Source organism: Brenneria populi (assembly GCF_036016195.1).
Classification (GTDB): domain Bacteria; phylum Pseudomonadota; class Gammaproteobacteria; order Enterobacterales; family Enterobacteriaceae; genus Brenneria; species Brenneria populi.
Genome location: NZ_JAYWTM010000014.1, coordinates 57672 through 115342, shown reverse-complemented (window position 1 = coordinate 115342; position 57671 = coordinate 57672). Strand labels below are relative to the sequence as shown.

45 protein-coding genes and 1 pseudogene (1 of these 46 only partly in view) are annotated in these 57671 nt (G+C 57.6%); 19 read left to right on the top strand and 27 right to left on the bottom strand.

The window, feature by feature from the left end; genetic code table 11:
- The 3 genes from envZ to greB all read right to left on the bottom strand — a co-directional run.
- A protein-coding gene (gene envZ, locus VSX58_RS14625; protein ID WP_327618734.1) for a two-component system sensor histidine kinase EnvZ crosses the window boundary here: on the bottom strand, positions 1–501 show its beginning. It extends 858 nt beyond the left edge of the window; the window shows 501 of its 1359 coding nt (coding positions 1–501); it begins with the start codon at positions 499–501; the stop codon falls past the left edge of the window.
- Positions 498–1217 (bottom strand): osmolarity response regulator transcription factor OmpR, encoded by a 720-nt coding sequence (gene ompR / locus VSX58_RS14620; RefSeq protein WP_005969424.1) that lies wholly within the window; start codon positions 1215–1217, stop codon positions 498–500. Before ompR ends, envZ begins: the two co-directional genes overlap by 4 nt.
- A 473-nt stretch (positions 1218–1690) precedes the next feature.
- Entirely contained in the window at positions 1691–2170 is a 480-nt protein-coding gene (greB, locus tag VSX58_RS14615; protein ID WP_327618775.1) for a transcription elongation factor GreB, read from the bottom strand.
- Between the two features lie 175 nt (positions 2171–2345).
- On the opposite strand from greB, the gene VSX58_RS14610 reads away from it, so the two are divergent.
- Both VSX58_RS14610 and poxB read left to right on the top strand, forming a co-directional pair.
- Positions 2346–4082, top strand: coding sequence for a lysophospholipid acyltransferase family protein (locus VSX58_RS14610; RefSeq protein WP_327618733.1), 1737 nt, complete (start codon positions 2346–2348; stop codon positions 4080–4082).
- Positions 4083–4333: 251 nt separating this feature from the next.
- Positions 4334–6055 carry a ubiquinone-dependent pyruvate dehydrogenase gene (gene poxB / locus VSX58_RS14605; protein WP_327618732.1) on the top strand — a complete coding sequence of 574 codons (1722 nt, stop codon included), beginning with the start codon at positions 4334–4336 and terminating at the stop codon, positions 6053–6055.
- A 115-nt stretch (positions 6056–6170) separates the two neighbouring features.
- On the opposite strand, the gene VSX58_RS14600 is transcribed toward poxB, so the two are convergent.
- A complete protein-coding gene (locus tag VSX58_RS14600) occupies positions 6171–7454 on the bottom strand; it encodes a citrate synthase (RefSeq protein WP_327618731.1) in 1284 nt (427 codons plus the stop codon).
- A 334-nt stretch (positions 7455–7788) separates the two neighbouring features.
- Between VSX58_RS14600 and VSX58_RS14595 the strand changes: the two genes are divergently transcribed.
- A complete protein-coding gene (locus tag VSX58_RS14595; protein ID WP_327618730.1) occupies positions 7789–10113 on the top strand; it encodes a Tex family protein in 2325 nt (774 codons plus the stop codon).
- Positions 10114–10222: 109 nt separating this feature from the next.
- On the opposite strand, the gene VSX58_RS14590 is transcribed toward VSX58_RS14595, so the two are convergent.
- From VSX58_RS14590 to bioH, 5 genes are all read right to left on the bottom strand, one after another.
- Entirely contained in the window at positions 10223–11509 is a 1287-nt protein-coding gene (locus VSX58_RS14590) for an FtsX-like permease family protein (RefSeq protein ID WP_327618729.1), read from the bottom strand.
- The gene (locus tag VSX58_RS14585) at positions 11506–12198 is read right to left on the bottom strand and encodes an ABC transporter ATP-binding protein (protein ID WP_327618728.1); all 693 of its coding nucleotides are present in this window, start codon (positions 12196–12198) and stop codon (positions 11506–11508) included. Before VSX58_RS14585 ends, VSX58_RS14590 begins: the two co-directional genes overlap by 4 nt.
- Before the next feature lie 8 nt (positions 12199–12206).
- Positions 12207–12683: a hypothetical protein gene (locus VSX58_RS14580; RefSeq protein ID WP_327618727.1), complete on the bottom strand. Its 477-nt coding sequence runs from the start codon at positions 12681–12683 to the stop codon at positions 12207–12209.
- A gap of 9 nt (positions 12684–12692) precedes the next feature.
- Positions 12693–14438, bottom strand: a complete 1746-nt coding sequence (locus VSX58_RS14575) for an alkaline phosphatase (protein ID WP_327618726.1) — start codon at positions 14436–14438, stop codon at positions 12693–12695.
- Between the two features lie 98 nt (positions 14439–14536).
- Positions 14537–15319, bottom strand: a complete 783-nt coding sequence (gene bioH, locus VSX58_RS14570; protein WP_327618725.1) for a pimeloyl-ACP methyl ester esterase BioH — start codon at positions 15317–15319, stop codon at positions 14537–14539.
- A 45-nt stretch (positions 15320–15364) separates the two neighbouring features.
- On the opposite strand from bioH, the gene gntX reads away from it, so the two are divergent.
- Both gntX and nfuA read left to right on the top strand, forming a co-directional pair.
- Positions 15365–16060 (top strand): DNA utilization protein GntX, encoded by a 696-nt coding sequence (gene gntX / locus VSX58_RS14565; RefSeq protein WP_327618724.1) that lies wholly within the window; start codon positions 15365–15367, stop codon positions 16058–16060.
- A gap of 59 nt (positions 16061–16119) precedes the next feature.
- On the top strand, positions 16120–16695 hold the full coding sequence (nfuA, locus tag VSX58_RS14560; protein WP_208229475.1) for a Fe-S biogenesis protein NfuA: 576 nt from the start codon (positions 16120–16122) through the stop codon (positions 16693–16695).
- A gap of 251 nt (positions 16696–16946) precedes the next feature.
- Here nfuA and VSX58_RS14555 read toward each other — a convergent pair whose 3' ends face one another.
- The 8 genes from VSX58_RS14555 to ulaG all read right to left on the bottom strand — a co-directional run bounded on the left by VSX58_RS14555 (position 16947) and on the right by ulaG (position 27322).
- Positions 16947–18065, bottom strand: a complete 1119-nt coding sequence (locus VSX58_RS14555; protein ID WP_327618723.1) for an FUSC family protein — start codon at positions 18063–18065, stop codon at positions 16947–16949.
- A 506-nt stretch (positions 18066–18571) separates the two neighbouring features.
- On the bottom strand, positions 18572–20647 hold the full coding sequence (gene malQ / locus VSX58_RS14550) for a 4-alpha-glucanotransferase (RefSeq protein WP_327618722.1): 2076 nt from the start codon (positions 20645–20647) through the stop codon (positions 18572–18574).
- An 11-nt stretch (positions 20648–20658) separates the two neighbouring features.
- Positions 20659–23082, bottom strand: a complete 2424-nt coding sequence (malP, locus tag VSX58_RS14545) for a maltodextrin phosphorylase (RefSeq protein WP_327618721.1) — start codon at positions 23080–23082, stop codon at positions 20659–20661.
- A 44-nt stretch (positions 23083–23126) separates the two neighbouring features.
- Positions 23127–23885, bottom strand: coding sequence for a DeoR/GlpR family transcriptional regulator (locus VSX58_RS14540; protein WP_327613815.1), 759 nt, complete (start codon positions 23883–23885; stop codon positions 23127–23129).
- Between the two features lie 24 nt (positions 23886–23909).
- Positions 23910–24740, bottom strand: coding sequence for a rhomboid family intramembrane serine protease GlpG (gene glpG / locus VSX58_RS14535; RefSeq protein WP_327618720.1), 831 nt, complete (start codon positions 24738–24740; stop codon positions 23910–23912).
- Positions 24741–24902: 162 nt separating this feature from the next.
- Complete coding sequence (gene glpE, locus VSX58_RS14530; protein ID WP_327618719.1) at positions 24903–25232, bottom strand: thiosulfate sulfurtransferase GlpE; 330 nt, start codon at positions 25230–25232, stop codon at positions 24903–24905.
- A 113-nt stretch (positions 25233–25345) separates the two neighbouring features.
- Complete coding sequence (ulaR, locus tag VSX58_RS14525; protein WP_327618718.1) at positions 25346–26101, bottom strand: HTH-type transcriptional regulator UlaR; 756 nt, start codon at positions 26099–26101, stop codon at positions 25346–25348.
- Positions 26102–26257: 156 nt separating this feature from the next.
- Positions 26258–27322, bottom strand: a complete 1065-nt coding sequence (gene ulaG / locus VSX58_RS14520) for an L-ascorbate 6-phosphate lactonase (protein ID WP_327618774.1) — start codon at positions 27320–27322, stop codon at positions 26258–26260.
- Between the two features lie 434 nt (positions 27323–27756).
- Between ulaG and ulaA the strand changes: the two genes are divergently transcribed.
- The 13 genes from ulaA (at position 27757) to ydhT (ending at position 41168) form a co-directional block, all read left to right on the top strand.
- Positions 27757–29157: a PTS ascorbate transporter subunit IIC gene (gene ulaA, locus VSX58_RS14515; RefSeq protein ID WP_327618717.1), complete on the top strand. Its 1401-nt coding sequence runs from the start codon at positions 27757–27759 to the stop codon at positions 29155–29157.
- A gap of 16 nt (positions 29158–29173) precedes the next feature.
- Positions 29174–29482, top strand: coding sequence for a PTS ascorbate transporter subunit IIB (ulaB, locus tag VSX58_RS14510; RefSeq protein WP_327618716.1), 309 nt, complete (start codon positions 29174–29176; stop codon positions 29480–29482).
- A gap of 8 nt (positions 29483–29490) precedes the next feature.
- On the top strand, positions 29491–29958 hold the full coding sequence (ulaC, locus tag VSX58_RS14505; protein ID WP_327618715.1) for a PTS ascorbate transporter subunit IIA: 468 nt from the start codon (positions 29491–29493) through the stop codon (positions 29956–29958).
- 15 nt (positions 29959–29973) lie between these two features.
- Positions 29974–30627: a 3-keto-L-gulonate-6-phosphate decarboxylase UlaD gene (locus VSX58_RS14500; protein WP_327618714.1), complete on the top strand. Its 654-nt coding sequence runs from the start codon at positions 29974–29976 to the stop codon at positions 30625–30627.
- A 9-nt stretch (positions 30628–30636) separates the two neighbouring features.
- Positions 30637–31500, top strand: a complete 864-nt coding sequence (locus VSX58_RS14495; protein WP_327618713.1) for an L-ribulose-5-phosphate 3-epimerase — start codon at positions 30637–30639, stop codon at positions 31498–31500.
- Complete coding sequence (locus tag VSX58_RS14490) at positions 31500–32186, top strand: L-ribulose-5-phosphate 4-epimerase (RefSeq protein WP_327618773.1); 687 nt, start codon at positions 31500–31502, stop codon at positions 32184–32186. Before VSX58_RS14495 ends, VSX58_RS14490 begins: the two co-directional genes overlap by 1 nt.
- Before the next feature lie 298 nt (positions 32187–32484).
- Entirely contained in the window at positions 32485–33984 is a 1500-nt protein-coding gene (gene glpD / locus VSX58_RS14485; protein WP_327618712.1) for a glycerol-3-phosphate dehydrogenase, read from the top strand.
- 945 nt (positions 33985–34929) lie between these two features.
- A complete protein-coding gene (locus VSX58_RS14480; protein WP_327618711.1) occupies positions 34930–35559 on the top strand; it encodes a ferredoxin-like protein in 630 nt (209 codons plus the stop codon).
- 256 nt (positions 35560–35815) lie between these two features.
- Positions 35816–37918 carry an aldehyde ferredoxin oxidoreductase gene (locus VSX58_RS14475; protein ID WP_327618710.1) on the top strand — a complete coding sequence of 701 codons (2103 nt, stop codon included), beginning with the start codon at positions 35816–35818 and terminating at the stop codon, positions 37916–37918.
- A gap of 11 nt (positions 37919–37929) precedes the next feature.
- The gene (locus VSX58_RS14470; protein WP_327618709.1) at positions 37930–38613 is read left to right on the top strand and encodes a YdhW family putative oxidoreductase system protein; all 684 of its coding nucleotides are present in this window, start codon (positions 37930–37932) and stop codon (positions 38611–38613) included.
- A 143-nt stretch (positions 38614–38756) separates the two neighbouring features.
- Positions 38757–39428 (top strand): 4Fe-4S dicluster domain-containing protein, encoded by a 672-nt coding sequence (locus VSX58_RS14465; protein ID WP_327618708.1) that lies wholly within the window; start codon positions 38757–38759, stop codon positions 39426–39428.
- Entirely contained in the window at positions 39425–40210 is a 786-nt protein-coding gene (phsC, locus tag VSX58_RS14460) for a thiosulfate reductase cytochrome B subunit (protein ID WP_327618707.1), read from the top strand. The genes VSX58_RS14465 and phsC overlap by 4 nt, the downstream gene beginning before the upstream one ends.
- Before the next feature lie 25 nt (positions 40211–40235).
- Positions 40236–41168 (top strand): protein YdhT, encoded by a 933-nt coding sequence (gene ydhT, locus VSX58_RS14455; protein WP_327618706.1) that lies wholly within the window; start codon positions 40236–40238, stop codon positions 41166–41168.
- Positions 41169–41204: 36 nt separating this feature from the next.
- Here the strand turns inward: ydhT and VSX58_RS14450 are convergent.
- The 6 genes and pseudogenes from VSX58_RS14450 to glgB all read right to left on the bottom strand — a co-directional run bounded on the left by VSX58_RS14450 (position 41205) and on the right by glgB (position 50989).
- A pseudogene (locus VSX58_RS14450) lies at positions 41205–41462 on the bottom strand (helix-turn-helix domain-containing protein).
- A 66-nt stretch (positions 41463–41528) separates the two neighbouring features.
- Positions 41529–43976 (bottom strand): glycogen phosphorylase, encoded by a 2448-nt coding sequence (gene glgP / locus VSX58_RS14440; RefSeq protein WP_327618705.1) that lies wholly within the window; start codon positions 43974–43976, stop codon positions 41529–41531.
- A 25-nt stretch (positions 43977–44001) separates the two neighbouring features.
- Entirely contained in the window at positions 44002–45432 is a 1431-nt protein-coding gene (gene glgA / locus VSX58_RS14435) for a glycogen synthase GlgA (RefSeq protein WP_327618772.1), read from the bottom strand.
- A 117-nt stretch (positions 45433–45549) separates the two neighbouring features.
- Positions 45550–46827, bottom strand: a complete 1278-nt coding sequence (gene glgC, locus VSX58_RS14430) for a glucose-1-phosphate adenylyltransferase (RefSeq protein ID WP_327618704.1) — start codon at positions 46825–46827, stop codon at positions 45550–45552.
- Positions 46828–46840: 13 nt separating this feature from the next.
- Positions 46841–48811 carry a glycogen debranching protein GlgX gene (glgX, locus tag VSX58_RS14425; protein WP_327618703.1) on the bottom strand — a complete coding sequence of 657 codons (1971 nt, stop codon included), beginning with the start codon at positions 48809–48811 and terminating at the stop codon, positions 46841–46843.
- A complete protein-coding gene (gene glgB / locus VSX58_RS14420; protein ID WP_327618702.1) occupies positions 48812–50989 on the bottom strand; it encodes a 1,4-alpha-glucan branching enzyme in 2178 nt (725 codons plus the stop codon). It abuts the gene before it with no gap.
- A gap of 429 nt (positions 50990–51418) precedes the next feature.
- Here glgB and VSX58_RS14415 point away from each other — a divergent pair, with 429 nt between their 5' ends.
- Complete coding sequence (locus VSX58_RS14415) at positions 51419–53137, top strand: sensor histidine kinase (RefSeq protein ID WP_327618701.1); 1719 nt, start codon at positions 51419–51421, stop codon at positions 53135–53137.
- Positions 53138–53264: 127 nt separating this feature from the next.
- On the opposite strand, the gene opp1C is transcribed toward VSX58_RS14415, so the two are convergent.
- Genes opp1C through VSX58_RS14395 form a run of 4 tightly spaced genes read right to left on the bottom strand, consistent with a single transcriptional unit; the run spans position 53265 to position 57463 of the window.
- Positions 53265–54104 carry a nickel/cobalt ABC transporter permease gene (gene opp1C / locus VSX58_RS14410; protein WP_327618700.1) on the bottom strand — a complete coding sequence of 280 codons (840 nt, stop codon included), beginning with the start codon at positions 54102–54104 and terminating at the stop codon, positions 53265–53267.
- A complete protein-coding gene (gene opp1B, locus VSX58_RS14405) occupies positions 54101–55039 on the bottom strand; it encodes a nickel/cobalt ABC transporter permease (RefSeq protein WP_327618699.1) in 939 nt (312 codons plus the stop codon). The genes opp1C and opp1B overlap by 4 nt, the downstream gene beginning before the upstream one ends.
- A gap of 15 nt (positions 55040–55054) precedes the next feature.
- Positions 55055–56668 (bottom strand): nickel ABC transporter substrate-binding protein, encoded by a 1614-nt coding sequence (nikA, locus tag VSX58_RS14400; RefSeq protein WP_327618698.1) that lies wholly within the window; start codon positions 56666–56668, stop codon positions 55055–55057.
- 15 nt (positions 56669–56683) lie between these two features.
- Positions 56684–57463 (bottom strand): class I SAM-dependent methyltransferase, encoded by a 780-nt coding sequence (locus VSX58_RS14395; protein ID WP_327618697.1) that lies wholly within the window; start codon positions 57461–57463, stop codon positions 56684–56686.
- Between the last annotated feature and the right edge of the window lie 208 nt (positions 57464–57671).

Sequence of the window (57671 nt, the reverse complement as noted above, 5' to 3'; positions counted from 1 at the left end):
GATCGCCAGCGTGTAACGGAAAAGCGGGGAAAAATCCCCCTGGTGAATTTCGGTTAACGGCACCCGCACCCAGATATCCGGCGACAGCCAGGTTTTCAGCCACACCACCGGGGTATTTTTGCTCACCTCGACGCGCACATCGGTCGGGCCACCCAGCTGCTGCGCCATCTGTTGGCTCAAAAACTTGTAATGCTGGGCCCAGCGCAGGCCGCTCTCCTCCGCCGCGGCATTGGTATATAACGAAATACCCAGTTCGCGGTAAATCTCACGCCGAAACGCCGGCGGCACCTCCAGCGTGGTGCCATCCTCCAATTGCAGGCTATCGGTCATCAGCATTCTTACTTCGTAAGCCAGCACCTTATTAAACTGCTGTAGACTCGGCAAAATAGCGAAGTTAAGCACCACCAGGTAGGTGGTCACCAGGCTGACGAACAATAGCGTGACAATCAGCAATAACGTCCGGGCAAATGCGCTGCGCGGAGAGAAGCGCCATCGCCTCATGCTTTACTGCCGTCCGGTACAAAGACGTAGCCCAAGCCCCAAACCGTTTGGATATAGCGCGGGTGCGCCGGATCTTCTTCCACCATGCGGCGTAAACGAGAAATTTGTACGTCGATGGAACGCTCCATCGCGCTGTATTCGCGGCCGCGCGCCAGATTCATCAGCTTATCGCGCGACAAGGGTTCACGCGGATGGCTTACCAGCGCTTTAAGCACGGCAAACTCACCGCTGGTTAACGGCATCGGCTCGTCATCGCGGAACATTTCGCGCGTGCCCAGGTTCAGCTTGAACTTGCCGAATGCGATGATAGCCTCTTCCTGCGACGGCGCGCCCGGCAGTTCATTGGCCTGGCGACGCAGCACCGCGCGAATGCGGGCCAGCAGCTCGCGCGGGTTAAACGGTTTGGGAATATAGTCATCCGCGCCGATCTCCAGACCGACGATACGGTCGACCTCTTCCCCTTTCGCCGTCACCATGATGATGGGCATGGGGTTACTTTGACTGCGCAGACGGCGACAGATAGACAGACCATCCTCACCCGGCAGCATCAGGTCCAGCACCATCAGGTGAAAGGACTCACGGGTCAATAAACGATCCATCTGTTCAGCATTGGCAACGCTACGTACCTGAAAACCCTGTTCGGTCAGATAACGTTCTAACAGCGCACGCAAACGCATGTCGTCATCCACAACCAGAATTTTATAGTTCTCTTGCATTCTCTTTCTCCAAAGGCGTAATAGCCGCCGATGCCGCTATTGTTCAGAAACACACGAATGACTGACAGTCGTTTCTGGTATACATTCTAGGCGAAATTGTTACAAAGCATATTAAAATTCGTGTAATCAATCATTTCCTGCGCCTGCCGGCCGCCAAACGGCGGGCGAAGCATGACGATTATAGTAACCTCGCCGCGCGTAAAAAGACGTTATGGCGCGGCAAAAAAAGAATAAAGATAACGCGGGAAAATATTGCCGCCGGCGCCGGGGCGGCGGCGAGGAAGGCAGATGCTCGGCCCGTCAAGCGCCCGCCGTCGGTTGGAAACGGCGACACGCGTTTTTTAGGGAAACAGACGCTTTTTCATAAAAATCGTTTGGATAACCCTTTTTTGCCCACAGACTACTCAACATCCGGCGGTATAGGGACGCGCGTAGCGCCAGCCTTTTTATTATCCGGGAGCTTGGCGCGTCGTTTATCGCTTAACATAATCAATCGCGTTGACGAACCACTCGCGCGGGCCGTCCGGCGTATTGACGATGAACTCCTCGTCGACCGCCTTTTTCAGCGCCGCGCGCGCCATCGGCGAATCGATAGAAATATACTCTTTATTGTCGCCGTAGATTTCGTCCGGGCCGACGATCCGAAAGCGCTTCACCTCGCCCTCCTCATTCTCGATTTCCACCCAGGCGCCGAAAAACACCTTGCCGTCCTGCTGGGGGGAATAGTCGACGATCTTCAACTCCGTCAGGCATTTTCTGAGATAGCGCAGGCGCCTGTCGATCTGGCGCAGCAGGCGTTTATTGTAGGTATAGTCGGCGTTTTCGGAGCGATCGCCCAGGCTCGCCGCCCAAGAGACGATTCTGGTGATTTCCGGGCGCTTTACATTCCAGAGATGATCATGCTCGGCCCGCAGTTTATTGTACCCCTCGCGGGTAATCAGATTGGTTTTCACATCGGTCACTCCGTCCGTCTCTTGGCGCGGCATGCCGTTCAGCAGCACGTCCGCGCGCAAAAAAAACTATTTTCATTACACAACATTACAATTCTGGCCAATAATCTATCAACAGACATAAATATGTCATTTCTATCCCGTACTTTTAGCCACGGAGAGCTACGGAGAACGATTTATGTTTAGCTTAGACGCCATTCTGCAAGATCTTGCCCCGCATCGCCATACGCCGCCCTGGCAGAAAACCGTATTGCGTTCTCTGCTATTTGAAAATGAAATCCAGCAATTCTCTCAACGCTACCCCCATTTAAAAGGGCTCGACCTGGTTGAACAGATCCTCGATCACTTTCACTTCAACTGCGAAATGGTCGACGGCGATTTAGAAAATATTCCCAGTCAGGGACCGGTAGTGCTGGTGGCGAATCATCCGATCGGTTCGCTCGACGGCCTGGCGCTGCTGCGCACCGTCGCCAGCGTCAGGCCCGATGTGCGCATCGTCGCCAGCCAGCTGCTCTCTTACGTTGAACCGCTGAAAAACCTGTTCTTCTCGGTGGATAATTTCAATAACCGCACCAAACGCCAGCAAATCACCGCGATACAGCAGCACCTCGGGCACGACGGCGCGATAATCGTTTTCCCCGCCGGCGAAGTGTCCAGAATCAGCCTAAAGGGGATCCGCGACGGCCACTGGCACAGCGGTTTTATCCGCATGGCCGCCAAAGCGCGCGCGCCGATCGTCCCGATACACGTCAGCGGGCGCAACAGCGCCCTGTTTTATCTCTCCTCCCTTATTTACCGGCCGCTTTCAACGCTGCTGCTGGTCAGGGAGATGTTTCATCATGCCGGGCACAAGCTCAAAATCCGCATCGGCGCGCGCATTCCCTACGCCAGCTGGAGCCAGGGCAACCTACAAACCAACGATCTGGCGGCGCGTTTCCGCCGCCATGTTTATCGGCTGGGACAAGAGAAACCCGGCTGCTTTTCCGGAGAAAGATCTATCGCGCTGGCCGAGGATCGCGTGCTGTTAAAGCATGCGCTGGCCGATTGCGAAACATTGGGCACCACGCCCGACGGCAAAAAAGTCTATCTGTATCGCCGGGGCGAAGAGGATTATTCGCCGCTGCTGCGCGAGCTGGGGCGGCTGCGGGAGATCGCGTTTCGCGCGGTGGGCGAAGGTTCGGGCCAACGGCGGGATCTGGACAGTTATGATGACGACTACCTGCATCTGATCCTGTGGGATGAGAGCGAACTGGAAATCGTCGGCGCCTATCGCTTTATTCCAACGGCGGAGCAAATCGCCCGCAAGGGTAAAAATGGCCTGTACAGCCACAGTCTGTTCCATTATGGCGAAGAGATGAACCCGATACTGGCATCCGGCATCGAACTTGGGCGCAGCTTCATTCAACCCAAATATTGGGGCAAACGGGGGCTGGATTACCTCTGGCTGGGCATCGGCGCCTATCTGGCGCGCTATCCCCAGTGCCGCTATCTGTTTGGCCCGGTATCCCTGTCCGGCACGCTGCCGCCAACGGCGCGGGATCTGCTGATCGCCTTTTACCGGCTGCACTTTGCTCCCAGCCAGCAGTTGGCGCACTCGCGCCGCCCTTATCCGGCGTCGCTGCCCGATGTGCTGCAGCAGTTTGAAGGGGTTGATTACCAGCAGGATTTAACCCGCCTGAAAAGTATGCTCAGCAATATGGGATGCGGCATTCCGACCCTGTACAAACAGTATTCGGAACTCTGTGAACATGGCGGAGTGCAGTTCGTTGATTTCGGTATCGATCCGGATTTCAATAACTGCATCGACGGGCTGGTGCTAGTCGATCTTCAGCAGCTCAAGTCCTCCCGCTATCAGCGTTATATCGCGCCTTTCGTCCAGGCCAACGACGCCGCCGCTACGCAGGGGAAAGATTAAAAGACCGACGCCTCGGCGAGCCTAACCGAGCGTCAGGTTAGGCTCGGCCGAACGCGGTTCCCTGTCGCCGGACGCCGTCGGCCCGCGCGCTGTTCATCCGTTCGAAACGCGCCGGAAAAATCATAACAACATCGGTTCACAATTTTACCGTCCCGCTATCCCTCCCATTGAGCTTAATGCGTGTATGCTTTTTTTGTGTAGCGATTCGCGATCGGCAATACGATCGCGCCACCAGAGAGGAGCGAAAAAGTATGAAACAGTCCGTTGCCGCTTTAGTAGCAAAAACGCTGGAAAGCGCCGGCGTCAAACGCATTTGGGGCGTAACCGGGGATTCGCTTAACGGATTGAGCGATAGTCTGAATCGTATGGGCACCATCGAATGGATGCCGATGCGTCATGAAGAGGTGGCGGCATTCGCCGCCGGCGCCGAGGCGCAGATTAGCGGCAAGCTGACGGTTTGCGCCGGCTCCTGCGGTCCCGGAAATCTGCATCTGATTAACGGCCTGTTTGATTGCCATCGCAATCACGTTCCGGTACTCGCCATTGCGGCGCATATTCCTTCCAGTGAAATCGGCAGCAACTACTTTCAGGAAACTCATCCGCAGGAGCTATTTCGCGAGTGCAGCCACTACTGTGAGCTGATTTCCAACCCGGAACAGCTTCCCCAGGTATTGGGCATCGCCATGCGTAAAGCGATCCTCAATCGCGGCGTGTCGGTAGTGGTACTACCCGGCGATGTGGCGTTAAAACCCGCGCCGGAAGAGGCGTCGGCGCAGTGGTATCCGCCGCAGCGGCCCCTGGTCCGGCCCAACGAAAGCGAGATGCGCAAGCTGGCCGAGCTGCTGAATGGGGCGAAAAATATTACGCTGATGTGCGGCAGCGGCTGCGCCGGCGCGCATGATGAGGTGATGCAACTGGCCGACGCGCTGAAAGCGCCGGTGGTGCACGCGCTGCGCGGCAAAGAGCATATCGAATATGACAACCCCTACAGCGTCGGCATGACCGGTCTGATCGGCTTCTCATCCGGCTACCACGCGATGATGAATGCCGATACCCTGGTACTGCTGGGTACGCAATTTCCCTATCGCGCCTTCTACCCGACCGACGCCACCATCGTGCAGATAGATATCAATCCCGGCAGCCTCGGCTCGCACTGCCATGTCGACATGGCGCTGGTCGGCGATATCAAATCCACGTTGACCGCTTTGCTGCCCCAGCTAGAGGTAAAAACCGATCGCGCTTTCCTCGATAAGGCGCTGAAGCATTATGCCGATGCGCGTAAAGGGCTTGATGACCTGGCGACGGCCAACGATAAACAGGCGATCCACCCGCAGTATCTGGCGCAGCAGATTAGCCGTTATGCCAGTGAAGACGCCATCTTTACCTGCGATGTGGGCACGCCGACCGTCTGGGCGGCGCGCTATCTGAAAATGAACGGCAAACGTCGCCTGCTCGGCTCGTTCAGCCACGGCTCCATGGCCAACGCCATGCCGCAGGCGCTGGGCGCCCAGGCGCTCAACCGCGATCGCCAGGTTATTTCGCTGAGCGGCGACGGCGGCTTCAGCATGCTGATGGGCGATTTTCTGTCCATCGCCCAGCTCAAGCTGCCGGTGAAAATCGTGGTGTTCAACAATAGCGTGCTGGGATTCGTCGCCATGGAGATGAAGGCCGGCGGCTATCTGACGGACGGCACGGAGCTGGATAATCCCAACTTTGCGGCGATCGCCAACGCCTGCGGCATCAAAGGCATTCGCGTGGAGAAGGCCTCCGAGCTGAACGCCGCGCTGGAAGAGGCTTTTGCCTGCGACGGTCCGGTGTTGCTCGACGTTATCACCGCCACCGAAGAGCTGGCGATGCCGCCGCAAATCAAACTGGATCAGGCAAAAGGCTTTAGTCTTTATATGCTGCGCGCCATTATCAACGGACGCGGCGATGAAGTGATTGAGCTGGCGAAAACCAACTGGCTGCGCTAAAACCGCAGCGGCTGACGCCGGGCCGCCAGCCTTGATGGCGAGGCGGCCGCCCGTTTCAGCGCATACCCTTACTGCCGGCTATCCGCGTCGTCCTCTTCGGCCGCCGTCAATGGCGTTACTTATCCAGCCGGGAGACATAATCGCGGCGCGGCCGGCCGGTGTAGATCTGCGTGGGACGATAAATCTTGAGTTCCTGCTCATGCATTTCATTCCAGTGGGCAATCCACCCGATGGTGCGCCCCACGGCGGAGACCACCGTAAACATGGATGACGGCAATCCCATCGCCTTCAGGATGACCGCCGTGTAGAAATCGGCGCTGGGATACAGCTTATTCTCCAGGAAATAGGCGTCGGTGATGGCGATATGCTCCAGCTCAATGGCGACCTGCAGCAGGCTATCCTCCATACCCAGTTCGCTGAGCACGTCGTAACAGGTTTTACGCAGAATGGCGGCGCGCGGATCGAAATGGTGGTAGACCGAGTTGCCGAACCCCATCAGCCGCAGCGATTTCCCCCCTTCTTTCGCCTGCTTTACAAATTCAGGAATACGATCCACCGTTTTGATCTCTTCCAGCATGCGCATACAGGCTTCGTTCGCGCCGCCGTGCAGCGGCCCCCACATTGAAGCCAGGCCCGCCGCGATACAGGCGAACGGATTGGCGCCGGATGAACCGGAAGCCCTCACAGCCATGGTGGACGGACACTGGCCGTGGTCAGCGTGCAGAATCAGGATGCGATTCATCGCCTTTTCCAGCACCGGGTTCACTTCATATTTTTCCGCCGGAACGGAAAACAGCATATGCAGGAAGTTGCCGGTGTAGGAGAGCGAATTGCGCGGATAAACCGCCGGCTGCTCAATGGAATATTTGTAGCTCATCGCCGCCAGCGTCGGCATTTTCGACAACAGCCGGGTGGCGGCCAGTTCGCGGTGCTCCGGGTTGTCAATATCCAGCACATCGTGGTAGAACGCCGCCAGCGCGCCCACCACCGCGCACATCAGCGCCATCGGGTGGGAGTCGCGACGAAACCCGCTGAACATACGGCTAATCTGCTCATGAACCAGGGTATGGCGGGTAATGTTATTGGCGAATTTGGCATATTCGTCCTGCGAAGGCGCCTCGCCGTGCAGAAGGATATAGCAGACCTCGGTAAAATCGCATCGATCGGCCAGTTGCTCAACAGGAAAGCCCCGATGCAGCAACACGCTGTTGGCGGCATCAATATAGGTAATCGACGATTCGCACCCGGCCGTATTGGCGAATCCGGGGTCGTAACTGCATAACCCTTTTTCACCAAGCGGGCGGATATCCACGCCGTTTTTCCCCATCACCCCTGAACGAATATCCAGCGTGACATCTTCCTGTCCGTCTACTCTCAGGGTGGACTTTCTTACTGTCATCGATATCTCTCCTGACCGAGTTAGTCATCGTGGTCGTTACTGTTTGCCAGGGCGTAACCCGCCATTGAACCACTCTATTTAATACGCTAAAAACGCGGCGTCGTTATTATAATCTTACGTAATATTGATTCAGATAAAGTTTACTCCGCCCGCATCACCCTTACCGCCGATTTGACGAACCGGGTATTTGAAGCTACCACAATCGGAGTCCCTTGTGGGAACGCCGCGCCTCCTTTTTTCTCCAGCGGGTACGGCTGGCATTTTCCGCCGCCAATCCGTATAACTGTCCTCCAGCTATTTAATCCACTCATTGATGACTATCGATATCAGACCTATGAATGATTCATTAAACCAGATCATCGCCGGCGAATTGCAGGCCAGAACGGAACAGGTAGACGCCGCCGTCCGCCTGCTGGACGAGGGGAACACCGTCCCTTTTATCGCGCGTTACCGCAAGGAAGTCACCGGCGGACTGGACGATACCCAGCTGCGCCAGCTGGAAACCCGCCTGGGCTACCTGCGTGAACTGGAAGATCGTCGCCAGACAATTCTGAAATCCATCGACGAACAGGGAAAACTGACCGACCAGCTCGCCGATGCCATTAACGGCACGCTGAGCAAGACCGAACTGGAAGATCTCTATCTGCCCTACAAACCCAAACGCCGTACCCGCGGGCAGATTGCGATTGAGGCCGGGTTGGCGCCGCTGGCTGACGCGCTATGGCAGGATCCCGCCCAGGAACCCGAACAGGCGGCGCTCGCCTATGTCGACGCCGACAAAGGCGTGGCGGATGCGAAAGCCGCGCTGGACGGCGCGCGCTATATCCTGATGGAGCGTTTTGCCGAGGATGCCGCGCTGCTGGCGAAAATCCGCGATTACCTGTGGAAAAACGCCCACCTGGTTTCCCGCGTGGTGGAAGGGAAAGAGGAAGAAGGGGCAAAATTCCGCGACTATTTCGACCATCACGAGCCCATTTCCCAGGTGCCATCCCACCGCGCGCTGGCGATGTTTCGCGGCCGCAACGAGGGGGTATTGCAGCTTTCTCTGAACGCCGACCCGCAGTTCGAAGAAGCGCCGCGTGAAAGCCGCTGCGAACAGATTATCATCGACCATTTGAGCCTGCGTCTGGGAAATGCCGCGGCGGACGGCTGGCGGCGCGCGGTCATCAGTTGGACCTGGCGCATCAAGATCTTGCTGCACCTCGAAACCGAACTGATGGGCAGCGTGCGCGAAAAGGCGGAAGACGAAGCGATCAATGTCTTTGCCCGCAACATGCACGATCTGCTGATGGCGGCGCCGGCAGGCATGCGCGCCACCATGGGACTGGATCCGGGGCTACGCACCGGCGTAAAAGTCGCGGTGGTGGACGCCACCGGCAAGCTGGTCGCCACCGATACGATTTACCCGCATACCGGGCAGGCGGCCAAAGCCGCGGCCGTTGTCGCCGCCCTGTGCATCAAGCATCAGGTCGAACTGGTGGCGATCGGCAACGGCACCGCATCGCGTGAAACCGAACGTTTCTTCCTTGACACGCAGAAACAGTTTTCTGAGATCAAGGCGCAGAAGGTGATCGTCAGCGAGGCGGGAGCCTCGGTGTATTCGGCGTCGGAGCTGGCCGCGCAGGAGTTTCCCGATCTGGACGTTTCCCTGCGCGGCGCGGTCTCCATCGCCCGTCGCCTGCAGGACCCGCTCGCCGAGTTGGTGAAAATCGACCCGAAATCCATCGGCGTCGGCCAGTATCAGCATGACGTCAGCCAAAGCCTACTGGCGAAAAAACTGGACGCGGTGGTGGAAGACTGCGTTAACGCCGTCGGCGTCGATCTGAATACCGCCTCCGTCGCGCTGCTGACCCGCGTGGCCGGCTTAACGCGGATGATGGCGCAGAATATCGTGGCCTGGCGCGACGAAAACGGACGTTTCCGCAGCCGCGGCCAACTGCTGAAAGTCAGCCGTCTGGGACCGAAAGCTTTCGAACAGTGCGCGGGCTTTTTGCGGATCAACCATGGCGATAACCCGCTGGACGCCTCTACCGTTCACCCGGAGGCCTACCCGGTGGTGGAACGTATTCTGGCCGCCACCGAACAGGCGCTGCAGGAACTGATGGGCAACCCCGGCGCGCTGCGCAGTCTGAAAGCGGCGGATTTCACCGACGAGCGTTTTGGCGTTCCAACGGTGACCGACATTATCAAAGAGCTGGAAAAACCGGGGCGCGACCCGCGGCCGGAGTTCAAAACCGCCAGCTTCGCCGACGGCGTGGAAACCATGAACGATCTGACGCCGGGTATGATTCTGGAAGGTTCGGTGACCAACGTCACCAACTTCGGCGCCTTTGTGGATATCGGCGTCCATCAGGACGGGCTGGTCCATATATCCTCTCTCGCCGATCGCTTCGTTGAGGATCCGCACCAGGTGGTGAAAGCCGGGGATATCGTCAAGGTGAAGGTGCTGGAAGTCGATCTGCAGCGCAAACGTATTGCGCTGACCATGCGTCTGGACGAACAGCCGGGAGAAACCGCCGCCCGCCGCGGCGGCGCGCGCGAGAATAACGCGTCGGGCCAGCGTCCGGCGGCTAAATCCCGGCCTCGCCAGGCCGGCGCGCCGGCGGCGGGCAACAGCGCCATGAGCGACGCGCTGGCCGCCGCGTTTAAAAAGCGCTAAAGCGGAAACCTAACGAACACGGCGGCCAAAATAGCCGCCGTGTTCAACGCAGCGATACCACATATCGCTCGGTTTTTTTACGCTTATCGTCAACGCCGCATAACGGCCGCTACTCCCCGCGCAGCGCCACCGCGGGCGATTGCCGGTAGGACAACATGGCGGGAATGGTCAATACCGCGGCGGCGACAAGCAGCAGAATCAGCACAAAAACCACATCATCCCGCTCCAGCGCAACAGGCAGCACAAAACCGCTCTTTTCGCTCATCATCACGGCAATCGCCCGCGCGGCGGCATAACCAACGCCGACGCCCAACAGCACCCCGGCGCTGACCAGCGACATCAGCCCGCACCAGATCAGCGCGAAAATGCCGTAACGCGGCGCGCCGAACGCCCGCAGCGCGCCGATTTGTCGCTGCCGTTGGCGCAGGTGCATCACCGCCACCATCGCCACCGCCACGCCGACCAACGCCTGCGTGCCCAGCGAAATGTAAACCAGCAGTTCCCGGATATCGCCCAGAATAGAATAGAGCTTCACCAGCACTTCGCCGGGGAATACCGCCTGGGTCGTATTATTGCGGTACAGCGAACGCAGCTGATAAGCCCCGGCGATGGTTTTCGGCTTCACCACAATGGCCGGCACCCCGGCCGGATGATGATGTTCATCGACGTGCTCCACTTCCCCATCATGATGTTCATCGCCATGGCGTTCATCCGCCGCGTGTTCATGGCCGTCGTCGTCGTCATGCTCCTCACCCTCATGATGCCCGCCGTCGCCATGAGGGTCAATGCCATGTACCAGCCAGACCGCATTCACCGGCACCAGAATCGCCTTATCCCAGGCGCTGCCGTCGGCCGGCAGAATGCCCACCACGGTATATTTCACCCCTTCATGCTGATGCGCGCCTTCGGCGCCGATCTGCCCATGGACCGGGCTGAAGGTATCGCCTAGCGTCAAACCGGTGTTCGCCCCCACCACCGCCTCAAAATTCTGGTTAAATATCCGCCCGGCCAGCAGCTGACGCTTACCGTTATCCGTCACCAGCGGCTCCGTGGTGCCGACTATCGGCATCCCTTGATAGAAATCGCCAAACGCCACCGGCGCCGCCCAGGCGACCAGCGGATTGCTCGCCAGATCGTCCAACACCCGGGCGGGGATCAGCGTCAGAGCGGAAGGCTGTAGGAAAACCGACGACAGCACCAGCTGAGTTTCGCTGCCCGGCGCGCCGATGACCAAATCAAAACGCTCCGCCGCTTTTGCGCTCCCCATGCGTAGCGCCCTTTCCTGTAGGCTGACGGAAATGCTTAACGCCGTCGCCATCGCTATCAGCAGCACCACGACCAATACGCCCGGCCATAATCGGCGCCAGTCAACCCAAATCAAACGCCATGGGATCATCGTTTACTCTCCTGTTGCGCGCTGTCCGAAACCAGCCGCCCTTTCTCCAGTTGCAGGCAACGCGTCATCTGCGACGCCAGACGCTTATCGTGGGTAATGGCGACCAGGGTGGCGTTATTCCTACGCGCCAGCGTAGCCAGCAAATCCGAGATTTGTTCGCCGCTGTGCGCATCCAGACTGGCGGTCGGCTCGTCCGCCACAATAATTTCCGGCGAACTCAGCAACGCTCTGGCTACGGCGACCCGCTGTTTCTCGCCGCGGGACAGCACCTCAACCGGGCGGCGGCCGGTCGCCAGCCCGACCTGCGACAACAGATCGATAGCGCGTTGCTTCAGCGCCGCCGGTATACGCCAATAATGAAAATGCGCGGGCAGCAATACATTTTCCAGCGCGCTCATGCCGGGAAACAGATGGAAATCCTGCATCACCAGCCCGACATGTTCGGCCCGCCAGCGATCGCGCTCCGCTTCGTTCAGCCGCCGAATATCCCGGCTCGCCCACAGCACGCTGCCGCTACCGCTGTTATCCATACCGGTAATGGCGTTCGCCAGCGTGGTTTTTCCTGAACCGGAGGGCCCCATTACCGCCACCAGCGAACCCGCGGCGATATGCAACTGCGGAATATCGAGCACGGCGTCCGAAGTATCGGGAAAGGTGACACTCAGTCCCTGAATCAGTAACTCAGCCATGGTTTCTCCTACAAGGTATCGAACGTCGCGTCACGCATCCGCAGCAGGCTGACAAAACCGGTTTGCGGATCGGTCCATGAGCCGTACTCCAGCACACCCTCCACTTCAATCATGGTGTTGTTCTGAACGAAGGTTTGCCGTTTGGCGAGGTAGATCACGACGATGTCTTCCGGCCAGTCGGCGTCAGAGGAACAGAAAGGACACAATGCCATCGGCATTTTGGTTAACACAAAGAATTGCGATTCGGCCTTCAATGGCGGCGCCATAAAGCCGCGCATCGTTACCCGCTTGCCGGATAGCGCCTTTACCTCGTCCGAGAATTCCAGCCCCAGTACGCCATAAGACGCATAAAGCTTGTCGAAAGAGAGTTCGGGCGGCGCCGCTTTCGCGGGAAGAGCGCAGAGCAGGAACAGCACGGCCAGCGCCGTTCGCCAGAAGGATAAAAGCGGGGTTTCCCCCGCTAGAGTGCCATTGAACTTAATCATAGCGTTGGATTATTTTTTATCCTGCGGCTTCAGCGCCAGCGCATCGACCATCACCCGGAACAGGTCGCTATTTTCCATATAGCCGCGGATACGCTCGGCGCCAGGGCCGCTGGCCTGAATTACCATATCGTCCACGGCATGAACGCCGGTGTCGGAAGAGCGCGGCAGGATCCCTTCGCGGAATACCGCGCCCGGCACGTTTTCATACGCTTTGTTGGCGACATACTGGTCTTTTTCATTCTTAATGGCCGGTACAAAAGTCCCATCCAGTTTCGGACGGAAAGTTTCGTAGTAGTCAGGGAAGTTATTGAAGAAGACCGCCAGACGTTTGGAGACGTTCACGTCGTCCGGATAGCCGTCTTTATTGGCGTCCCGGTAGTTCGGATAGCCGGCGTCCTCATACACCCCGACTTTTTCGCGCATTTCCGTACCCGGTTTGTCGTCATCCACCGTCCCGATGATGGAGATGCCGTGCGTGTGATCGCCCGTTACGATAATCAGCGTATCCGGGTGTTTCTCAACAAACTTTTTGGCGATCGCTACCGACTGATCCAACATAATGGTGTTATAGAACGCGCGCTCCCAGTCCAACGGGTGCGAAGCCTTATCGATCAGCGCGGATTCCACCATCAGGAAGAAACCGTCCTTGTTTTTAGACAGCACATCCAGCGCCGCCTGGGTCATTTCGGTCAAATCCGGCTGGTTGGGGAATTTTTTGGTAACGTCGTTCTTCAGGAAACGGCGATCCAGCACGCCATCCATGTTGCCGGTATGGAACAGCCCCAGCAATTTGGTGGCCTGAGAGGCGTTCTTTTTCAGCGTGTCCGCGTCGGTCACCAGCGTGTAGCCATCCTGCTGGAATTTTTCCACATAGTTGGTTTCGTCTTTGCGTTTGGAGCCGGGCGTGCTTTTCGGCAGGAAATAGGCCGAGCCGCCGCCGAGAATGACGCTGGGCTTGACGTTGTAAAACATTTTGACGATTTCCGCCTTATCCGCGCGGCGACGGGTGTGGGATACGACGGCGGCCGGCGTGGCGTCTTCAATTTCGGCATCGCTGACTACGCCGACGGACATGTTGGTCGACCGGGTAATCAGTTCGCCCAGCGTTTCCTGCTTAGGATGCTCCAGCGAGTTTTTACTGCGGCTAACGTAAACGCCCAGCGCGTTCACGCCGGATTTGTGACCGGTCATATAGGCGCTCATGGTATTGGCGCTGTCTGCCGCGATGGAGTCGGTGCTGGAGGTGCCGCCAAACGCCATGTATTGCAGATCGTCAATCGCCAGGCGGCCGTCGGCCTTCCCTTCGGAAATCCCTTTGGAGAGGATGCGGGCGCCGGTACGGTGCGCCACAGATAGGCCGTCGCCGATAAACAGGATCACGTTTTTGGCTTTGCGCGTATCAGGCGTCTGATAGACATCCCACGTGACTTCGGCGTTTTTCCCTTTAGCCTGCGCATTCACAACGTATTTACCCGCCGTGGGCAAATGCACATCCCTTACCCAAACGGCGGATACGTTTTCACCGTCTTCACGTTCAACAAAGGTGGCCGATTTACCGAACACCTGTTGATAATCTTTGCCGTTGATCAGGATTCGAATATCTTCCGGCTTTACTACTTCGTCAAACTCAACCTTAAAATCGAATTTGCCGCCCGCCAGCATTGTCGCGCGGTCAATGGGATAAATGGCCTGTGCCTGGAGCATTCCCGGTAAAGCGGAAGCGAACAGTAAAGGCAGTAACCAACGAGCTTTCATCGTGATGTCCTTGGATTGCAGAATTAGCAGGACATAACGTAATTACTTTTTTTTACAGTTTGATGAATATTGATATTAGTTAAGACGCCTGGATACACTTACCCCGCCACGTCCTGCCGCTGGCTAAACGTCAGAATCCGCTCCACGACTTCATCAGGATGGGAGATAAAGGGCGCGTGCGCGGCTTTCGCCACCACGATCGAGTCGGATCGCGGCCATTGCCGATCCAACAGCCCCGCCACCCTGCGCGGCACCAGCCCGTCCAGCGCGCCGTATATCCGTAGTAAAGGCAGCGTTAGCGCCGACATCGGCTGGCGCAGATCCGCCTGACGCAGGATCTCCAGCCCGCCGTTCAACACCTCAGCCAGGGGCATCGGCTGCTCCAGCACCACGCGCTTCAGCAAGCGGGCATCTTGCCGGGCGGTGACCGTGCCCAGCGTTTGCAGCGCCAGAAAACGTTCGACGGTACGTTGAAAATCCTCGCTGAGCTGTTGCTGGAACCCGCGCAGCACTTCCGATTTAATGCCGGGCCACGCCTCTCTGGCGCTAAAGCAGGGGGAGGAGGCGACGGTAATCAGCCCGCTCGCCCGCTGCGGCGCGCTTAACGCAATCTGGCTGGCGACCAACCCGCCCAGCGACCACCCCAGCCAGATAGCGCGTTCCGGCGCCTGGGCCAGCACCGTCGCCGCCATCTCTTCCAGCGGCATCGCGGCAAATCCCCGGCTTCGCCCATAGCCGGGCAAGTCCACCAGATGCAGGCGAAAATGCGGCGCCAGCCGCGGCGAAATGCAATGCCAGACCTGCGCATTCAACCCCCAGCCGTGCAGCAACACAAGATTCGTTTTGCCCGCGCCTTCAGTCTGCCAGTACAACGATTTCATCAGTTATCATCCTGCCTTAAGGAAAATTATTTCAGGGAAGCGCCTATGTTAACCATCGCAGCGCACTGCTGGCTATGCCGGCTGCCTCTTTACCACAGCCGACACGGGATTTGCTCTTGCTGCCAGCGTCATTTGCCGCCGCCTCCCCAGTGCTGCCCGCGCTGCGGCCTGCCGAGCGGCGATCCCGCCAGGCCGTGCGGCCGCTGCCTGCAAAATCCGCCGCCCTGGCAGTCTCTAACGTTTGTCAGCGACTATATCCCGCCGTTGAATACGCTGGTGAAGCTGTTTAAGTTTCACGGTAAAACGGAACTGGCGCCGGTTCTGGCCCGGCAGCTCCTACTGCGCTGGCTGGCGAACTACCGCGAGCGCGCGCTGCAGGCGCCGCCGCCGCGGCCGGATCGGCTGGTGACCGTGCCTCTGCACAGGCATCGCCACTGGGCGCGCGGCTTTAACCAGACGGAGCTGCTCGCCCGGCCGCTGGCGCACTGGCTGGAGTGCGCTTACTCCCCCCGGACGCTGCGGCGTTTGCGCCGAACCCGGATTCAGCAACGGCTTAGCGCTGAAGAACGGCGTAAAAACCTACGGGGCGCGTTTGCCTGCGATGCGCGATTGACGGGGCAGCGGGTGGCGCTGCTGGACGATGTGGTGACCACCGGCAGTACGGCGGCGGAAGCAAGCCGCGCGCTGCTGGCGCGGGGAGCGGCGAGCGTTCAGGTGTGGTGTTTGTGCCGAACCTTGTAGTTCGCGGGAGGATGGGCGTATTATAACCGATAAGTATGATCAACATTGAGTTTAACACTATGATCCGTATTACTGACGCGGCACAGGAACACTTCGTAAAATTGCTGGCGAAACAGGAAGAAGGCACGCAAATCCGTGTTTTTGTCATCAATCCCGGCACGCCCAACGCGGAATGCGGCGTATCCTACTGTCCTCCGGATGCCGTTGAGGCCAGCGACACCGAGCTGAAGTTTGAAAAGATTTCGGCTTACGTAGACGAACTCAGCGCGCCGTACCTGGAAGATGCCGAGATCGATTTCGTCACCGATCAACTGGGCTCCCAATTGACGCTGAAAGCGCCAAACGCCAAGATGCGTAAAGTGGCCGACGATGCGCCGTTAATCGAGCGTGTGGAATACGTGCTGCAATCGCAAATCAACCCGCAGCTGGCGGGCCACGGCGGCCGCGTCACGCTGATGGAGATTACCGACGACGGGCTGGCGATTCTGCAATTCGGCGGGGGCTGCAACGGCTGCTCAATGGTCGATTACACGCTGAAAGAAGGGATTGAAAAAGAGCTGCTGGAAAAATTCCCCGAGCTGAAAGGCGTGCGGGATCTCACCGAGCATCAGCGCGGCGAACACTCCTACTACTGATTGTTTCCGGCTCCCGGCCGCCAGGCGGCCGGCGTCGATGTCGTTTCCTGGAAGAGATTCAACTTTTATACCGTCATACTTCAAGCTGCATGTGCGTTGGCTGCGTCCAGTCACCCGAATCACTTACTTTGTAAGCTCATCGGGATTCCTTCTCTTGCCGCGTTATTCGGCCTGAGGGCCTCACCCCTTTGGGGTCAGCGCAAGCGCTGTTCAAAAACGCTTTGCCGTTTTTGTCCTGCAGCTCGAGTTATTTAGGGTATATGCGTTATCAGGTGAAAACGTTTGGTTTCACTCTCGCCCCTCATCGCATACAGCAATTCAGTAAGCGTATCCAGCCGGTCGATAATTTTCATGCCTAAATAAAAGTAGCCGTAGATCTGATTTTCCACCGCCAAATTCTGCCGTTCCTCATTTTTCGGCTGACTGTCCATGATTTTTTTCAGTTCAAGCATCACCTCATTTTTAAATTCGCGATAATGGAATTTTTTTATTCCTTCCTGATCTCTAATATTGTCGCGAATGAAAGATTCCAGCATAACGAATCGGTACTGAATGGCATTATTGATTTGGGCCGACAATGAGGATTTATTAATAATATTATGGCTCGTTTCGCACTCCCAATAGGCCATTTCGATTAATACCAGATAAGAGGTTAAATCCTGAATACACTCCTGAATACTGATATAGGTCGCTTTAGCATGCTTGATCTCCTTCTGCGCGGGTCCGGACAGTTTAATAATATCCGCAATAATTTTTTTATTTTTCATATTTAACTGGCGCAGATCCAGTTTGGTGAAAATATTTCTCGATAGATTAGCGGCATAAAGCAGATGTAAATTCGATATAAGCTTAAATAACTCTATATTCCAATGAATACTCGCCTTATGTGGAAATATGCTGGAAAAAATGACTGCCATCAGACAACCGATGAATATATCGGATATTCTCCACAGGGCGATATCCAGATTCCCTTCCGTGGCGGTGACCACCACCGATAGCGAAATACCGATAAGAATGGCGGCATAAGGCACTTTGCTTAACACCAGGTAGCCACAGGTAAATATTCCCATGGCGATAGGGATCAGCGCCAAAAAAGCATTATATTTACCGATATAAAAAGAGGCGATGCTAAAAACAATCCCGATTAGCGTACCCAGAACACGCTGGATGGCCCGGGGATAAACGCTGCCTTTATAGGACATCGGTCCCATTATCACCACCAGCGTGATAAATATCCAGGACACATCTTCTATTGTTTTTATTTTTGAAAAAATCAGCAGACAGCAGAGAAATGCCATCGTCAGCCGTATCGCGTGCGATACTCGATAATACCTATACTGTATATTTTTTATTTTACCTTCTATTTTCATAACGCCTTTCTTTTAAAATCAAAATAGCAATAACGGAAAAAGAAGCAATTGAAACAATGGCGATAAATAATGAGTCGCCCGAAAAAAAATGATGATCGTATTTAATCATCATTAGGGACAGCGCCAGTAGAATATAGGCGATATATTTTATGCATTCCTTGATGAAACTGGTTCTTTTATACCTCAGATCGGATGAACAGTGAGGACAGGTAGATTGCTTAAGCGCAACCAACCTTCCGCATTTCGGACAACAATGGTATGTCATAATTATTACCCCGCTCTCCTCCATCATTTCTTATCCGATCAAACATATTTCTTTTATACCCTTCATACTGCAAGCTGCAGTATGAAGGGTATAAAAATGATGTGCCATTTAACGCATGTAATCAAACGTAATTTTTTATTTCATTTTCCTATTTTCACGCGCGGCGGCGGCGCGGCAGGCGTCCGTCGCATACCGCCCGTACGCCGCAAAACAGGCGCCGCTCGCTACGGGGCAATGCGCTTTATTTGACCGGCGCGCCGCGTCGCAGATCGATGTCGCGAATCAAGCGTTCAAGATAGCGATCGGCGAAGATCGACTCCAGCGTGCGGCTCAGTTTGCGCCGCCAGTTCGGGTATTCCCGATTGGTGCCCGGCACATTCACCGGCGCGGACATATCCAGCCAATCTTCCAGCTGGAAGCCCACCAGGGCGCTGGCGCTGTCCGCCATATAACGCTGAACGCCCCGGTTAAGCGGCGCGCCCATGGTCGTCAACGATGAATTCCGCCCCACCCGCTGCGGCAAAAGCCCGTGCAGATGCAAGGCGTCCAGCAGGCCCTGTTTCGATTTTTCACGCGAACGCACCTGCTGTTGCAGCAACTCGGCGCTTGGGTATAGCCCCAAATCTCTGCCCAGCGATAGATCCAGCGCCTGCCAATAGCCGCGCAGCGTGGGGAGATCGTGGGTGGCGATCGTCGCCAGCGCCTGGCGGGGATAGTCGGCGGGCGCACGAAAGCGATATTGTTCATCATGTTCAAAGAACAATACCTTATAGGAGTAGATACCAACGTCATGCAGTTTGCCGACGATCTCCGGTGGTACCGTTCCCAAATCCTCGCCGATCACCAGGCAGCGGTGGCGCTGGCTTTCGAGCGCCAGTATCGCCAGCAGGTCGTCCAGCGGGTAATGCACATAGGCGCCGTTCACCGACGGTTCCGCTTTGGGTATCCACCATAGGCGCATCAACGCCATCACATGGTCGATGCGCAACGCGCCGCAGTGCGCCATATTGCTGCGCAGTACGTCAATAAAAGGCTGATAGCCGCGCTGCCGCAGCATATTGGGGTTCATCGGGGAGAGCTGCCAGTTTTGCCCCTGCGGCCCCAACGGATCCGGCGGCGCGCCGATTGAGGCATCCTGGCAATATAGCTGCCGTTCATCCCAGGTCTCCGCCCCGCCCTGGGCGACCCCGACCGCTAAATCGCGATATAGCCCGATAGGCAGGCCAAGCTGCTTACTGTGCGCAAAACACTCCGCCAATTGTTCATACGCCACCCATTGCAGCCAGCAATAAAACGTCACCTCGTCGGCATGCTCATGGCGAAACGACTTAACGCTCTCGCCGTGTACGTCATGGTAGCAGGCCGGCCACTGTAGCCAATCCGCATGATTTTCGCCCTGACGTTTCAGATAGGCTTGCAGCGCATCGAACGTCGCCTGCAGCTGTAGACTCTGTCCGCCGTCGGCCACGAACTGACGAAAAGCGCTGATGCGCGGATCCAACGCGCTGCGGGTATTAAAATAGCGAAAAGCCAACCGTAGCGCGCTCAGCTTGAGCGCGGTGACCTGCTCATAATCAACCCAGCGCTCCGCGCGCCGAGCCGCCACCGCACGCTGCGTATCATCGCGCGACCACCAGAGCCGCGCCTCCGCGCTCTGCTGAAAATCGTCCACCCGATTGACGTCGATATAAATAATATTCAGCCAATGGCGGGAAGAGGGGCTGTATGGGCTTGCCGCCTCGGGCGCCGCCGGGTACAGGGAGTGAACCGGGTTCAGCCCCACAAACGCCCCGCCGCGGCGGGCGATCTCTTCCACCAGCTGGCGCAGGTCGCCAAAATCGCCTACGCCCCAGTTATTCTGCGAACGCAGGGTATAGAGCTGCACGGTCACGCCCCACCAGCGTTTCCCCTGTAGCAGCGCCTCCGGCTCGTAGCAGCGATGGGGGGCGATGATGATTCGACAGTGCCAGCGCTGTTCGTCCTGCGTCAGCCTGAGGTGGTGATATCCCACGGGAAGTTTGGCGGGGAGAGTCAGGAGCGTGCCGCCGGTCGCTCGCCCCTGAACCTGGCCGCCGTTTTCGTACATCAGCGTCCAGACGAATTCTCCGCTGCCGCTCAGACTGATGACGGCATCCTGCCCCTGAAGGAAAACCCCTACCGGCGGCAAAGGCGTACCGCCGCTTCCGGCGATATCCATCATCGCCAGCAGCCTGTTCCGGATCGACGCGTCAACAGCCCGTTCATTGCCATAAGCGTCCGTGTATGTTTCCGCAATGCCCGTCGATTGAATGGTCGAACTTCCCGCCTTGAATGCCATCTTGCTTTTCCTTAACAACGCGCTTGCCAAATGCGTTTCTGGTAATCATGAATCGCCCGGTCCGAGCTGAACATTCCCATTCTGGCCGTATTGAGTACGCAACGGCGGGTCCACTCTTCCGGTTCACGATATGCCGCATCCACACGCTGCTGCACCTGACAATAGGGCGCAAAATCAGCCATAAGCAGATAAGGGTCGCCGCTTTGCAACAGGCTGTTCAGCAACGGGGCGAACGCCTGCCGATCCCCCTGGCTGAATGCGCCGCTGCCCAGCTCATCCAAGATATCGCCCAGTAGAGGGGTCGCGGCGATATAGTCGGAGGGTCGGTATCCCTGCGCCTGCAATGCCGTTATCTGTTCAACCGTATGGCCGAAAATAAACAGATTCTCCGCGCCGACCTGTTGGGCGATCTCGACATTGGCCCCATCCAGCGTCCCCACCGTCAGCGCCCCATTCAGCGCCAGCTTCATATTGCCGGTGCCGGAGGCCTCTTTGCCTGCCGTCGAGATTTGTTCAGAGACATCGGCGGCCGGGATCGTCAACTCGGCCAGCGATACGCGGTAATCGGGAAGGAATACCACCTTAAGGCGATCGTTGCAGCGGCTGTCCCGATTGATCTTTTCCGCTACCTGGTTAATGGCATAAATGATGTTTTTCGCCAGCACATAACCCGGCGCCGCCTTCGCTCCAAACAGAAAGACGCGCGGAACTATATCCAGATGCGGGTTATCGCGCAATTGTCGATAAAGAGAAAGAATATGCAGCAGATTCAGATGCTGGCGCTTATATTCGTGCAGCCGCTTGATCTGTACGTCAAACAACGCCTGCGGGTCAAGCGCCAGCCCATAAGATTGCTGCAGGCGGCGCGCCAGCCGCACCTTATTGTCATATTTTATTTGCCGGTAACGCGCGCGGAATTCGGCGTCATCCGCGTAAGGCTCCAGCCCTTTTAACGCCGGTAAATTGTTCTCCCACGCCGTATCCAGCGCGTCGTCAATCAGCGCGGACAGCGCCGGGTTGCACTGTTTCAGCCAGCGGCGCGGCGTAATGCCGTTCGTCACATTGTGGAATTTGCCGGGCCATAGCCGGTGATATTCGGGGAACAGATCATTCACCACCAGCTGCGAATGCAGCGCCGCCACGCCGTTTACCGCAAAGCAGCTCACCACGCACAGGTTGGCCATGCGGATTTCTCGCCGATGACGCACCGCCAGCTTCGCCCATATCCGGCGATCGCCGGGCCATACCCGTTCCGCCTGAGCGTGAAATTGGGCGTCAATCCGCTTGATGATGGAAAGGTGACGCGGGAGCAGGCGGCCAAACAGCCTTTCGTCCCAGCGTTCCAGCGCTTCCGGCATTAACGTATGGTTGGTATAGGCGAAGACGCGTCCGGTTATCGACCAGGCCTCATCCCAGTGCAGGCGGTATTCGTCCAGCAGCAGCCTCATAAGTTCCGGGATCGCCAGCGTCGGATGCGTATCGTTAAGCTGGATAACCTCGTAATCGGGCAGTTGCGCCACATGCCGCCCCGCCTGCCGGTGCCGGCGCAGAATATCGGCCACCGAACAGGCGCACTGAAAATATTGCTGCATCAGCCGCAGCCGCTTGCCCGCCGCGTGATTATCGTTCGGATAGAGCACCTTGGTCAGGCTGGCCGCCGCGATGCCGACCTGTTCCGCCTGAAGGTAGCGTCCCGCATTGAACAGCGCCAAATCGAACGGATGGCGGTGGGTCGCCTGCCAGAGCCGCAGCGGCTGGATGCGGCCGTTGCCGTATCCTATCACCGGCAGGTCGCTGGCTTCGCCGCGCACGTGGAAAGCCGGCAGCCATCGCTCGCCGCCGTCATCCTGCGGCTGCAGGCGGCCGCCGAAACCGACGTCTACCGCCAGCTCCGGACGCGGCAAAAACCACGGATAGCCGTCGCGATGCCACTCATCGGGGGTTTCCTGCTGGTGTCCCTGCGCAAAATGCTGACGAAACAGGCCGTACTGATAGTTAAGCCCATAGCCGATCGCCGGCTGTCCGACCGTCGCCATCGAATCCAGAAAGCAGGAGGCCAGCCGCCCTAATCCGCCGTTGCCCAAGGCGGGATCGGCCTCCTGCTCCAGCACGTCGCTCAGCTCGATCCCCTGCGCCGCCAGCACGCCGGCGACGTCGTCATACCATCCCAGATTCAACAGGTTATTCCCCGTCAGGCGGCCGGGAAGAAACTCCATCGACAGGTAGTTGACATGACGCAGGGGCGGCCGGTCAGCGGCGTCGTTCGGCGAAAGGGAAAGCGCGGCGCGAGCGGCCAGCTGTTCGGCCAGCGCGGCGCTGACGGCGCGCCAGCGCTGAGCCGGCGTCATCAGGCGCAAAGAAGAAACGCCGTGATACTGCTGTTGGCGAAGCAGGGCCGCCGCAAACTCTGATGGGTTAAACGCAAACTGCGACATGGTGCCTCTCCCTTATAATCCGTCACGGAAAAGGCACGCCTGGATTAGCACAACTCCAACTGCACCTTATATTGTTCAATGATTTTCAATACGCTGGGCGGCGGCAGCCGATCGGTGAAAAGATAGTCGATCAAATCCATATTGCCCAGATTTACCATGGCGTTGCGGCCAAATTTAGAATGATCCGTCACTAGCATGACGCAACGGGAATTCTCAATGATTGCCCGTTTGGTGCGTACTTCATGGTAGTCAAACTCCAGCAATGAGCCGTCCATGTCAATGCCGCTGATACCCAAAATACCGAAATCCAGACGAAACTGAGAGATAAAATCCAGGGTCGCCTCGCCCATGATGCCGCCGTCCCGGCTGCGCACTTCGCCGCCGGCGAGGATTAAACGAAAATCCTCTTTTGCCGTCAGCAGCGTCGCCACATTCAGGTTATTGGTCACCACCCGCAGCTTTTTGTGCTGCATCAGCGCATGGGCGACCGCTTCCGGCGTGGTGCCGATATCAATAAACAGCGTCGCGCCGTCCGGGATCTGGCTGGCGACCTGACGGGCGATACGCGCCTTCTCTTCGGACCACATCATTTTACGGTCATTATAGGCGGTATTAACCGAACTTGAAGGCAACGCCGCGCCGCCATGGTGACGGTGGATCTTATTCTGCGCGGCCAAGTCATTCAGATCGCGGCGAATGGTTTGCGGGCTCACCGCAAAATGCTCGACCAACTCTTCAGTGCTGACATACCCCTGACGGCGCACCAGTTCAATGATGGCCTCATGACGTTGTGTTTGCTTCACGTTCATCCCCTAAACATTCCGGATTTACCGGCGGACGGTTTTATTATAGGTATCCCAAAAGGCCATCAATAGCCCGGCAATCAGCCCTGCCACATGCGCCGCATTGGCTATCGACATCCCTAAAATATCGAAATATCCGGCTATCAGCCACAGCAGCGCGAAAATCATCACGCCCCGCGGCATAAATAAATGTCCGTCCGGCTCCCGTTCGCCGCGCAGCCAGACGTATCCCATCAGCGCATACACCACGCCGGACAGACCGCCGAAGTAAACGCCGCTGAACCAGGACTGCGCCCAGCCGCTCACCAGCGCGGAAACCAGCGTGATAACCAGCAGCTTGCCGGCGCCCAACGCTTTTTCGACCGGCCCCCCCAGATACCACCACCACATAAGGTTGAACGCCAGGTGCAGCAGGGAAAAGTGCAACAAAGCATGGCTGAACCAGCGCCACAGCTGTAGCTGCTGCCCCTCGCCCGGAAACGACAGCCAAGCCATCACGCTTTCATCGCCTGAAAACTGCATCAGGATGAACACCGCAATGGTCACGACCATGACGGATAGCGTCAGCGGCCCGGCCTTCTGTTTCAGCGTTTGCAGGTAAGAGTAACGTTGGTATTGAATACCGGAATCCATTGATCCGGTTTGCCAGCTCGCCGCCAGATAGCGCGGGTTCCCCGGATCGCGCAGAAAAACCTCCAGTTCTTCCTGAACCGTGCGCAGCTGCGCTTCATCATCCAGCCACAGTTCAGCCTCATGCCCCTGAGGGCGCATGTCCAGATGGATCTGCCGCGTGCGCATGTAATCGACAAACGCCTGAGCCAGACGCGGGTTGGATAACGTAATAACTCGAATCATGAAGGTATACCGGATAGTGTCGAATACGGGGCATATCCGACGTAAGACGATTGAAACGATAGATAATACCCCATGACGCGCCGGGTTAAACACCGAGAATGCGCTGCGGGAAATAAAGCGCCCGGGAAAGGCGATCGGCGCTGACGGGTAGCGCAGGGCGCATCATGTTCCGCCGACGCCGCCGACATCCTGCGGATAGCGGTTTTGCCAGGCCTCAAAGCCGCCGTCAATGCTGTATACCGCCTCAAAGCCCAGGTTTATCAAATACTGCGCGGCGTTACGGCTGCTAATACCGTGATAGCAAATCACCATGACCGGCGCGGCAAAATCGGCCTCGCGCACAAAATCAGCCAGGGTGTCGTTCGTCAGGTGCGCCGCGCCGGGAATATGCGCGGCCGCGAAACTTTGCGGATCGCGAATATCGACGACGATGCCGTTTTCCTGCCAGCGGGAATGGGCTTGCTCAAGCGTAATGGCTTCGAATTGTTCCATTGAAAGTGACGACCTTGTTAATGATAGGGGGTATTTTGGTTACAGGTGGCGCCATTGTAGCGCGTTATGCCGCCTAAAAAACCCGACAAACCCTATGGATAACGGGCGACGCGTCACACCAGAATAACCTCGACCCCCAGCTCGCGCAGCTGGGCCACGATCTGCGCATTCGCCTGTTTGCCGGTAATCACGACGTCAATCTGCTCCACCCGGCTAAACAGCATACCGGCGCGTTCGCCGACCTTGCTGCTATCAACCACCACCGCCAGTTTGCCGACATAGTTGAGCATCTTTTGCTCCGCCATCGCGGTCAGCATATCGGTTTTATATAAACCTTCCGCCGTCAGCCCCTTGCCGCTGGTAAACATCCAGTGGCCGGCGTAAAGACTGGCGTCGCCTTCCTGCGGCGCCAGCGTGATGGACTGACTTTTATTGTACTGCCCGCCCATGATGACCACGCTGTCGTGTTCCTGTTCAATCAGATAATTCGCCAACGGCAGATAGTTGGTGATCACCTGAACGTCTTTGCCGCAGATCTCCTGCCCCAGCAGAAAAGCCGTGGAGCCGCAGTTAATCACCACGCTTTCCCCCGGGCGGCACAGCTGCGCCGCCGCTTTGGCGATACGCATTTTCTCGTCCAGATTGTGCGCCTGGTAAATGTTGAGCGGCGTCCAGGCCGGACGGGGAGTATTCACGGCTTCGGCGCCGTTGCGCACTTTGCGCAGTTTGCCCGACTCATCAAGCTTATTGATATCCCGCCGGGCGGTGGCGGGAGAGACGTCAAAGCGCTCAATCAGATCGGCGACGGTCAACTGTCTTTGCCGCTGCAGGAAATCAAGGATGGCGTTATGGCGCTGCGATTCGGTCATACTGGCCCCGCTAAATAAATTCTAATCGCCGATTATAATGAGCGTTTTCGATAATTTGAATCATAACTTGTCAAAAGTACGCACGGATATCGGCCAGCGGTAAAAATAGGCGCAACGAGCGGGGATAACACGGGCGGATTGCGCCGCCCGGCGCGTTTACAGGAAGGATTTAAACGGCAAATCCGGCTCCATGGTAAAGCAGTCGTCAAACCCGCGCGGGTAGTGATACTCCAGATTATCTTTATCCTGCGGCCAGGTGAATTTCCCGCCCACCTGCCAGATAAAGGGCTTAAAGCCATACTTCAGACGATCCTTCTTCATTTCCCACAGCACGCGGATCTCCTGCGGGTCGGCCTGGAAGTTGGACCAGATATCATGATGGAACGGAATGACGACTTTGGCATTCAAGGCCTCTGCCATGCGCAGCATATCGGAGCTGGTCATTTTATCGGTAATGCCGCGCGGGTTCTCGCCATAGGACCCCAGCGCCACATCGATGCGGTGTTCGTTGCCGTGTTTGGCGTAGTAGTTCGAATAGTGGGAGTCCCCGCTATGGTAGAGGTTGCCGCCCGGGGTTTTAAACAGATAGTTCACCGCCCGCTTGTCCATACCGTCAGGCAGCGCGCCTGCGGCTTTTTCATCGGCCGGAAGGGTAATCAGCGCGGTGCGGTCGAACGCATCGAGCGCATGAATTTCAACATCTTTAATCTTGATGACATCGCCCGGTTTTACCACGATGCAACGCTCGCGCGGCACACCCCAGCCGACCCACAGCTTCACGCAGCTTTCCGGGCCAATAAAGGGGACGTCGCCGTCGACGTTTCTCATTACGGCGGCGGCCACGTTCACGTCGATATGATCGTTATGATCGTGCGTCGCCAGCACCGCGTCAATTCGGCGAATAGCGAAGGGATCGAGCACAAACGGCGTGGTACGCAAGTTAGGCTGTAATTTCTTCACCCCGGCCATGCGCTGCATCTGGTGGCCCGACTTCATCAGCGGATTGGCGTGGCTTTGCTTCCCCGTGCCGCACCAGAAGTCCACGCAAATATTCGCCCCCTCCTCCGATTTCAGCCAGATGCCGGTACAGCCCAGCCACCACATGGAAAACGTGCCGGGCGCCACCTGTTCCTGCTCTATCTCTTCATTCAGCCAGGTTCCCCATTCCGGAAAGGTACCGAGAATCCATGACTCGCGGGTAATGCTGTCGATTTTGCTCATAGTGTGAACCTCTTCATCGATCGGATTGGCGTAGACTTTCATTAAACAATCAATTGGTGATCATTTTATGAATTTAAATGATTTTATATTGAGAATCTATCACCGTTGACGCGCGCTGACAATCGACTATTTCATCGTCGCGCCCGGCGAGCTTTAGCCCTGACATTGGAATCCAGGCGCAGATCCGACAGCGTAAAAACAAATCAACAATATGAAAAATAAAGATAAAATCTATTTTTTCGTTTTTTTTAACCCTGAGTGCCTGTGGTCATAAAGGATATTTGAGAAGCCAATCACAAATAATCAACAAACGCCTTTTTGTGATTATTAATGATTGCTAGAGTGTTCTGGCCCTACAAAAATGCCTGCCGCGCCAGCGCAATCCGAATGTGGCGCATCACAGGTGACCAAAGGCCGAGCCGAACGGAGTGCTTATGGAAACCCTCTATAATATCTTTACGATTTTCTTTAATCAGGTCATGACCAACGCCCCGCTGCTGCTGGGGATAGTGACGTTTCTCGGTTATTTGCTGCTGCGTAAAAGCGCTACCGTCATCATTAAAGGCACGATCAAAACGATCATCGGCTTTATGCTGTTGCAGGCGGGCTCCGGCATCCTGACCAGCACCTTCAAACCCGTCGTGGCGAAAATGTCCGAGGTGTACGGCATCAGCGGCGCCATATCGGATACCTACGCCTCCATGATGGCCACCATCGAACGCATGGGCGAAGCCTATAGCTGGGTCGGCTACGCGGTATTGCTGGCGTTGGCGCTGAATATCGTTTACGTCCTGCTGCGCCGCCTCACCGGCATCCGCACCATCATGCTGACCGGCCACATAATGTTCCAACAGGCCGGCCTGCTCGCCGTGTTCTTCTATATCCTCGGCTATCCGATGTGGACCACCATCATCTGCAGCGCCGTGCTGGTCTCCCTCTACTGGGGCATTACGTCGAACATGATGTATAAACCGACGCAGGCGGTAACGGACGGCTGCGGTTTCTCCATCGGCCACCAGCAGCAATTCGCCTCCTGGATCGCTTATAAACTGGCGCCTTATCTGGGGAAAAAAGAGGAGAGCGTGGAAAACCTGAAGCTTCCGGGCTGGCTGAATATCTTCCACGACAACATCGTCTCCACCGCGATCGTCATGACGGTTTTCTTCGGCGCGATCCTGCTCTCCTTCGGCCTGAACACCGTGCAGCAGATGGCGGGAAAAACGCACTGGAGCGTCTATATCCTGCAGACCGGTTTCCAGTTCGCCGTCGCCATCTTCATTATTGTGCAGGGCGTGCGCATGTTCGTCGCCGAACTCTCGGAAGCGTTCAACGGCATCTCCCAACGGCTGATCCCCGGCGCGGTGCTGGCTATCGACTGCGCCGCCATTTACAGCTTCGCCCCCAATGCGGTGGTCTGGGGATTTATGTGGGGCACCATCGGTCAGCTGATCGCCATCGGCATTCTGATCGCCATCGGCTCCCCCATCATGATCATCCCCGGCTTTATTCCCATGTTCTTCTCCAACGCAACCATCGGCGTATTCGCCAACCACTTCGGCGGCTGGCGGGCGGCGCTGAAGATCTGTCTGGTCATGGGCGTCATTGAAATATTCGGCTGCGTCTGGGCGGTAAAACTGACCGGACTCAGCGCCTGGATGGGCATGGCGGACTGGTCGATTCTGGCGCCGCCGTTAATGCAGGGCCTGACGTTCGGCCTGTGGTTTATGAGCGTCGTTATCGCGATCGCCCTGGTTTATATGGCCTACGCCGGCCGCACGCTGCGGGCGGAAGAGGACGCGGAAAAGAAACTCGCCCAATCATCGGCGACAAATTAATTCTGGAGAACGCATCATGACAGTAAGAATTCTGGCCGTATGCGGCTGCGGGCAAGGCAGCTCAATGATCATGAAAATGAAAGTGGATCAATTTCTGACCCAGCAGGGCGTCGACCACAGCGTAAACAGCTGCGCCGTAGGGGAATATAAAGCGGAACTGAGCGGCGCGGACATCATCATCGCTTCCACCCACGTCGCCGATGAAATCACGGTCAGCGGCAATAAATATGTGGTCGGCGTACGCAATATGCTTTCCGCCGCCGACTTCGGGCCAAAACTGCTGGAAGTCATCAAGGCGCACTTTCCCGCGGACTTGAAGCGATAGGGGGAAAAATGAAGCTACGTGATTCTCTGGCGGAAAACCGCTCCATACGTCTGCAGGCCGAGGCCGCCACCTGGCAGGAAGCGGTGAAAATCGGCGTTGACCTGCTGGTGGCCGCCGATGTCGTCGAGCCGCGCTACTACCAGGCCATCCTGGACGGCGTCACACAGTTCGGCCCCTATTTCGTCATCGCCCCCGGCCTTGCCATGCCCCACGGCCGGCCGGAAGAGGGGGTCAAAAAAACCGGCTTTTCGCTGGTCACCCTGAAAACGCCGCTGCCATTCAACCATGAAGACAACGACCCGGTGGATATTCTGATCACCATGGCCGCCGTCGATGCCCATACCCATCAGGAGGTGGGCATTATGCAAATCGTGAATCTGTTTGAAGATGAAGCCAACTTCGACCGCCTGCGCGCCTGCCGCAGCGAGCAGGATGTGCTGAATTTAATTGACCAAACCGCCGCGGCGGCATGCTGATTAAGGAGCTTAACGATGTCTCATTTACCGATGTTGCAAGTTGCGCTGGATAACCAAACGCTGGCGGAGGCCTACCAGACCACCCGCATGATTGCCGAAGAAGTGGATATTATTGAAGTGGGCACCATCCTGTGCGTCGGCGAGGGCGTGCGCGCGGTGCGCGACCTGAAGTCCCTCTACCCGCACAAGATTGTGCTGGCGGATGCGAAAATCGCCGACGCCGGAAAAATTCTGTCGCGCATGTGCTTTACCGCCAACGCCGACTGGGTCACCGTCATTTGTTGCGCGGATATCAACACCGCCGCCGGCGCGCTAGAGATCGCCCGCGAATTCAACGGAGACGTCCAGATCGAACTGACCGGCTTCTGGACCTGGGAACAGGCGCAGGCCTGGCTGGATATCGGCATCCGGCAGGTGGTCTATCACCGCAGCCGGGACGCGCAGGCTGCGGGCATCGCCTGGAGCGAAACGGACATTAACGCCATTAAACGTCTGGCCGATATGGGCTTTAACGTTACCGTCACCGGGGGGCTGGCGTTGGCGGATCTGCCGCTGTTCAAGGGGATTCCCATCCATGTGTTTATCGCCGGGCGCAGTATCCGCGATGCCGCGGATCCGGTAGAGGCCGCGCGTCAATTCAAACACAGCATCGCTCAGCTTTGGGGATAAGGCGCGCTCATGCTCACGAAAACGGTTCCTCTCGGTATTTATGAAAAAGCGCTGCCGCCGGGCGAAAGCTGGCCGACGCGCCTGCAGTTGGCGAAAACGCTGGGCTTTGACTTTGTCGAAATGTCGGTGGATGAGAGCGACGGCAGATTGGCTCGGCTCGACTGGAGCCGCGAGCAACGCCTGGAGCTGGTCAAGGCGATCTCGCTTAGCGGCATTCGCGTGCCGTCCATGTGCCTGAGCGCCCACCGGCGCTTTCCTCTAGGCTCGGAAGATGACGAGATCCGCAACCACGGACTGGAAATTATGTTCAAGGCGATCCGCCTCGCCCAGGATATCGGCATCCGCGTCATCCAGCTGGCCGGTTACGACGTCTACTATCAGCAGGCCAACGATCTGACCCGCGAGCGTTTTCGCCACGGCCTGCGGCTGGCGGTGGAAATGGCCAGCCGGGCGCAGGTTACCCTGGCGATGGAGATCATGGATTATCCGTTAATGAACTCCATCAGCAAGGCGCTGGGCTATGCCAGCTACCTCAATAATCCGTGGTTCCAGCTCTATCCCGATATCGGCAACCTGTCGGCATGGGACAACGACGTTCAGATGGAGCTGAAGGCGGGAAAAGGCCATATCGTCGCCGTGCATGTCAAAGATACGCTGCCGGGAGTGTTCAAAAACGTGCCTTTCGGCAGCGGCGTGGTCGATTTTGCCCGCTGCTTTTCCACGCTGCGGGAAAGCGGCTACTGCGGCCCCTACCTGATCGAAATGTGGAGCGAAACCGCGCCCGACCCGCTAAAAGAGATCGCCGCGGCGCGGGACTGGGTTACCCGGCAGATGCGTCAGGCCGGCCTATCGGTAGAGGAGGAAGCGGCATGATGCAACAGCTTAAACAGCAGGTTTTTGCCGCGAATATGGCGCTGCCGCGCCACGGCCTGGTGACCTACACCTGGGGCAACGTCAGCGCCATCGATCGGCAGCGGCAGCTGGTGGCGATCAAACCTAGCGGCGTCGCTTACGCGGCCATGCAGGCGGAAGACATGGTGGTGGTGGATATGCAGGGAAAGACGGTGGAAGGCAGATATCGCCCCTCTTCCGATACCGCCACCCACCTGGAGCTGTATCGCCGCTATCCGCAAATCGGCGGGATTGTCCATACCCACTCCACCCATGCCACCGCCTGGGCGCAGGCGGGGCGGGCGATCCCGGCGCTGGGTACCACGCACGCCGACTATTTCTATGGCGATATCCCCTGCACCCGGCCCTTAACGGCGCAGGAAGTGGCCCAGGAGTACGAGCTGAATACCGGCGTGGCGATCGCCCATACCCTCGGCGACGGCAATCCGCTGCACACTCCGGGCATTATCGTTTACCAGCATGGGCCTTTCTGCTGGGGCAAAGATGCGGATGAAGCGGTGCACAACGCGGTGGTGATGGAGGAGGTGGCGAAAATGGCGTGGATTGCCTGTTCCATTAACCCGGATCTGCGTCCGATCGACGACTGGCTAATGAACAAACACTTTAGCCGCAAGCACGGCCCCAGCGCCTATTACGGACAGCGCTAGGCATCCGACAGCACCGCGCTGTCTGAAAAAGCAGGTCCCCGCCTACTTACCGCGGGGACGACGGGAATTTGCGCTTTTATCAACCGCCTGCATCCCCCCTGTGCTCGCCCCGTGAATCTCGATACTTAAACGATCGGCATTAGCCTAATACCCCCGTTTTTAATGTGACAATCATCATAAAATTGTTACCTCCATCACGCATAAATGTTTTTATTTGGTTAACCGTTGGCTAGTTTGTTTGTTTACGATTATTATAATGCTCGAAAACGAACATTTATTTTAATGGTGGAGGAACATTGTGGAAACCAAAGATCTGATTGTGATCGGCGGCGGCATTAACGGCGCAGGCATCGCCGCGGATGCCGCCGGGCGTGGCTTATCCGTCCTGCTACTGGAAGCCCAGGATCTGGCCTGCGCCACCTCCTCCGCCAGTTCCAAACTGATCCATGGCGGCTTACGCTATCTGGAACATTATGAGTTTCGTTTGGTGAGCGAAGCGCTTTCCGAACGCGAAACCCTGCTGAAAATGGCGCCGCATATCATTTTTCCCCTGCGCTTTCGCTTACCGCATCAGCCGCATCTGCGTCCGGCGTGGATGATCCGCATCGGCTTATTTATGTATGACCATATCGGAAAACGCGTCAGCCTGCCGGCCAGCAAAAGCGTGAAATTCGGCGCGAACTCCGTCTTGAATCCGCAATTGACTCAAGGCTTCGAATACTCGGACTGCTGGGTGGACGATGCGCGTCTGGTGGTGCTGAACGCCCAGGAGGTCGCTAAACACGGCGGCGAAGTACGTACCCGCACCAAGGTCGTCAGCGCCCGGCGCGAACAGGGCCTGTGGGTGGTTGAGGCCGTCGACTCGCTCAGCGGAGAAACGCTCACCTGGCGCGCCAAAGGTCTGGTCAACGCCACCGGCCCGTGGGTAAGGCAATTTTTTGATGACGGCTTACGGCTGAAATCGCCTTACGGGATCCGTCTGATCAAAGGCAGCCATATCGTCGTGCCCAGGGTGCACGATCAGCCCCAGGCGTATATTCTGCAGAATAAAGATCATCGCATTGTCTTCGTGATCCCCTGGCAGGATGCGTTTTCCATCATCGGCACCACCGATGTGGAGTATCGCGGCGATCCCCACCAGGTCAAAATCGACGAGAGCGAGATTAGCTATCTGTTGGAGGTGTATAACGATCACTTTAAACAGCCGCTTAGCCGTGACGATATTGTCTGGACCTACTCCGGCGTGCGGCCGCTGTGCGATGACGAGTCGGACTCCCCGCAGGCCATTACCCGCGATTACACGCTGTCGGTCAGCGATGAGCAAGGCCAGGCTCCGCTGTTATCCGTATTTGGCGGCAAGCTGACCACCTATCGTAAGCTGGCGGAGCATGCGCTGGATAAATTAGCGAAATACTATCCTCAGGCCGGAAAAGCCTGGACCAAAGACGCCGTATTGCCTGGCGGCGATATTTCCGGCTCGCGCGATGAGTACGCCGCCGCCCTGCGCCGCCGGTTTAATCTGCCGGAAGCGCTGGCCCGCCGCTACAGCCGGACATACGGCTCGCACAGCGAGTTGATTCTGGCGAATAGCAATGGACTCAAAGATCTGGGCGAACATTTCGGTCACGATCTGTATGAAGCGGAGCTGCGCTATCTGGTCGAGAAGGAGTGGGCGGTCACCCTGGACGATGTTATCTGGCGGCGTACCAAATTGGGTATGCGGCTAAATGAAGCGCAGCAACAGCGTATCAGCGAATGGCTGGGAGCATACCGCTATCGGGTGGCGCAGGTCAGCTAATTCCCTAACAGCAAAACGTTTACATTTTCGTAAACGTTTTGCATCACCGTAAAATATCGCCTCGGCGTTTTTGTTGTTTCTCGGCTTGAAAAACGTTTTTTTACGCCGCGTCATCCGCTAAATTGCTGCATGTCATTTTTAAATCCATTCCCATCTCTTTGCATATCCCGGCATAAATCAAAAAATAAATATATTCCTAACCAATCAACACGCTATATTTCCCAATATATTTACACTGCAAAAAAACAACAACAAAAAACCATTATTAACCATTGCACAGAACATTTAACTTAAATAACGAATCATATATCCATAACTTAAAAAATATTTATTAATAACGCGCTACTCCAGCTTATAAATAATAATAAGAATCAATAACAACAAGTATATTAAAAATAAATAATTTATAAGACACTAATCACATAATAAAAAAAATTATAACCGCATTATAAATAAGGTTAATAAAACGAATGAAAATGGCCTATAGTAAAGAGCATGATCTACTGTGGAATAGGACTCGGCCGCACATCGGCCAGGTAGCAAATTGATCGAACGCCATGGGGGAAATAAAGAGGAAATATCCATCGTTATTTATATTTTTATATAACGATTTTCAACCGGACATTCCTTTTATTCTCAGCCGTTTTTATCTTTGGTTTTTGCCATAGGTTTATTTCATGCTTATTTATTTCCAATAGGTTTCATACCGCGGGCGGCCGATGCCTTTGCGGTTTGAAAGTTATATACCCTAAATAATTCAGGTTGCAGGACAAAACGCGATCGTTTTGAACAACGCGCAGCGTTGACCCTTGACGGGCGGACCATTTATGCCCCCCTGAGCTTACTCAAGTAAGTGATGCGGGCGCCTAAACGCCGCCAACGCGCAGGCAACTTGAAGAGTGGCGGGCATAGGGAATACTCGGGTATGCGGGGGATAATAATTAAATGCCTAATCAGGTCGAACGTCCTTTACTGGATCTGGGATTAACAAGACTGGAGTTCCTGCGTATTTCAGGCAAAGGCCTGGCAGGAATAACTATCGCGCCGGCGCTGCTTTCCCTATTGGGGTGCCGACAAGAAGAAATCAACAGCGGCAGCGTCGGGCTGACGACCACGCCCAAAGGCGTACTGGTGACCAAAAGAGCCAGGTGCACCGGCTGCCACCGCTGCGAAACCGCCTGCACCGCCTACAACTACGGCAGCGTCGGCTCGTTCTTCTCGCGGGTGAAAATTCACCGCCACTTCTATTACGGCGACGGCGGCATCGGCTCCGGCGGCGGGCTGTACGGCAATCTTAATTTTACCACCGATACCTGCCGGCAGTGCAAAGACCCGGAATGTATGAAGGTCTGCCCGATAAAAGCCATCGCCTATAACGAGGAACGCGGTTGTATTACGGTTGACGATCGACGCTGTATTGGCTGCTCCGCCTGCACCACCGCCTGCCCGTGGATGATGGCGACGGTAAATCCGCAGATCAAAAAGTCCGGTAAATGCAATTTATGCGGCGAATGCGCCAGCGCTTGCCCGACAGGCGCATTAAGCATCATCGACTGGAAAGATATTACGGTCTGAACCGCGCAGACTATATCATCTACCCTAAATAATTCGAGTTGTAGGACAAAAACGGCAAAGCGTTTTTGAACAGCGCTTGCGCTGACCCCGAAGGGGTGAGGCCCTCAGGCCGAATAACGCGGCAAGCGAAGAAATCCCGATGAGCTTACACAAGTAAGTGATTCGGGTGACTGAGTGTAGCCAACGCACATGCAACTTGAAGTATGACGGGTATAGCCTTTATCGATAACGCTGCCCCACATGCAGGAAACAAATTATGATCAACGGTTGGACTGGCAATATATTACGCATTAATTTAAGCACCGGCGCTATCGCCAAAGAAGATTCCAGCAAATATAAGAAATTTATCGGCGGAATGGGATTTGGCTACAGAATTATGTATGACGAGGTCGCGCCGGGAACCAAACCTTTTGACGAAGCCAATAAGGTGATATTCGCCGTCGGGCCATTAACCGGTTCCGGCGCCCCCTGTAGTTCGCGCGTCAATATCACCTCATTATCGACATTTACCCGCGGCAATTTGGTTGTCGATGCGCATATGGGCGGTTTTTTCGCCGCCTATATGAAATACGCCGGCTACGACGCCATTATTATCGAAGGGAAATCGCCCAAGCCGGTGTGGATTAATATTCAGGACGATAAGGTCAGCATTGAAAATGCCGCCTTCCTGTGGGGAAAAGGCACCCGCGAAACCACGGAAGAAATTTGCCGGGCCACCAATGTCGAAGCCTGCGTCGCCGCCATCGGCCCGGCCGGAGAAAACCTGGTGCCGCTTTCCGGCATTCTGAACAGCCGCAACCATAGCGGCGGCGCCGGCACCGGCGCGGTTCTCGGCGCCAAGAACCTCAAAGCCATTGCGGTCATCGGCACCCGCGGCGTCAACGTCGCCGACCGGGAAGAGCTGAAAAACCTGAACGACTATATGATGACGCAGCTTATCGGCGCGAATAACAACCATGTCGTTCCCAGCACTCCGCAAGCCTGGGCGGAATACTCGGATCCGAAATCACGTTGGACGGCGCGCAAAGGGCTGTTCTGGGGAGCCGCGGAGGGCGGTCCGGTGGAAACCGGCGAAATTCCTCCCGGCAACCAGAACACCGTAGGCTTCCGCACCATGAAATCCGTCTTCGATCTCGGCCCGGCCGCGGAGAAATATACGGTGAAAATGGGCGGGTGCCACTCCTGTCCCATCCGCTGCATGTCGCAGTTGAACGTCCCCCAAGCCAAGCAGTATGGCGTGCCGACCACCGGCGGTAATACCTGCGTGGCGAATTTCGTCCACACCTCCATTTTCCCGCACGGCCCGAAAGATTTTGATGAAAAAGGCGACGGCAAGGTGGTGGGCAACCTGGTCGGGCTCAATATTTTCGACGACATGGGGCTATGGTGCAATTACGGCCAGCTGCACCGCGATTTCATCTACTGCTATAGCCACGGCGTTTTCAAACGCGTGCTGCCCGCCGAAGAGTACGCCGCCATCCGCTGGGATCAGTTGGAGGCCGGCGATCCGGCGTTCATCAAGGACTTCTATCATCGGCTGGCGCACCGCATCGGCGAGCTTAGCCATCTGGCCGACGGCTCTTACGAAATCGCCAAGCGCTGGGAGCTGGGCGAGGCTTACTGGAATAACAAGAAGAATAAGCTCTGGTCGCCGATGGGGTTCCCCGTTCACCATGCCAATGAAGCGTCGGCGCAGGTGGGGTCGATCGTCAACTGCATGTTTAACCGCGACGCGATGACGCACACCCATATCAACTATATCGGCAGCGGGCTGCCGTTAAAGCTGAAAAAAGAGATCGCCGCCGAGCTGTTCGGCTCCCCGGACGCGTACGACGACACCAAAAACTACACCCCGATCAACGAATACAAAGTGAAGTACGCCCAGTGGACCATCTTCAGAAGCTGCCTGCATGACGCCATCACGTTGTGCAACTGGGTCTGGCCGATGACCGCCTCGCCGCTCAAAAGCCGCGGCTATCGCGGCGATTTGGCGATGGAAGCCAAGTTCTTCGCGGCGGTGACCGGGGAAGCCACCACGGAAGCCAGTCTGGATCTGGCCGCCGAGCGTATCTTCACCCTGCACCGCGCTTATACCGTGAAGCTGATGAACACCACAGATATGCGCCATGAGCACGATCAGATCTGCGACTGGGTCTTTGATAAAGATCCGGACATTGAGGTGTTCACCGAAGGCACCGACAAAATGGAGCGGGAGGACATGAAAAAATCCCTGACGATGTTCTATACGGCGATGGGGTGGGACCCTGAACTCGGCTGCCCGACCAGGGAGACCCTGATCAGGCTGGGAATGGAAGATGTCGCCGACGATCTGGCGGCGCGAGATTTGCTTCCGGCATAGCGATAACGATTATGAAGACCCTATCCACATCGGAGTCGTCGGCGTCGGAAGAGCGTCACGACGCGCCGCCGGACTTGAGCAAAAGGCGGTTACTGCTGCCCCTGTCCCCGCGGTCCCAGGCGGCGAACGGCGACGCCGCGGCAAACACCGCGGCCGAACTGCAGGCGCCGTTTTTAACCGTCGCGGAGTATATCCGCCGCTGTTCGGCCGCGGGAGAGCTGATGGACAAACGGCGCCTTCAGGAGGCGCCCTATTCCCTGGACGAGCAAACCATCGACCTATTGTTTGAACAGATAGGCGCCAGCGAGGCCTGCGCGGATATCGCCGCCATCGGCGACGATAAAGCGCGCTATTACTACTCGGATCGAAGCATGAGCCGCAACTACGCCCGGCTGCTGGTTTTCACTCATGAACAGGACATCTGTAAAACCATCGCCGATACCGTTCGTTTCGAGTGCCAAACCTATCCGCGGCCTTACAAAGTGCAAATGCTGCGCTTCCCCCCCTACGCCTTCGAGCAGGAGAGGATCGACGACGCGCTGCGCTTTTTCGCCCAGTCCGAGGAGTTTGCGGATATCCGCCTTATCGCGGCCTCCAACGGCGAATCCTATCTGTTCAGCGAACGCTTCATGAGCGCCGGCAAGGCCAAAGGCCTATGTGAATGGATTGAAGTCGAACAGTATGAAAACCCTTAACCTTTTCCCCGCGACGCGCGACGGGAAAAAGAGCGATGTCGTGCAGTCACGACCCGGCTCACTGGAGAACTGATGAAAAAGCGAGTTTTGACACCTCGAATAAAACCGACTTTGCACGCTTCATTTTCAGGGGGGCAAGGAAGATGACATGTTCACGCCGTAACTTTGTCCTCGGCATGGGGTCGGTGATTTTTTTTAGCGCGCCGATCTTCTCCGCCCTGGGCGGAACGGATAAAAACAAACCGGTGCGCTACGCCATGATCCATGACGAAGTGCGCTGCAACGGCTGCAATATTTGCGCCGTGGCCTGCCATAAAGTGAATAAAGTCCCCGTCGGCGCGGCGCGTATGAGCATCGCCCATATTGCGATGACGCCGCCGGAACAGGGCAATATCTATCACTTTTTCCGCCACTCCTGCCAGCAGTGCGAAAACGCGCCCTGCATCTCCGTATGCCCGACGGGCGCCTCTTACCGCGACGAGAGCAACGGGATTGTGCGGGTGGACAAAGCGCAATGCATCGGCTGCGGCTACTGCATTTCCGCCTGCCCGTATCAGGTGCGTTACCTCAACCCCACCACCCGCGTTGCCGACAAATGCGATTTCTGTCTGGAGTCGCGGCTGAAAAAAGGCTTTCCGCCCATCTGCGTCAGCGCCTGTCCGCAAAACGCGCTTATTTTTGGCCGCGAGGATAGCGATGTCGTGCAGAGCTGGCTGAAAACGCACGAATATTATCAATACCAATTGCCCGACGTCGGCAAGCCGCATATTTATCGCCGCCCCGGCCCGCATGACGTCGAAAAGGTGAATGTATGAATATTATGCCGAACGCCGAACTGTTTCAGGCCCAGCTTTACCAGTACGTTTATATCTACACGCCCGATTTCTGGCCGGTATGGCTTATTCTGGCGGGACTCTTGTTTGCCGGCATGCTGGGCGTGCTGACGCTGCACGGACTGTTGCGTTACAAGCTCGCGCCGCCGCACGCCCGCTCGCACGAAGAGAAGGTCTATCTCTATTCGCGGGCCATCCGCCTCTGGCACTGGAGTAACGCGACGCTGTTTATTCTGCTGCTCGCCAGCGGGCTGCTCAACCATTTCGCCGTGGGGTCGGTAAAAGACACCGTGACGCTGGTCGCCCTGCATGAGGCGTGCGGATATCTGCTATTGGCCGGCTGGATCGCATTTGTCTTGATTAACGCGTTCGGCGGCAACGGGCACCATTACCTGATTAAACGCGACGGCTGGGGGAAACGCGCCTTTTTACAGGTTCGGTTTTATCTGTACGGCATCATTAAGGGGGAAGATCACCCCTTCCCGGCCACGCCGCGCGCCAAGTTTAATCCTCTGCAACAGGCCGCTTATCTCGGCGTGATGTACGCGCTGTTGCCCGCGCTGCTGGCGACCGGCGTGCTGTTAAGCAATCCGCTGTGGCTGCCGGCCGATTGGGCGCTGCTCAAGGCCTGGCTGCTGCCGCTGCATTTGGCGCTGGCCGTCGCCAGCCTGTTTTTCCTGTGCGGGCATATTTATCTGTGCACCACCGGGCGCACCCCGACCCAAACGTTCCGCTGTATGATCGACGGCTATCATCGTCACTAACGCGCGGCAGGAACCCCAGGCGAACATGAAAAAAATCACCAGCCAGCAGCTACGCGCGCTACGAGTCAGCCCGCAAATCTACCGCTGGTTCCTGCGCCGTTTTCCGCAGGGCGCGGAATATCGGGATATTCATCAGGCGCTGATAAGCGACGGATATGTCGAATGGCTGGAGAGTCTGGTGGCGTACAGCTATGCGCTCGGCTCCGGCTCGCCCCGGTTTATGGCGCAGGAGATCGGCGCCATACGGGAGATGGTCGAACGCCTGACCGCCGGCAATAGCGGATCGGTTGAGATAAAAACCCGCCCCCGGGGCGGGGAGTACGCGTCAAGCCTCCCCGGCGAAACGCAGCTGGCCGCAAGCGCCCCGGCGCTGGATATCGGCTGCACCGCCCTGCAGAGCAGGATCGCGTTATCCGGTCCCTATAATTTCGTCGGCAGCTGCGGCGCCGACAGCGGCATCGCCAGCGCCGGCTACGCCTGCCAGTTGGTCAGCGCCGGTTTTGCCGTAAAGATCGGCAATACCGGGCCGCACTGCCGTATCGGCAGCCTGGGCGGACGGGCGCGCATCAGTAACAGCGGGAACTCGGTCAAAATCAGCAGCGCGGGACGCGGCGCGCGCATCGCCAACAGCGGCATGCGCGGCTATATCAGCGGCGCCGGCGAATCCTCCAGCATCGCCAATGTGGGAAGCCTGTGCAAACTCGACGCGGCGGGCAGTGGAAGCCGCATCAGCAACGCAGGCAACAACGTATCCATTACCGCGACGGGCGAAAACGCCGTGGTGGCGTCGTCAGGCGGCGTCGACACGCTGGTGCTGGGCAAAGGCGGCTGCGCCGCGCTGAGCTATCACGATGGCGTCCGCACCCGCTTTCTGCTGGTGTATGAGGGGGAAAACGGCGTCGTCGCCGGGGTGAAATACCGCATTAACGATTTATTTGAATTGGAGGCATGCGGCTAAGGAAAAATTAACGCGGGAAATGCGTCCCCATACCGCTCACAACGCGGTCAGCGTGCGAAGCGTGTCCGGATTTTTTTCCACCATTTTAATCAAGAAAACCGCTTGTGGATTAGGTTTTGCCCCGCCTTGTTCCCAGTTCTGCTAGGTTGTTTCTGCGGTATGAAGATACTGCGCGAAAACCGCCGCGTTTCCCTTTACCTCGTCTATTGTCGCCGAAGCGAACTTTTCTAAGCCCTCCGGTGTGCTGAATAACGTCGCCGCATTGCGGGCAAGCCAGGAGCAACTGGCGCGCAAGGTGCGGCAAGTATGGACACTGCCAAAAAATTTAGCGCTGGAACGCCAGCGCTCCGCAATCAACCGCTATAGCCGAATCGGCTTGATGTTCCAGATCTCCTCGGCATACTCGGCGATGGTTCTATCGGAAGAGAAATAGCCCATGCCGGCGATGTTGCGCGCGGTGCAGCGCGCCCATTCGTCCGCGTTGCGGTAAAACTCATCCACCCGATCCTGGGTATCCACATAGCTGCGGTAGTCGGCCAGCAGCTGATAGTAGTCGCCGAAATTCACCAGTGAATCGAACAGATCGCTATAGCGCCGGCTGTCATCCGGGCTAAAAACGCCGGTGGCGATCTGCGTAAGCACCCGGTGCAGTTCATCGTCCTTGTCGTAGTATTCCCGCGGGTTGTAGCCGTTCTGGCGCAGCGTTTCCACCTGTTCGGCGGTATTGCCGAAAATAAACATGTTCTCTTCGCCGATATGTTCCAGCATCTCCACGTTCGCCCCGTCCAGGGTGCCGATGGTCAACGCGCCGTTCAGCGCGAATTTCATATTGCTGGTGCCGGAGGCCTCCGTCCCCGCCAGAGAGATCTGTTCGGAAAGATCCGCGGCCGGAATGATGATCTGCGCCAGGCTGACGCCATAGTTAGGGATAAAGACCACCTTCAGCCGGTCGCGCACCGCCGGATCGTTGTTGATCACCTGCGCCACGTCGTTGATCAGGTTGATAATATGTTTGGCCATGTAGTACGCCGACGCGGCCTTGCCGGCGAAGATCGCCACGCGCGGCACCGCATCAAGGGAGGGATCGTCCTTAATGCGGTTATAGCGGGTGATAATATGCAGCACGTTGAGCAACTGGCGTTTGTATTCGTGAATACGCTTGATCTGCACATCGAACAGCGCGTTGGGATTGACGACGATATTTAAATTCTCCGCGATATACTCGGCCAGGCGCTGTTTATTCTCCAGCTTGGCCTGGCGAATGCGCTGCACGAACGCCGGATAGTCGATATGCGGCTTTAGCTCGTCAAGCTGGCTCAGGTCGGTACGCCAGGTCTGTCCGATGGTGTCGTCCAACACTGCGGCAAGCGGACGGTTGGCCAGCGCCAGCCAGCGCCGGGGGGTAACGCCGTTGGTTTTGTTGCAGAAGCGGTTGGGGAATAAACGCGCAAAGTCGGCGAACAGCGACTGCACCATCAGGTCCGAATGCAGTTCCGACACCCCGTTGACCTTATGGCTGGCGACCACCGCCAGCCAGGCCATACGGACTCGGCGTCCGTTGGTCTCCTCGATAATGGAGACGCGCGCCAGCAGATCGTTGTCGCCGGGGAACTGCTGTTGCACGAACGCCAGAAAATGCTCGTTGATCTCAAAAATCAACTGCAGGTGGCGCGGCAAAATTTTGCCCAGCATATCCACCGGCCAGGTTTCCAGCGCTTCCTGCATCAGCGTGTGGTTGGTATAGGAGAAGACCTTGCCGACCACGTCCCAGGCGTCCTGCCACTTGAACTTGTGCTCATCGATCAGCAGACGCATCAATTCGGGGATTGCCAGTACCGGATGAGTATCATTCAGGTGAATGGCGAACTTCTCCGCCAGATTGGCGTAGGTTTTATGCATCATCCAGTGGCGGTTGAGGATATCCTGCACCGTGGCGGACACCAGAAAATACTCCTGCCGCAGGCGCAGTTCGCGCCCTGAGTAGGTTGAATCGTCGGGATAAAGCACCCGGGATACGTTTTCCGAGTGGTTTTTATCCTCAACCGCGGCAAAATAGTCGCCCTGGTTGAATTTGCCCAGGTTGATTTCATTACTGGCCTGCGCGCTCCATAAGCGCAGGGTGTTGGTCGCATCGGTATCGAAACCGGGAATGATCTGATCATAAGCGCAGGCGATAACCTCCTCGGTTTCCAGCCAGCGGGCCTTGCTGCCCTCCTGCTGAACACGGCCGCCAAAGCGCACTTTGTAGCGCGTGCTGTGGCGGGCAAACTCCCATGCGTTGCCGTACTCCAGCCAGTAATCCGGCGATTCGGCCTGCTGGCCGTTGACGATGTTCTGCTTAAACATGCCGTATTCATAGCGGATGCCGTAGCCGCGTCCCGGTAGCGCCATGGTCGCCAGCGAATCCAGAAAGCAGGCCGCCAGCCGCCCCAGGCCGCCGTTGCCCAGGCCGGGATCGTTCTCCTCCTGTAATAGATCGTCCAGCTCCAGCCCCATGCCGTCCAGCGCCGCGTTTAAATCGTCATACAGCCCCATCGCCAGTAGGGCGTTCGACAGCGTGCGCCCCAGCAGAAACTCCATCGACAGGTAGTAAACCTGGCGCACATCCTGCGACAGCTGCGCCCGGTTGGAGCGCAGCCAGCGTTCGACCATGCGATCGCGCACCGCCAGCAGCGTGGCGTTCAGCCAGTCGTGCTTGGTGGCTATCGCCGGATCTTTGCCCACCGCGAACATCAGCTTGTAGGCGATAGAGTGTTTCAGCGCTTCCACACTGAGCGTTGGTGAAGCATAGCTAAACGGCGTGTTCATGATATTCATTCCCCAATGAGCGTCATCATAAGCGTTGATACAGCGCGCGATAAGCCTGCGCGGCCGCCTGCCAACTGAAATCCATCGCCATCGCCTGACGCTGCACATAGCGCCAGAGAGTCGGGCGCGCCCACAGAACAAAGACGCGGCGAATTGCCCGGGATAGCGATCCCACGTTACAATCGTTAAACACAAAACCGCTCGCCAGACCATCCGCCAGATTTTCCAGCGAACAATCCGCAACCGTATCCGCCAGCCCGCCGGTGCGGCGCACCAGCGGCAGGGTGCCGTATTTCAGCCCGTAGAGCTGCGTCAAACCGCAGGGCTCGAAGCGGCTGGGCACCATGATGACATCCGCCCCGCCGATAATGCGGTGCGAAAAGGCTTCGTGGTAGCCAATCTGCACCCCCACCTGCCCGTGATACTTCGCCGCCGCCGCCAAAAATCCCTCCTGCAGCGACGCGTCGCCCGCCCCCAACACCACCAGCTGTCCGCCCTGATCCAGCAAGTCGGGGATCGCGCTGAGCGCGATATCCAGCCCCTTCTGGCTGGTAAGGCGGCTGACGATGGCGAACACCGGCGCTTTTTCATCCAGCCTGAGTCCCATCGCCGTTTGCAGATGCCGTTTATTCTCCGCCTTGTCGAGCAGCGCATCCCGGTTGTAATGACGAGTCAGCAGCGGGTCATGCGCCGGATCCCAGATGGCGTCGTCGACGCCGTTGAGAATGCCGGACAGACGCCCTTCCGCCTCGCGGGTTTTTAATAACCCCTCCATGCCATAGCCGTACGCCGGCAGGGTAATTTCATGCGCATAGGTCGGGCTGACCGTGGTCACATGATCGGCGTAATAGAGTCCCGCCTTGAGATAAGAGATCTGTCCGTAGAACTCCAGCCCGTAAATCTGAAAAAATTCCGGCGGCAGTTGCAGCTCGGCCATATGCCGGGCGTCAAACAACCCCTGATAGGCTAAATTATGGACGGTAAATACCGATTTTGCCGGTCTGCCGCGCGCGGCCAGATAAGCGCACGTTAAACCGGCGTGCCAGTCATGGGCGTGCACCACCTCCGGCCGCCAGTAGGGATCCAGCCCGCAGGCCAGCTCACAGCCTATCCAGCCCAGCAGCGCAAAGCGCAAATAGTTATCCGCATACGCATACTGCTCGGGATTGTGGTAAGGGCTGCCCGCGCGCTGGTACAGCGCCGGAGCGTCGATCAGATAGATGCCGACGCCGTTAAAGTGGCCGTGCAGCAGCGTGACATGCCCGGCGAACGTATCGCGCGCGCACACGATTTGCGTATTGGCGATACCCTGCTTCAGATCGGGAAACGCCGGCAGCACGACCCGGACGTCCATGCCGGTTTGAATCTGCGCTGCGGGCAAGGCCCCGGTCACATCCGCCAACCCCCCGGTTTTCAATAGCGGAAACAGCTCTGAACAAACATGTAATACCCGCATCATGACTCCTGTATTGGTCCCAACCTCTTTACGTCTTGTTGCCCGTCGTTCCCGCTTTTTATTCCGTTGTCCCTCGTTTTTCGTTATCCCCGCGCAGGCGGGGATAACGGACTGGCGTTATATTTTTTCCAGCATCGCCCTCGTCACCAGCACCACCCCTTCATCCGAACGGTAGAAACGGCGGCTGTCCTCTTCCGCGTTTTCTCCCACGATGGTGCCTTCCGGGAGTTGGCAGGCGCGGTCGATCACGCAGCGGCGTAAACGGCAGGAGCGGCCGACGACGACATCCGGCAGCAACACCGTTGAATCGATGCTGCAAAATGAATTAACCCGCACGCGGGGAAACAGCACCGAGTGAGTCACCACCGAACCGGACACGATGCAGCCGCCCGAAACCAGCGAGTTCATGGTCATACCGTGGCTGCCGGAGTGGTCCTGCACGAACTTGGCCGGCGGCAGCGACTCTATCGCCGAGCGAATCGGCCAGTTGCGGTCGTACATATCCAGCTCCGGTGTAACGGACGCCAAATCGAGGTTGGCCTGCCAGTAGGCCTCCAGCGTGCCGACGTCCCGCCAGTAGGGCCGGGCGCTGTCGCCGGACGTGACGCAGGATAAGGTGAAAGGGTGCGCCCAGGCCGCGCCCTGCGCGACGATTTTGGGGATCAGATCCTGACCGAAATCATGCTTGGAATCCGTCACGCAGACATCCTCTTCCAGCAGGCGATACAGATACTCGGCGTTAAATACATAAATCCCCATGCTCGCCAGCGCCATATCCGGGTTATCCGGCATCGGCACCGGCTGCGCCGGTTTTTCGGCGAAATCGAGGATGCGATGCCGGGCGTCGACGCTCATCACGCCAAAGGCGCCGGCCTCTTTCAGCGGCACCGGCAGGCAGGCCACGGTACACTCCGCGCCTTTTTCCACATGGTCGATCAGCATGCGCGAGTAATCCATCTTGTAGATATGATCGCCCGCCAAGATCACCACATACTCCGCCCGGTAACGGCGGATGATATCCAGGTTCTGGCACACCGCGTCGGCGGTGCCGCGATACCAGTGCTCGGTCTCGTTACGCTGCTGCGCGGGCAGCAGATCGATAAACTCGTTCATTTCCACATTCAGGAAAGACCAGCCGCGCTGAATATGCTGCACCAGCGTGTGCGACTGATACTGGGTGATCACGCCGATACGGCGGATACCGGAATTGAGGCAGTTGGACAGGGCGAAATCAATGATGCGGAATTTCCCGCCGAAGTGGACGGCCGGCTTGGCGCGTAACGCCGTCAAGCCTTTTAGGCGGGTTCCCCGTCCCCCCGCCAGAATCAGCGCCACGGACTTCAGCGGCAGTTGTCTCGCCAGCATCAGGGGATCGTTTTTGTCGTTGTTCACCATGGCTTACTCCTTCTTATTTTGTCAGGATACAGACTGCCGGCGCCGCTCCTTGCCATAGCCCCTCGCTGATGCGATACGCTTTTTCATCAAACGGAGGGGAGACTTTCCACCGCCCCGGCGGCAGCGTGAAATCCACCGCCTGCTCGCCGGCGTTAATCAGCAATAACCAGCGCTCCGAAAGCAAAATTTGCAACCGGGGCGCGCCCTGCTCCCACTGCTGCGGCGTCAGCGGTTGCCCCGTGCTATCCAGCCACCGCACGGCGCCGTCGCCATCCCGCCACCATGCGTCCTGCCGCAACGCCGGTATCGCGCGGCGCAGGCGGATTAGCCCGGCGGTAAAGCGCGTCAGCGCCTCGTCGGCCTTATCCCAGTTCAGCCAGGTCAGTTCGTTATCCTGACAGTAGGCGTTATTGTTGCCCTGCTGGCTGTTTCCCAACTCATCCCCCGCCAGCAGCATGGGCGTTCCCTGTGACAGCAGCAGCGTGGTCAGCAACGCGCGCTGGCTGGCCTGACGGCGGCGGCGCGTCTCCTCATCGGCGTCCAGCCCCTCGACGCCGTGGTTATTGCTGAAATTGTTGTCGGCGCCGTCGCGGTTCTCTTCGCCGTTGGCCTGGTTGTGCTTATGGTTGAAACTGACCAGATCGCGCAGGGTGAAGCCATCATGGGCGGTAAGTTTGTTCACCGAGGCGTAAGGCAGGCGATCGTGATGCTGGAAGAGGTCGCTGGAGGCGGCGAAGCGCCGGGCGAAAACGCCGAGCGGAATATCGCCGTGCAGCCAGAAACGGCGCATATCGTCGCGATAGCGGTCGCTCCATTCGGCGAACGGCGCCGGGAAGTTCCCCAACTGGTAGCCGCCGTTCCCCAGATCCCACGGCTCGGCGATCAGCTTGCACCCCTGCAGCCGCGGATCGTTTTTCATCGCCGTCAATAACGGCGCCGATGGGTTGAAATCCGGCGTACGCCCCAGCACCGTCGCCAGATCGAAGCGGAAACCGTCGACGTGGCAGACCTCGCGCCAGAAACGCAAACAGCCCATCACCCACTCGACGACCGCCGGATGGTTAAGACGCAGCGCGTTGCCGCAGCCCGTCCAGTTGTGGTATTCGCCGCGTTCGTTAAGCCAATAGTAGCTGCGGTTATCAATGCCGCGCAGCGAAAGGGTCGGCCCCGCCGCATCCAGCTCGGCGCTGTGGTTAAATACCACGTCCAGAATGACTTCGATGCCGGCCCGGTGCAGCGTTTTTACCGCCCCGCGGAACTCGTTCAGCGCATCCTCGCCCGAGGAGAGGCCGTTATCCGCCGCGAACGGCAGCAATACGTTATAGCCCCAGTAGTTGCGCAACCCCATCCGCTGAAGCCTAGGCTCGTCGGCGTGTTGCTGAACCGGCAGCAGTTCCAGCGCGGTGATCCCCAGCGTTTGCAGATAGTCGATAATCGCCGGATGGCCCAGCGCGGCGTAGCTGCCGCGTATCTCCGGCGGGATGTCGGGGCGCATCTGGGTCAGCCCGCGCACATGGGCTTCATAAATCACGGTCTGACGCCAGGGCGTTTGCGGATACGCGTCGTCCTGCCAGTCGTACCGCTCATCGACGACGACGCATTTGGGCATCACCTGCGCGCTGTCGCGCTCGTCGCGCCGGTCGATTCCGCCGTGCAGGCAGTCGTCGTCCGCCACCCAGCCATCCAGCTGGCGCGCGCAGGGGTCCAGCAGCAGTTTATGCGGATTAAACCTCAGCCCCTGCGCCGGCTCGAACGGCCCATCCACCCGAAAGCCATAGCGCAGCCCCGGCCCGGCGCCGGGCAGATAGCCATGCCAGACGTCGCCGCTGCGCGCGGTTAACGCCAGCCGCCGCTCCTGCTGATGGGCATCGAACAGACATAACTCCACCCGCTGCGCCTGTGCCGAAAACAGCGCGAAATTAACGCCCGCGCCGTCAAAGCTCGCGCCCAGAGGGTCCGGGCTGCCCGCCTGCAATTCCGTCATTCATGCCTCTCTCGCCAAATAGAGCGTCGCCAGGGGAGGAAGAGTCAGCGCCAGCGACTGAGGCCGCTGGTGGCTGGCGATCGCTTCGCTGTGAACCGCGCCTTCATTACCCAGATTGCCGCCGTGGTAGTAACAGGAGTCCGTATTGATGATTTCCCGCCAGCGTCCGGGCTGATTAATCCCGATGCGATAGCCATAGCGGGGAACCGGGGTAAAATTACTCACCACCAGAATTTCATTGCCCCGCGCGTCGCGGCGCGCAAAAGCGAACACCGAGTTCTCCCGGTCGTCCACCACCAGCCACTCAAAGCCCTGCGGCTGAAAATCCAATTGGTACAACGGCGGCTGCCGGCGGTAACAGTGATTCAGGTCGCGCACCAGGCGCTGCACGCCGCGGTGCCAGCCCTCCGGCTCGTCCAGCAGATGCCAGTCCAGACTGGCGTCGTGGTTCCACTCGCGCCCCTGGGCGAATTCGCCCCCCATAAACAGCAGTTTTTTACCGGGATAGGCCCACATAAAGCCGTAGTATGCCCGCAGATTGGCGAATTTCTGCCAGGCGTCGCCGGGCATCCGATCGAGCAGGGAGCGTTTGCCGTGCACCACTTCATCGTGGGAAAGCGGCAGGACGAAGTTTTCGCTGTAGGCATACAGCATGCCGAAGGTCAGCCGATCGTGGTGATATTTGCGGTAAATCGGGTCAAGCTGCATATAGGAGAGGGTGTCGTGCATCCAGCCCATGTTCCATTTGTAATGGAACCCCAGCCCGTTGCAGTCGGGCGGCAGGGTCACGCCCGGATAGTCGGTCGACTCTTCCGCCACGGTCACCGCGCCCGGCGCGGCATGTCCCAGCATCTGGTTGGTGTAGCGCAGGAAGGCGATCGCCTCCAGATTCTCTCTGCCGCCATAGCTGTTCGGCACCCACTGCCCCGCGGTGCGGCTGTAGTCGCGATAAATCATGGAAGCGACGGCGTCCACCCGCAGTCCGTCGATAGCGTAGCGCTCCATCCAGAACAGGGCGTTGCCCGCCAGATAGTTGCGCACCTCATGACGGCCGTAGTTATAGATCAGGGTATTCCAATCCTGGTGATAGCCCTCGCGGGGGTCGGCATATTCATAGAGCGCCGTGCCGTCGAACTGCGCCAGGCCGTACTCATCGCCGGGAAAATGCCCCGGCACCCAGTCCAGCAGCACGTTGATGCCCGCCTCATGAAATGCGTCGATAAACGTTCTGAACTCTTGCGGCGTGCCGAAACGGCGCGTCGGCGCATACAGGCCGAGCGGCTGATAGCCCCAGCTGCCGTCGAACGGGTGCTCATTGATGGGCATCAGTTCGACGTGCGTGAACCCCATCTCCTTGATATAAGGGATAAGCTGTTCCGCCAGCTCCTGATAGCTGAGCCAGAAATTGTTATCCGTATGTCTGCGCCAGGAGCCGAGGTGCACTTCATAAATCGCGATCGGCGCCTGCAGCCCGTTGGCCTGACGGCGCGCCTCATTAATCGTCGCTTTCTCCGGCAAGCGGGTAATCAGCGACGCGGTATCCGGGCGCATCTGCGCTTCGAAAGCGTAAGGGTCGGCCTTCAGGCGCACCTTGCCATGGCGGTCGATAATTTCATATTTATACAGCTCCCCGGGCGCCACGGCGGGCAGAAACAGCTCCCAGACGCCGTTTTCCCGGCGCAGGCGCATCGGGTGGCGGCGGCCGTCCCAGAAGTTGAACGCGCCGACGACGGAGACCCGCCGGGCATTCGGCGCCCAGACGGCAAAACGCACGCCCGCCACGCCGTCCAGCGTTTCCACATGCGCGCCCAGGCGTTCATACGGGCGTAAGTGCGTCCCTTCCGCCAATAACCAGATATCCAGATCCTGCAGCAGCGGCCCGAAGCGATAGGGATCTTCAATCAGATACGTCTCCTGCCCCCAGGTCACGGCCAATTGATAATGAAAAGGATTTTTTCTGCGCGGTAATACGGCGCAAAAAAAACCGCGTTCATCATAACGTTGCAGCTGCGCCACTTTATGACCGCGGCTGCTTTCTACCACCCACACTTCCCGGGCGTCGGGCAATAATGCGCGTACCTCGATTCCCTTCGAGGTTTTATGCATCCCCAATAGCGAAAAGGGATCGGCATAATGTCCGGCAATAAGTGAATTAATCGCATCAGAAAACTCCAGCATGGTATTCATCCTCTGATTAACCATTTGAATTAAATAAACATGTTATATAAACCCGTTATCACGATGCGGTTACATTCCTCCCGATATTATTTAAAAAATAAATAAAAACAATTAGTTAAAAATAATTGGCGTTAGGACATTCCCAGAAAAAATAATTCGCGGCGTGAAATGGCCCAACAATGATTACCCATTTAGCGTAGCTAAATAACCAAAGAATATCTGGGACGACACCGAATTTTTCTGTTTATATTTATACAAATAAGTTATGTTTGCGGGCTTTTAGCATCAATTGCACATTATTAATTCTCGGCAGGCGAAAACCGGACGCCGGGCGAAAGTTATTAGCCGCCGAATAGCTATCAAGAACGCTGCAACGTCGGACAAGAAGGGTATAATCCTCAATGTAAACCCCATTAAGAGCGATCGTCTATGGTCAATCAGGTCGATTTGATTTTCTCTTTACTGCAGCAGATGTGCGTTTATCTGGTGATCGCCTATCTGTTAAGTAAAACGCCGCTATTTATTCCGCTGATGCAGGTCACTATTCGCTTACCCCACAAGCTGGTGTGCTACCTGGTGTTCTCCATGTTCTGCATCATGGGCACCTATTTCGGTCTGCATATCGATGACTCCATCGCCAATACCCGCGCCACCGGCGCGGTATTGGGCGGCATGCTGGGCGGCCCGTCGATCGGTTTTCTGGTCGGCTTGACCGGCGGGCTGCACCGCTATTCGATGGGCGGCATGACCGCGCTGGCCTGCATGCTGTCGACCATCGCCGAAGGTCTGCTGGGCGGATTGCTGCACCGCTATCTGACGCGGCGCAACCGTCTCGATCTGCTGTTTCAGCCGCTAGTGGTCGGTTTAACCGCGCTGGTGGCAGAAATTCTGCAAATGGTGATTATCCTGCTGGTCGCCCGGCCGTTTGACAACGCCATCGCGCTGGTGAGAGACATCGCCCTGCCGATGATGATCACCAATACCGTCGGCTCGGCGATGTTTATGCGCATTCTGCTCGACAGGCGCGCCATTTTCGAGAAGTACACCTCGGCTTTTTCCGCCAAGGCGCTGAAAATCGCCGCCCGGGCCGAAGGCACGCTGCGCCAGGGCTTCAACCAGCAGAACAGCATGCGCGTCGCCCGCATTCTCTATGAAGAGCTGGGGGTGGGCGCCGTCGCGATCACCGACCGCGAAAAATTATTGGCGTTTATCGGTCTGGGCGACGATCACCATACCGTGGACTCCCCGATCACCTCCTGCCACACCCACCGGGCGATCGATAACAACCAGGTGGTCTACGCCGATGGCAACGAGGTGCCCTACACCTGTTCTATCTCCTCCAACTGCAAGCTGGGCTCGACGCTGGTGATCCCGCTGCGCGGCGAAGAGCAGCGCGTTATCGGCACCATTAAGCTGTACGAACCCAAGAACAAGCTGTTTTCCAGCATCAACCGCACCCTGGGGGAAGGGATTGCCCACCTGCTCTCCGCCCAGATTCTGGCCGGACGCTTCGAGCGGCAGAAACAGCTGCTGGCGCAGTCGGAGATCAAGCTGCTGCACGCGCAGGTTAACCCGCACTTTCTGTTTAATGCGCTCAATACCTTATCCGCCGTAATACGCCGCAATCCCGACCACGCGCGTCAGTTGGTGCTGTCGCTGTCGACCTTTTTCCGTAAAAACCTGAAGCGCAGTAACGATGAGGTATCGCTCAGCGACGAGCTGGAGCATGTGAACGCTTATCTGGCAATCGAAAAAGCGCGCTTCGCCGACCATCTGACGGTGGAGATCGCCCTGCCGGACGAACTGCTGGAGGCGCGGCTGCCGGCGTTTTCGCTGCAGCCCATTGTGGAAAACGCCATCAAGCACGGCATTTCGCAGATGATCGACGTCGGCCATATACGCATCGGCGGGCGCCTGCACGCCAATACCCTGGAGCTGACGGTAGAGGATAACGCTGGCATGTATCAGCCGCCCAGCGGCGGAGACGGTCTGGGAATGAACCTGGTGGACCGGCGCATCAAGGCCCGTTACGGCGCGCACTTCGGCATTACCGTAATCTGCGAGGCCGACAGCTTTACCCGGGTGGAAGTTCGCGTCCCCTTTATTTCCCCCCGTAAAACGCTATCGGATATTGAAAAGGCGGCCTGATGGGGCCGCAACACCGGCGCCAACCGACCGGCACGGCGTTAAAGGTCTTGAATATACTGAAAAACAAGCCTGATTTTATCAACGAACTAAAAGCGATGTGAGCATAACGCAAGAGCCAAGCGACGACTCAATCGCCACCGGTTCCCTGCTTATCCAGCACGTCGCGCAGAAAATCGCCCAGATAGTTAAACGCCGCGACCACCAGCACAATAGCGATCCCGGCGGGCAGCATCTGCTCGGGATGTATCAGCATGACGTTTTTCGCCTCGCCCAGCATCGCGCCCCACTCCGGGGTGGGCGGCTGTACGCCGAGCCCGATAAAAGAGAGCGCCGACAACAGCAGGATCGTCGCGCCGCTGTCGGTGGTCGCCAGCACCGCCATTTCAGCGGCGGCCGCCGGCAGCAGATGGCGCAGGATGATATAGCGCGGTTTCCCGCCGATCAGCCTGGCGTAATGAATATAGCGCCGATCGCTGTATTGCAGCACGATGCCGCGCACCATCCGGGCATACCAGGCCCATTTCACCAGCAGCGCCGCCAGTATGATATTGCCCAGCCCCGGCCCCAAAATTCCGACCAGGGCAAAAATCATCACTTCGCTGGGAAACGACAGCATCACATCGCACAGGCGCATCAATAGGGCGTCGACGCGTCCGCGGCAGTAACCCGCCAGCATACCGAGCGCCATGCCGAACGCCAATGTGACCGCCATCGCCGCCAGCGCGACCAGCACCGTGGCGCGGATGCCGTACAGCAGCCGCGAGAACAGGCAGCGCCCCAGGTGGTCGGCCCCCAGCGGATAATCCGCGCCGAGGGCGTGATATTTATCGCGCCATGAAACCAGCAGCGGATCGTGCGGGGCAATCCAGGGCGCCAGCAAGCCCGCCGCCAGAACCAGCGTCAGGAAGCACAGGCACGCCAGCGCCAGCCGATCCCGTTTAAAATACCGCCAGAGACGCCGAATCATACGGCGATGCCGCGCCGCAAACGCGGATCCAGCCACATTTGCAGCAGGTCGACGGTGAAATTCGCCGCCACAAACAGCAGCGCCATCAGCAAAACATAAGCCTGAATGACCGGATAATCGCGGTTAAAAATCGCCGTTACGCACAGCCGCCCCAAACCGGGCCAGGAAAAAACGTTTTCGATAACCAGCGTACCGGCGATCAGTTTGGGAATACTCATGCCGAGCGCCACCAGCGGCGAGTAAAGGGCGTTGACCAGCACATGCCGCCAGAGGATGCGCCAAGAGGTTAAGCCGCGCGCCCGGGCATAAACGACATAAGGCTGGGCGAGCTGCCCCAGCATGCTGCTGCGCAGCAGGCGCACATAGGTGCCGATATAGCCCAGCGCCAGGGTGAACGCGGGCAATATCACCGCCCCCGGCGCCTGCATGCCGCCGATAGGCAGCCAGTTCAGTTTGACCGACAGCAGCCAAATCAGCAGCAGGCCTACCCAGTAATTCGGCATGGCGGTAAGCAGGAACAGCGCCGCGCGCAACAGCTTATCCGGCCAGCGGCCGCGGGTCGCCGCGCACACTACCGCGCACGACGACGAAAACAGCACAATCATGCCGAGCGCGGCGGCGGCCAGCCGCAGCGTGGCGGGCAACGCCGTCATCAGTTCCTGGCGCACGCTGGCCCGGGTGACGAACGAAACGCCGAAATCCAGGCGCAGACAGCGCCGCAGCCAGGAAAAGTATTGCCGCCAGAAGGGCAGATCCAACCCCAGCTCATGGCGCATCGCCGCAACGGCCTCATCCGTCGCCACCACCATGTTGACGCGCAGCGCCGCCTCGGCGGGATCGGACGGGGAGAGTTGAATCAACGCAAAGGCAATCCAGGATATCGCCAGGATCAGCGGTATCATCAGCAGCAGTCGACAAACGATATAGCGCTTCATCCGTTTACCCGCGGCCTAACGCCAGTACATCTTTTCAAAAGGGATCTCGTACTGGGAAGGATTAAACGTCACGCCTTGCAGACGGGGGCTGAATACGGCCTTGGTGCGGGAATAGGTCAACGGAATATAGACCGCCTCCCGCGCCAGCATCACAAATATCTGTCGGTACAGCTCCCGACGCCGCGCCTTATCCGGGGCGATCAACACCCGGCCGATCAGCGCATCCAGTTCGGCCTTGCCCGGCAAGCCTTTTTGCCCCTGATAGTCGGCATGCGCCGGAATACGGAACGAAGAGACGTAGGACTGCGGATCGTAAGGTTTTCCCCAGGATAATGAGTATTGCAGATCAAAATCGCCGGACTTTTGCCTGTCCAGGTAGGCCTGTTTTTCCTCGCCGATAAGCGCGACGTCCACCCCGACCTGCTGAAAATTGCTTTGTATCACCTCGGCAATTTGCTTTTCTCCCGCATTATTGGCGTTGTAGGAGAAGATCAGCCGCATCGGCCTGCCCTGTTTCTCGCGCGTCGCCCGGCCGGCCGGCAACCGCCACCCCGCAGCGTCCAGCAGCGCCCGGGATTTTTCCGGGTCATAGCGATAGACCGGCAGTTCGGCGATATCGGCATAGGGCACGCTGCGGGCCAGCAGCGTATCCGCCGCGCTCTCGCTGCCCGCCATCACGCCCTGCGCAATCGCCTGCTTATCCACCGCATACTGCAAGGCGATCCGTACCTGGCGATCGGCGGTAATCGGCCGGCTGCTGTTCAAAACCAGCGCCCGCGAAGCCACCGGCTCGCTGATGGCGGTGCTAAACTGGCTCCGCGCCTGCAGCGCCACGAAGCTATCGCCGTCCATCATGTCGCCGTCCGCGCCGAAAATAAGCTGAATATCGCCTTTTTCCAGCGCCAGCAACAGGCTTTGGCGGTCGGGGATTACGCGCCATACCACGCGATGGATCCGCGGCGGCGCGCCCCAATAGCGGGGATTGGCGTTAAACGCCGCATACTGGTTTTTCACATATTCGGCCAGCAGCCACGGCCCCGTTCCGGCATAGGCGCCGACGCCATTTTTGGTTTGGCCGTTAATAAAGTCTTTCGGCGAAATAAAGCGGAACGGCCGGGTTAAGCCCAGCTCCACCGGCGTGGGGTAATAGGGATTTTTCAGATAAAGGGCGACGGTATACTCATCCACAGCCTCGACGCTATCGATCTGCCGCACCAGTTCAAGCCAGGCGTGGCGCTGATAATTCGCCAATACCGCCTCTATATTCAGCTTCACCGCCTGCGCATTAAACTTTTCGCCATCGCTAAAGGTGACGTCGCGACGCAGGTGGAAGGTATAGCGTTTCGCATCCGGCGAAACCTCCCAGCTTTGCGCCAGCCACGGCTTCACCCCCTGTTCGGTATTAACCACCAGCGGCTCAAACACCATATTCTGCGCGGCCATTTCGCCGCTATAGAGATGGGGATTAATGTCGCGGATGTCCTTGGTGCTGGCGTAGCTTAATATCGAACGGTCGGCCTGACTCTCGGCGGCGCTCCCGACCGGCGCGGCCAGCGCGCTCAGAAGCAGGCAGATAACCGGCGCGCAGCGCAACAGCTTGCGCGCCGGCGTCGTTTTACGATTCGGCATATCATCCCCCGCCGGCTACTTTTCCGCGCAGATCAAAAAAATCGGCGTGGAAGCGTAATTTACCTTTTCCGTCTCATCCCACAGCTCCTCGCCGACGCGGGTATCCAGGGAAATCTTGCGGTATCCGCACTGCAGCAGCGCTTGCGTATCCCACTGCGGACGGCGCTCGCGGCTGAGCGGCAGCTGACGGGCGATGTTTTCCATCGCGACGGTATCGGTATTGACGTAGTGATCCTCCAGCCCCAGATAGCGGGCATTCGCCCGGTCTTCCAGATAGCCGAGACGGCTCCGCTCATCAAACAGCTGCAGATACCAGTTGGCGTCAAAATTAATCAGCCGACCGCCGGGAGCCAGCACCCGGCGCCACTCTTCATAGGCGCCCTGCGGATCGTCCAGATTCCAGGTCACATTACGCGTCACGATCAGATCGAAGCGGTCATCCGCGAACGGCAATGTATGCACGTCCGACAGCACGAAGTCCACCTCAACGCCGTAACGCGCCGCGTTGCCGCGCGCCTGCTCCAGCATCGCCTGGGTGATATCGACGGCCGTTACCTGATGCCCGGCCAGCGCCAGCGTGACGGCGAAAAACCCCGGACCGCTGCCGATATCCAACACCTTCATCACCGGTTTATGCGGGGCGTATTCGTTGATTTTTTTCAGCCAGGCGGCGCGTTTGGCGTTGGCTAATTCGGCGGCGTTCAGTTGACTGTAGCCGGCGGCGCGGGTTGTCCAGTAACGCTGCACGTCGTGCAATAGCTCGCTATTTTCATTTTCGACAAGGAGTTGGCTCACAAGGGTATGTCCTGTAAAAGCATGCATCATGACAAACCGGTCCGCCTGGTCGGGGGCCCCATGACGATTGGGGAGGCGGACTGCCTCCCCAATAACGAGCTTGCTGACAAAGTCCGATGAGCGGCGATAATGGATAGATCGTAAAGACGCTGCAAGTACGTTCCTGTAAGCTCGAGCCGCGCGAATAGGAATCTCATCCCTGAGATTC

What these genes read in the sequence shown, in the direction of transcription:
- ompR (WP_005969424.1), bottom strand. Translation starts at nt 1,217, where the DNA reads ATGCAAGAGAACTATAAAATTCTGGTTGTGGATGACGACATGCGTTTG.
- VSX58_RS14610 (WP_327618733.1), top strand. Translation starts at nt 2,346, where the DNA reads ATGTTTAGCTTAGACGCCATTCTGCAAGATCTTGCCCCGCATCGCCAT.
- poxB (WP_327618732.1), top strand. Translation starts at nt 4,334, where the DNA reads ATGAAACAGTCCGTTGCCGCTTTAGTAGCAAAAACGCTGGAAAGCGCC.
- VSX58_RS14600 (WP_327618731.1), bottom strand. Translation starts at nt 7,454, where the DNA reads ATGACAGTAAGAAAGTCCACCCTGAGAGTAGACGGACAGGAAGATGTC.
- VSX58_RS14595 (WP_327618730.1), top strand. Translation starts at nt 7,789, where the DNA reads ATGAATGATTCATTAAACCAGATCATCGCCGGCGAATTGCAGGCCAGA.
- VSX58_RS14590 (WP_327618729.1), bottom strand. Translation starts at nt 11,509, where the DNA reads ATGATCCCATGGCGTTTGATTTGGGTTGACTGGCGCCGATTATGGCCG.
- VSX58_RS14585 (WP_327618728.1), bottom strand. Translation starts at nt 12,198, where the DNA reads ATGGCTGAGTTACTGATTCAGGGACTGAGTGTCACCTTTCCCGATACT.
- VSX58_RS14580 (WP_327618727.1), bottom strand. Translation starts at nt 12,683, where the DNA reads ATGATTAAGTTCAATGGCACTCTAGCGGGGGAAACCCCGCTTTTATCC.
- VSX58_RS14575 (WP_327618726.1), bottom strand. Translation starts at nt 14,438, where the DNA reads ATGAAAGCTCGTTGGTTACTGCCTTTACTGTTCGCTTCCGCTTTACCG.
- bioH (WP_327618725.1), bottom strand. Translation starts at nt 15,319, where the DNA reads ATGAAATCGTTGTACTGGCAGACTGAAGGCGCGGGCAAAACGAATCTT.
- gntX (WP_327618724.1), top strand. Translation starts at nt 15,365, where the DNA reads ATGTTAACCATCGCAGCGCACTGCTGGCTATGCCGGCTGCCTCTTTAC.
- nfuA (WP_208229475.1), top strand. Translation starts at nt 16,120, where the DNA reads ATGATCCGTATTACTGACGCGGCACAGGAACACTTCGTAAAATTGCTG.
- VSX58_RS14555 (WP_327618723.1), bottom strand. Translation starts at nt 18,065, where the DNA reads ATGAAAATAGAAGGTAAAATAAAAAATATACAGTATAGGTATTATCGA.
- malQ (WP_327618722.1), bottom strand. Translation starts at nt 20,647, where the DNA reads ATGGCATTCAAGGCGGGAAGTTCGACCATTCAATCGACGGGCATTGCG.
- malP (WP_327618721.1), bottom strand. Translation starts at nt 23,082, where the DNA reads ATGTCGCAGTTTGCGTTTAACCCATCAGAGTTTGCGGCGGCCCTGCTT.
- glpG (WP_327618720.1), bottom strand. Translation starts at nt 24,740, where the DNA reads ATGATTCGAGTTATTACGTTATCCAACCCGCGTCTGGCTCAGGCGTTT.
- glpE (WP_327618719.1), bottom strand. Translation starts at nt 25,232, where the DNA reads ATGGAACAATTCGAAGCCATTACGCTTGAGCAAGCCCATTCCCGCTGG.
- ulaR (WP_327618718.1), bottom strand. Translation starts at nt 26,101, where the DNA reads ATGACCGAATCGCAGCGCCATAACGCCATCCTTGATTTCCTGCAGCGG.
- ulaG (WP_327618774.1), bottom strand. Translation starts at nt 27,322, where the DNA reads ATGAGCAAAATCGACAGCATTACCCGCGAGTCATGGATTCTCGGTACC.
- ulaA (WP_327618717.1), top strand. Translation starts at nt 27,757, where the DNA reads ATGGAAACCCTCTATAATATCTTTACGATTTTCTTTAATCAGGTCATG.
- ulaB (WP_327618716.1), top strand. Translation starts at nt 29,174, where the DNA reads ATGACAGTAAGAATTCTGGCCGTATGCGGCTGCGGGCAAGGCAGCTCA.
- ulaC (WP_327618715.1), top strand. Translation starts at nt 29,491, where the DNA reads ATGAAGCTACGTGATTCTCTGGCGGAAAACCGCTCCATACGTCTGCAG.
- VSX58_RS14500 (WP_327618714.1), top strand. Translation starts at nt 29,974, where the DNA reads ATGTCTCATTTACCGATGTTGCAAGTTGCGCTGGATAACCAAACGCTG.
- VSX58_RS14495 (WP_327618713.1), top strand. Translation starts at nt 30,637, where the DNA reads ATGCTCACGAAAACGGTTCCTCTCGGTATTTATGAAAAAGCGCTGCCG.
- VSX58_RS14490 (WP_327618773.1), top strand. Translation starts at nt 31,500, where the DNA reads ATGCAACAGCTTAAACAGCAGGTTTTTGCCGCGAATATGGCGCTGCCG.
- VSX58_RS14480 (WP_327618711.1), top strand. Translation starts at nt 34,930, where the DNA reads ATGCCTAATCAGGTCGAACGTCCTTTACTGGATCTGGGATTAACAAGA.
- VSX58_RS14475 (WP_327618710.1), top strand. Translation starts at nt 35,816, where the DNA reads ATGATCAACGGTTGGACTGGCAATATATTACGCATTAATTTAAGCACC.
- VSX58_RS14470 (WP_327618709.1), top strand. Translation starts at nt 37,930, where the DNA reads ATGAAGACCCTATCCACATCGGAGTCGTCGGCGTCGGAAGAGCGTCAC.
- VSX58_RS14465 (WP_327618708.1), top strand. Translation starts at nt 38,757, where the DNA reads ATGACATGTTCACGCCGTAACTTTGTCCTCGGCATGGGGTCGGTGATT.
- phsC (WP_327618707.1), top strand. Translation starts at nt 39,425, where the DNA reads ATGAATATTATGCCGAACGCCGAACTGTTTCAGGCCCAGCTTTACCAG.
- ydhT (WP_327618706.1), top strand. Translation starts at nt 40,236, where the DNA reads ATGAAAAAAATCACCAGCCAGCAGCTACGCGCGCTACGAGTCAGCCCG.
- glgP (WP_327618705.1), bottom strand. Translation starts at nt 43,976, where the DNA reads ATGAACACGCCGTTTAGCTATGCTTCACCAACGCTCAGTGTGGAAGCG.
- glgA (WP_327618772.1), bottom strand. Translation starts at nt 45,432, where the DNA reads ATGCGGGTATTACATGTTTGTTCAGAGCTGTTTCCGCTATTGAAAACC.
- glgC (WP_327618704.1), bottom strand. Translation starts at nt 46,827, where the DNA reads ATGGTGAACAACGACAAAAACGATCCCCTGATGCTGGCGAGACAACTG.
- glgX (WP_327618703.1), bottom strand. Translation starts at nt 48,811, where the DNA reads ATGACGGAATTGCAGGCGGGCAGCCCGGACCCTCTGGGCGCGAGCTTT.
- glgB (WP_327618702.1), bottom strand. Translation starts at nt 50,989, where the DNA reads ATGCTGGAGTTTTCTGATGCGATTAATTCACTTATTGCCGGACATTAT.
- VSX58_RS14415 (WP_327618701.1), top strand. Translation starts at nt 51,419, where the DNA reads ATGGTCAATCAGGTCGATTTGATTTTCTCTTTACTGCAGCAGATGTGC.
- opp1C (WP_327618700.1), bottom strand. Translation starts at nt 54,104, where the DNA reads ATGATTCGGCGTCTCTGGCGGTATTTTAAACGGGATCGGCTGGCGCTG.
- opp1B (WP_327618699.1), bottom strand. Translation starts at nt 55,039, where the DNA reads ATGAAGCGCTATATCGTTTGTCGACTGCTGCTGATGATACCGCTGATC.
- nikA (WP_327618698.1), bottom strand. Translation starts at nt 56,668, where the DNA reads ATGCCGAATCGTAAAACGACGCCGGCGCGCAAGCTGTTGCGCTGCGCG.